A 57,048-nucleotide genomic window follows, 5' to 3' on the forward strand; every position below is an offset into this window, starting at 1 on the left:
GCACCCATGGGCCCGGTGCAACAAAAAGCACCGGGGGTAGGACCACAGGTGTAACCGGAAACAACCCGGCTTTCCCTGCGCGATGGTTTTACGGTGTCCTTCGTACTCTTCCCGGTGAGACCAGCTTTGTTGTCACCGTCATCCGTGAGCAGCTTGCCGCTCGCGAACTTGACACCTGCATCGGGGCGTCGGAACCACACGACTTCGCCGTCCGCCTCTCGCGTGCTCGTCAGTCACGCAATCAGCGTCCACCGCATCTCGACCCAACGCTCGTGACGATCGCGAAGCGCCCCTCGATCGGGTGAGACGAACGGATCATTACACTGATTTGCATTTCTGAAAAACAGAAATATTATTTGCTCGGAGGCTTGCGCCGTCGGGCAACTCACGGTTATCGGCGCGTCGGGCCGGCCACTTCCGCCGCAGTTCAACGAACGAAGGCGGATGGCGCAATCCACCATTCCGCTCGCGCCTCAGGCGGCTGACTGCGCTGCGCCGGGCCGCGTACGAAGGGCCAAAAGTCACGGCCTCACTCGATTGTGGCGTTGGCACGAGAGAGCAGCGTGGGTGCGATTTCGACACCCAGCGTTTTTGCAGTCTTGAGATTGACGATCAACTCGAACTCAGTCGGCTGCTCAACGGGCACATCAGCGACATTGGCACCCCGCAACAGATTCGCGACCTGACGGGCGCATTGACGAAAAACGACGCTGAGACGGGGACCATATGCAATCAAGCCGCCGGCCTCGGCCTCTTCAGGCCATTGCAGAATGGCGGGCAGCCGATGCAGGTCGAAGCGGTTGCGGATCAGAAAACGGAATTCGCCGCCCAGATGGGGCGACGCCAAGACATTGACCGCGTCGACCGGTGTCGCCTTCATGGCATCGATCGCCCGGATGACTTCGTCCTCAGACCGCGCCGCAAACGGAACGATCTCGATGCTGAATGATCGGGCAGCACTTTCGAGAGCGTCGATATTTCGTATTGGCTCGTGATCGGCAAAGATGGCTATCCGTCGGGCTCCGGGGAGCGCCTCATGCAACAGCTCCAATCGCTTGACATCGAGCTGGAATGCAAAAATGGCGACACCAGTCGTGTTACCATCGGGATGAGCCATGGAGGCGACGAGCTTGCTGCCGAGCAAGTCATCTGCAAGCGCAACGATAGGAATGCGTTGAGTTGCTTTCTGCGCAGCACGCGTTGCATCGGGTCCGGTCACCATCAGGACATCCGGCCGCGCTTTGGTCAGCTCAACGGCGACCTTCTCGTAAGAAGCAGGGGCCACGCCAAGTCCGCGGGTATCAACTTCAAGATTGCGGCCTTCCACAAATCCGGCTTGGCCAAGTTCATCGAGGAAGATTTGCCACCCCGGCGCTGCAATGATTGCAATGCGATACTGCCGCCCGGTCTGTTGTGCAGGGGCGGCATGTGGCCACGCCGCCGCCCCGCCGCCGAGAAGCGCTAAGAACTCACGCCGCCTCATGTTCGACCCCCCAAGGTCAGGAGACGCATCATAGCGACGCCGAGCCGAGTTGACGGAGGCTCGGTCGCTCGAGATCATTACTTTCGCAGAATTTTGTCCATTGCCTTTCCACGAGCTAACTCGTCGATCAGCTTATCCAGGTAGCGAATTTCCTGCATGGTTCGCTCCTTGATATCCTCCACTCGGACGCCACAAACCACGCCCTTGATCTGGGCTCGCGAAGGATTGATTTTAGGAGCCTTCGCAAAGAAGGTCTCAAAGTCGGTTTGCTTTTCCAGCTGCGTCTCCAACTCCTTCTGACCGTAACCAGTCAACCAGTGGATTATCTGATCAACCTCCGCCTTTGTGCGTCCCTTTTTCTCCGCCTTCGCTATGTAGAGTGGATAGACGCTTGCGAAGCTTGTTGTATAGATTCGATGCGTTGCCATTGAAGCGATCCGCGCTTGCCCTCGTTGTGGCCATTTTCTCGTTAGTCTGCTGAGACAATTTTAGCACGGCGGCGGCGCTCGTGTCCGATTCGGTCAAACTGAGAAGTCTGGGAGGCTGAACCGGGAAGTCGGCTTTGCCCTCCACAACGGACATTGTCAGCCAAGCCTGTCAGGTCCGAGTAGGGCCAGGAACGGACATTGTGGACGCCAACTCCATTTCGCATGTCGCCAAATCTCATTCGCCGAACACCCGCGGCTCCAGCTGCGCCGCGGCGTTCAGCGGGAGATTTTCTGTCGAACGACCTAGGGCAATGCGGTAACTGCCCCCAGCAATGCGCCATCGGCCCGCCACGCCATCAAACTGCGCGAGCAATCGCGGCTCGGCCGTGATGGTGATGCTGCGTGACACGCCCGGGGCAAGCTCGACCCGCTCGAAGCCGAGCAGGCGCATGCGTTTCCTATCTGGCGCATCGGTCAGGTAAACTTGCGGCACGTCCGCGCCCGCGATCTTGCCCGTGTTGGTAACCGTGAACGTTGCCGTAACGGTCTCGCCGCCGCTGACCTTCAGGTCGCTGTAGGAGAAAGTGGTGTAGCTCAATCCATGGCCGAAGGCGTAGAGCGGCTTGATGTTCTTCTGCGCGTACCAGCGATAGCCGACCTCCGCGCCCTCGTCATAGCGGACGGTCGTTGGCGTGCCCCACGGCGTGCCAAGACCGGAAAGCTCCGGCCTCGGCGTCTGCGCGAGGCTTGCCGGGAATGTGATCGGCAGGCGGCCCGACGGGTTCACCCTGCCCGCGAGGATCTCTGCAATCGCCTGGCCGCCGGCCTGCCCCGGATACCAGGCCTGCACAATCGCCTTCACCTTGTCGCACCACGGCATCGAGACCGGATTGCCGGTCTCCAGCACGACGATGGTGTTTGGATTGGCCGACGCGACCGCGTCGATCACCGCGTCCTGCCCCCACGGCAAGCTCAGGTCCGGCAGATCGAAGCCTTCGCCCTCGACGCGAATGCCGAAAGCGATCACGACGTCCGAGCGCTTCGCCGTCAACGCGGCTTCTGCCGGCGTGTAGCCGGGGTCGAAATCGATCTCCGCCTGCGGCAGGGCGTTCTTCAACGCATCGAGCGGAGACGGCGGGAACAGGAAAAGATTGCGGAGGCCGCCCATGATGCCCGCGCCGCCGATCTTGATGACGCCTGCAAAGCCACCCACCGGGCTGACTGCGCCGGAACCCGTGCCGCTGATCACGCCTTGCTGCACATAGCCGCCGATCACGGCGATCTTCAACGGCCTGTCGGTTGCGAGCGGCAGCGCGCCGTCGTTCTTCAGGAGCACGATGCCCTGGCGGGCGATCTCAAGCGCGATTTCGTTGTGCCTCGTCATATCCACCGCAGGCGCCGGGCCCCACTTGTCGATGCCTACGGCGTACACCGAGCGCAGGATGCGGCGCACCATGTCCGAGAGCCGCTCCTTCGGGAACTTGCCGTCGCTGTAGGCCGCCTTGAGCCTGTCGGTAAATGCTTCGGCGCCCCATTGCTTCACATCCAGCTGGATGCCGGATTCCTGATCCAGTCCCCTGAACGCGTAGTCCCAGTCCGGCACCGCGCCCCAGTCCGACATCACGTAGCCCTTGTAGCCCCACGCGCCTTTGAGCACGTCGTTGAGTAGGTGCGGATCACCACTGGCATAGACGCCGTTGATCTTGTTGTAACCGCTCATGATCGAGCCGGGCTGCGACCGTTCGATGGCGATCTGGAAGGCGAGCAGGTCGGATTCGCGATGTGCCGCCGGATCGATGATCGCGTCCAGCCAATGGCGGTTGGTCTCGTTGCAGTTGAGCGTGTAGTGCTTGAGCGTCGAGATGACGCTCTGACTCTGGATGCCGTTGACAGCCTCCGCGCCCATCACTGCGCTCACCCACGGATCCTCGGAATAATATTCGTAGTTGCGACCGTTACGCACATCGCGAGCGAGATTCATTCCGCCCGCCAGCATGATGTTGAAGCCGCGTATGCGCGCTTCACGCGCGATTGCCACGCCACCCTTGCGTGCGAGCTGCGGATTGAAACTCGAACCGACGAGGATGGACGCAGGGAAGGCCGTGGCACCCTTGTCATCGGGCCGGTAACCGGGATTGGTGACGCCCATGCTGGCGTCGCTCGACTGGAGTGCCGGGATACCCAACCGAGGGATGCCGGATGTATAGCCCGCGCTTACGTTCTTTACATCCGCGGGGATGCGCGGATCGCGCGGGACGATGGAAGCCGGACCGAGGAGGCTGATGATGAGCGAGAACCGCTCGTCGTCGGTCAACTTCTGCTCGGTGTCCCGCGCCCGCTCGTCGGGCGTTGTGAGCGTGGTCATGGACACATCTCCTGACAAGGAGGCGCTATAACCTGGGCGGCAGTCGCTGCATGAGTTTGCGGCCCATCGGTCACAGCTTATACCAGTCGACCTCCGCGGCTGCACGATCTGCAATCGGTAGTGAGGTCAGCTTGGGGCAATCGCGTCAGTTTTGGCCCGTTCGCCGGATGTCACCTTATCCTCTGACAGCGGCGGAATAGCAGGACATCTCCAAGGGTTGTTTGGGGCCAATAGGTGACATTCAAGCGCCAATTAGTGACATTCGCCTAAATGTCTTTTGTCAGCCACGAGGAGTGCCCTTGATATCGCCGATGGGATGGGAGGCACTCGGGCAGTGGGGTGAAGACGTAGCTCGCATCGAACCACTCGCCGGCGGGGTCGCCAACGACGTGTGGAGCGTGCGCATTCAAGGACACCTCGCGGTCGGTCGTCTCGGTGCGAGGAGCGACGCTGATCTCGCCTGGGAGACCGAGCTCCTCCAACACCTCGACCGTGAAGGTCTGACCGTGCCGGTGCCGATCCCGACGACAGACGGCCGGCTGTTCGCGGACGGTCTGGTGGTGATGACATACGTGGAGGGCGGCCCGCCAGAGACGGAGGCCGACTGGCGTCGCGTGGCCGACATGCTCCGCCGGCTGCATCGGTTGACGGTGGGGTGGCCGCAGCGTCCGGGCTGGCGATCGTCGACCGACCTCCTGCACACCGAGACCGGGACGAAGATCGACCTCGGCGCAATGCCGCCAGAGGGCGTTGCTCGATGCCGAGCCGCGTGGGCGCGGCTTGTCGGACGTCAGACCTGCGTCGTCCACGGCGACCCCAACCCGCGCAACATCCGCATGACCGCAGATCGGGTCGCGCTGATCGACTGGGACGAATCGCATGTTGACGTCCCCGATCTCGACCTGGTGCTGCCCCACAACGCCGCCGGTCTCGATGGCGGCGCGCATGACATCGCCGCGCAAGCATCGGCCGCATGGGAGGCCGCCGTCTGCTGGGACGACGCATACGCAATCAAGCGGCTTGCCCAAGTTCGAGCGGTCTGAGCAGCGGCAGGGCTCTACGACCGCTATGGGTCAAGTGAGAAGTCCGGATGCTCAACCGGGAGGTCGGCTTTGCCCTCAACAACGGACATTGTCAGCGAAGCCTGTCAGATCCTGGCAGGCCCACAAGCCGACTTCTCGCAACGAAAAGGGCCGCTCGAAGGCGGCCCTCGCGCATAAGGTAAGCATCACTTCAATTTATAGGTACCAGTCTGGTGATTGCAGTCTTGAAACGTTCCCTCTTTGATGACTGGGAAAGGTCCCAATGGTTGTACCGTGGCGCTCACGACCATGCCGTCGTACTTCCCGGTTCCCGCAACTGACTCTCTGGTTACCTTTCCCTCTGCAGTTGAGAAGTACGAAAGTCGCTTATCGCCGTCCCGGTCAATAGACTCACAGACGGTGGTGCCGGTATTCTTCCCGCCAAGAGAGGCATTCATCCCTACGCACCGGAATGTATCCTTGTCGAAAATCCCGCCCGGAGGATTGCTGCGAATAGAGCCCGTGTGCTCATAGCTTCGCGCGGTGTGAGTCTTGGAAAACGAGATGGTGCTACTCGTGCCCGACCAGCATGCAGTGTAGTCGAAGTTGCCTTCCTTTGGGAGTTCGGCGGCGAAAACAGACGGGGCAAATGCAAAGATGATCAAGGCTATGGCATACCTGCATGCGCTTTCCATAGTACCCTCCGTTTGCAATATGAGCACGAACGATCCCAACGCGAACGCGAATGGATCTCGGCCGCCCAATGATGGCATCCTCAACCTTCTGTAGAAATGACAACCTCACGCACATAGGGTGCGACAATTCGGCCCCGTCAGCGACTTTCTGGCTGAGTGAGCTCTCGCGTAAAATATCCGGTCCAGGTCATTTTTCGACTGATTCAGCAGCGGTTGCCGGCGACGGAGGCGCGCTCTCTACTCCACGCCGGCTTCCCTCGGCGTGAACTCGTAGACCGATGAGCAGAACTCGCAGGTCACGACGACCTTGCCGTCCTTGACCATGTCGACGCGGTCCTTCGGCGCAAAGCTCTTCAGCATCGCGGAGACCGCGTCGCGGGAGCAGGAGCACTGCGCCCGCAGCGATTGCGGGCTGAAGACGCGCACGCCGCGCTCGTGAAACAGGCGGTACAATAGCCGCTCGCCGGAGAGGTCAGGATCGATCAATTCGACATCCTCGACGGTCGAGATCAGCGACTGTCCTTCGACCCAGGCATCGTCGTCAGGCACACTATGCGCGACCGTGCCCTCCGGCGCGTCGCCGGGATGCAGATCGGCCTGCTTGGCGCGCTCCGGCGCCTTCGGCAGAAACTGCAGCAGGATGCCCCCGGCGCGCCAGTGATGCTTGCCGCCCTCGCCGACGCGCATCTCCTCGCCGACGGCAAGGCGCACGCGGGTCGGGATTTGCTCCGAGCGCAGGAAATATTCGTGGGCGGCCTCTTCGAGGCCCCCGCCGTCGAGCGCGACCAGTCCCTGATAGCGGCTCATGTCAGAACCCTGATCGATGGTCATGGCGAGATGACCCTTGCCGAGCAGTTCGCCCGAGGTCTGGCCCTCCCTGAGGCGCGCCGCGTCGTAGCGCGCGTAGGCGCGCAACCGGTCGGGCGCCTGGAAGTCGACGATCAAGAGCGAGACCGGGCCATCAGTCCGCGTCTGCAAAATGAAGCGCCCATCGAACTTCACGGATGAGCCGAGCAGCGTCGTCAGCACGATGGCTTCGCCGAGCAGCTTGCCAACCGGCGGCGGATAATCGTGCTTGTGCAGGACCTCGTCGAGCGCGGGGCCGAGCCGGGTCAGTCGTCCGCGCAAATCGAGCGCGCCGACCTCGAAGGCGAGCACCGCGTCGTCAACCGGAACGGCCGATGGCGCGCGGATCGGCGCTTCGGGCGTGATTTTGATGTCGGGGGATTGTTGAACCATGGCGCTCTATCTGGGGTTTCGGACCGAAAAACGAAAGGGGTGCTGTCCCGTCCCCGCGAACGCGGAGAGGCGGGCAGACACGCGAAATGCAACACTTCTGCAAAGGCCACCGCGCCTTGCGGCGCGAAGCCGGGACGACCGCGATTCGATTCTAGGCTACCGCGTCAAAGCACCAGGCCAAAATGCCCTTCTGCGCGTGCAGGCGGTTTTCGGCCTCGTCGAACACGACCGATTGCGGGCCGTCGATGACTTCGTCGGTAACCTCCTCGCCGCGATGCGCCGGCAGGCAGTGCATGAACAGCGCATCGGGCCTGGCCAGCGACAGCAACTTGGCATTGACCTGATACGGCCGCAGCACGTTGTGGCGATGCTCGCCCTCCTTGTCGCCCATCGATACCCAGGTGTCGGTGACAACGCAGTCGGCGCCGCGCACCGCGGCCTCGGGATCGGTGCCGAGCACGATCGGAGCTCCCGTCGCCTTGATCCAGTCACGCATCGCCTTTTTCGGCGCGAGTTCCGGCGGCGTCGCGATGTTGAGCTTGAACTTGAAGCGCTCGGCAGCATGCGCCCACGAGGCCAGCACGTTGTTGTCGTCGCCGGTCCAGGCGACCGTCTTGCCCTCGATCGACCCGCGGTACTCCTCATAGGTCATCAGATCGGCCATCACCTGACAGGGATGCGAACGCCGGGTCAGCCCGTTGATCACGGGAACGGTGGCATGCGCGGCGAGCTCGAGCAGCGCATCGTGATTGAGGATGCGGATCATGATCGCATCGACGTAGCGAGACAGCACGCGCGCGGTGTCGGCAATGGTCTCGCCGCGGCCGAGCTGCATCTCGGCACCGGTCAGCATGATCGATTCACCGCCGAGCTGACGCATGCCGACGTCGAAGGACACCCGCGTGCGGGTCGACGGGCGCTCGAAGATCATCGCCAGCGTCTTGCCCTCGAGCGGCTTCTTGCCCTTTTCATGCGCCTTCAGCTTCGCCTTCATGGCGGCGCTGGCCGAGAGCATGTTGCGCAGCTCGGCGAGCGGCAGTTCGTTGATGTCGAGAAAGTGACGGACGGGCTTGCTCATCACCCCGCCGCCTTCTTCGGCTGCGCTGCCGACAGCGCGGCGCAGGCGCGCTCGAGGCTTGCGATCGACTGGTCGATCTCGGCCTCGGTGACGATCAGGGGCGCCAGGAACCGCACGACGTTGTCGCCGGCGCCGACGGTGAGCAGCTTCTGCTCGCGCAACGCGGTGACGAGATCGCCCGAGGGCACCACGGCCTTGACGCCGATCAGGAGCCCCTCGCCGCGGACCTCCGACAGCAGCGACGGATAGCGATCGACGACCGAGGCAAGCTTCTGCTTGAGCAGCAGCGACATCTTCTGCACATGTTCGAAGAAGCCAGGCTTCAGCATGACATCCAGCACCGCATTGGCGGCCGCGACCGCGAGCGGATTGCCGCCGAAGGTCGAGCCGTGCGAGCCCGGCGCCATGCCGGCCGCGGCATCCGCCGTCGCGAGCACCGCGCCGATCGGAAATCCGCCGCCGAGCGCCTTGGCGAGCGACATGACGTCTGGCGTCACGCCGAGGCGCTTGTAGGCGAAGAGGTCGCCGGTGCGGCCCATGCCGGTCTGCACCTCGTCGAATGCGAGCAGGAGGCCGTGCTCGTCGCAGAGCTGGCGCAACGCCTTGAAGAAGGAGTGCGGCGCCGAGCGCACGCCGCCCTCGCCCTGCACCGGCTCGATCAGAATGCCGGCGGTGTGCGGTCCGATCGCCTTCTTCACGGCCTCGATGTCGCCATGCGGCACCTGGTCGAAGCCGTCCATCGGCGGGCCGAAACCTTCGAGATATTTGGCCGAGCCGGTGGCGGCGAGGGTCGCCAGCGTGCGGCCGTGGAAGGCGCCTTCGAAGGTGATGATGCGATAACGCTCGCCGCGGCCCTTGGAGAATTGATGATGGCGGACGAGCTTGATCACGCCCTCCATCGCTTCCGCGCCGGAATTGCAGAAGAAGACGAAGTCGGCAAAGCTCTGCTCGCACAGTCGCGCGGCAAGCGCTTCGCCGTCCGGGCTCTTGAACAGGTTCGACATGTGCCAGAGCTTTGTCGCCTGGTCCTGGATCGCCTTGACCAGATGCGGATGTGCATGCCCGAGCGCGTTCACGGCGACGCCCGACGTGAAATCGAGATAGCGTTCGCCGTTGGTCGATATCAGCCAGGCGCCCTCACCGCGCTCGAAACCGAGATCAACCCTGGCAAAGACAGGAAGCAGATGCGACGTGGCGCTGTTGGTCATGGCAATCACTGACGGTTTGCGGCCGGCGATTGCCGTATGCATTGACGCAGGCGCGGCAACGGCCAGCTTCGGAAAACAAAACGTGCCGCCTTTTCGGGCGGCACGTACGCAACATTCTATGCCGCGGCCGGTAAGTGTCAATCGCCACGGAGCAGCCATCGTCCGATGGCAGAGCACACGCAATCCGTGGCGGAGCGGTGGAAAACCCTTAATTACAATGCATAAGTGTGGGAACATGTGGACGCGCAGCTCCGGACTCTTGCGCCCGAGTCACGCCATATTGTAGCCTTTGGGCTGTCGGGTACGACATCTCGTGCGGCGGTACTAAACCCTCTAAGTAGCCTTTGGTTAAGCGTAAACGTTCGGGCGCATTGCTGCGCCCGGCGAGGGCTAAGGGATTCTGACCGCAGGGATTTTGGAGATTGCGGTGCCGCCCCGATGACCGGCCGGTGCAACGCGAAGGGATGAATGCGATGACGGTATTGACCTGGTCCGACGATCGCGTCGAGCAACTGAAGAAGCTCTGGGAGGCCGGCCTGTCGGCCAGCCAGATCGCGGCGGAACTCGGCAATGTGACGCGCAACGCCGTGATCGGCAAGGTGCACCGGCTCGGGCTGTCCGGCCGCGCCAAGGCCCCGGCGGCGGCTGCGCCGCGGCAGCGCAAGCCCCGCCCCGCCCAGCACATGATGCGGGTGGCGCGCCCAATCTCGCGCGGCAATACGGCGCTTGCGCACGCCTTTGAGGTCGAGCTCGAGCCGGATCCGATCGCTTTTGACAATGTCGTGCCGATGAGCCAGCGGCTGTCACTGCTCGAACTCAACGAGGCCACCTGCCACTGGCCGGTCGGCGATCCATCGAGTCCGGAATTCTTCTTCTGCGGCGGCAAGGCGCTCAGCGGCCTGCCCTACTGCGCGCATCACTCACGCATTGCCTACCAGCCGGCGGCCGATCGCCGCCGTCCGTCGGCAAAGCCGGCCCAGGGCAAGTAAATAGGGCAACTAAATCCGGCTGCATCGACGGCGTTGTCCCGGCGAAAGCCGGGACCGCACAGATCCCTATCGCCATTCCGAGGAGCGTAAGCGGCGAAGCAGTCGATTGCTGCGCTTGGTGGCGCGATGAATTGCCCCGACGTATCTTCTCCGGCCGCGCGCCCTACGTCGGCTCGGCCTTGGCAAAACGATCGTCGAGCGCATAGCCGGCACCGCGCACGGTGCGGATCGGATCCTGCTCGCGGCCAGGATTGAGCAGCTTGCGCAGGCGGCCGATATGCACGTCGACGGTGCGCTCATCGATGTAGATGTCGCGGCCCCAGACGCTGTCGAGCAGTTGCTCGCGGCTGAACACGCGGCCGGGATGCTCCAGGAAGAATTCCAGCAGGCGATACTCGGTCGGGCCGAGATCGATCGGGCGGCCCGAGCGCGCCACGCGGCGCTTTTCGCGGTCGAGTTCGATATCGCCATAGGTCAGCACGGTCGCGAGCCGCTCGGGACTCGCACGCCGCAACAGGCCCTTCACGCGCGCCAGCAGTTCGGGCACCGAGAACGGCTTCACGATGTAGTCATCGGCGCCCGTGGCAAGGCCACGCACCCGCTCGCTCTCCTCGCCGCGCGCCGTCAGCATGATGATCGGAAGCTGCTTGGTCTCGGGACGAGCCCGCAGGCGGCGACACAGTTCGATGCCGGAGAGTCCGGGCAGCATCCAGTCGAGCACCACGAGATCGGGAACGCGCTCTTTCAACCTCGTGTCTGCGTCGTCGCCGCGACTCACTGTTTCGACGTCGTAGCCTTCCGCGTCTAGGTTGTAGCGCAACAAAGTGGTCAGCGCCTCTTCGTCTTCGACTACAAGAATGCGTGCGCTCATCGGTCTAAGATCTCTCTTTGTTTTGGCGAGTTGTCCTGACGCGAACGAAAACGCTCATTTGCTTTTGAGCATGATCCCATCGGAAAACCGGTTTCCACTTTTCCGGATCATGCCCTAGTTACCCGGAACCGTCGTTGCAAACGTGGTCATGTCGCCCTTCGGGCGCTTGTCCGTCATCTGCTGTCCCTCGATCATGTAGAATACCGTTTCCGCGATGTTTGTCGCGTGGTCGCCGATCCGCTCGATGTTCTTGGCACAGAACATCAGGTGAATACAGAACGAGATGTTGCGCGGGTCTTCCATCATGTACGTAAGTAACTCACGAAACAGCGAGGTGCAGATGGCGTCGACCTCCTCGTCGCCCTTCCAGACGTTCATCGCGGCCGGCAGGTCGTGTGCGGCATAGGCGTCGAGCACCGACTTGACCTGCGACAGCACGAGATCGGTCATGTGCTCGAGGCCGCGGATCAGCTTCAGCGGCTGGAAATCGCTCTCGAGTGCGGCGACGCGCTTGCCCATGTTCTTGGCGAGGTCGCCGATCCGCTCGAGGTCGGTAGCGACCCGCATCGCGCCGACGATCTCGCGCAGGTCGATGGCCATCGGCTGGCGACGCGCGATGGTGAGCACCGCGCGCTCCTCGATGGTACGCTGGAGGTTGTCGATCTCGACGTCTGAGGCGACGACGCGCTTGCCGAGCGCGACGTCGCGGCGGATCAGCGCGTCGACGGATTCGGTGATCATGCGCTCGACGAGGCCGCCCATCTCGGCGACCAGGCGCGTGAGTTCCTGCAGATCGCTGTCGAATGCCTTGGCCGTATGTTCAGAAGCCATCGCTTGTCTCCATCAATCATGATCCCTGAGGGTCACGATCTCATGTCCCCGTTTCAGCATGGTCTCACTCGGAAGGGTGGTTTCCACTTTTCCGGAGTATGCTCTAGCCGAACCGCCCGGTGATGTAGTCCTGGGTGCGCCGATCACCGGGCGAGGTGAATATCTTGTTGGTGTCGTCGAACTCGATCAATTCGCCGAGATACATGAAGGCGGTCTTGTCGGAGACGCGGGCCGCCTGCTGCATGTTATGGGTGACGATCGCGATCGTGTAATCCTCGGACAATTCCTGGATCAGTTCCTCGACCTTGGCGGTCGAAATCGGGTCGAGCGCCGAGCACGGCTCGTCGAACAGGATCACCTCGGGCCGCACCGCCACGGTGCGCGCGATGCAGAGACGCTGCTGCTGGCCGCCGGAGAGCGACAGGCCGGACGCATTCAGCTTGTCCTTGACCTCGTTCCACAGTGCGCCGCCGCGCAGCGCCTTCTCGACGCGGTCGTCCATCTCGGACTTCGAGATCTTCTCGTAGAGACGGATGCCGAAGGCGATGTTCTCGTAGATCGTCATCGGGAACGGCGTCGGCTTCTGGAACACCATGCCAACCCGCGCGCGCAGGAGGTTGAGGTCGAGCTTGGGATCGAGGATGTTGGTCTGGTCCAGCATGAGCTGGCCGACGGCGCGCTGACCCGGATAAAGGTCATACATCCGGTTGAAGATGCGCAGCAGGGTCGACTTGCCGCAGCCGGACGGGCCGATGAACGCCGTGACGCGGTTGGTGCCGAGCGTCAGGTTGATGTTCTTCAGCGCATGGTGCTCGCCATAATAGAAGTTGAGGTTGCGCGCCGTGACCTTCGGCGGCGCCTCCGGCAGCGGGGCATGTGCAACGTGGCTCGGGGTACTCGTCGAAACGGAGAGGTCGGTCATTTTGCTGCCCTTTCGGCACCAAGGATGCGCGCGCCGATATTCAACGCAAGCACGGTGAAAGTGATGAGCAAGGCGCCGCTCCACGCCAGTTCTTTCCAGTAGGCGTAGGGGCTTTGCACGAAATTGTTGATGGTCACCGGCAGGTTCGCCATCGTTCTGGTCAGGCTCAGGCTGAAGAACTGGTTCGAGAGCGCGGTGAACAGGAGCGGCGCGGTTTCGCCGGCGACGCGCGCGGTCGCCAGCAATACGCCGGTGATCAGGCCGCTTCGCGCGGCGCGATAGGCGATCCGCTTGATCACCAGCGAACGCGGCAGGCCGAGCGCGGACGCCGCCTCGCGCAGCGGATTGGGCACCAGCAGCAGCATGTCCTCGGTGGTGCGGAGCACAACCGGGATCACGATGACGGCGAGCGCGAGACAGCCGGCGATCGCCGAGAAGCCGCGCATCGGCACCACGACCGCGCCGTAGATGAACAGACCGATGATGATCGAGGGCGCGCTGAGCAGGATGTCGTTGATGAAGCGGATCACCGCCGTGAGCCGGTCATGCTTGCCGTATTCGGCGAGATAGGTGCCGGCGAACAGGCCGAGCGGCGCGCCGATCCCGACCCCGATCACCGTCATGATGACCGAGCCGACAATGGCGTTCAGCAGGCCGCCTTCGGTCGAGCCCGGGGGCGGCGTATTCTGGGTGAAGAGCTGTACGCTCATGCCGGCGAGGCCGTTGTAGAGCAGCGTCATCAGGATCAGCGCAAGCCAGGTGACGCCGAAAGCCGCCGCGCCGAAGCAGAGCACGCGGATGATGATGTCGTTGCGGCGGCGGGATCTGTAGATCGGATTCATGGCGTCACTTCCCCGCTTTCTTTTCCAGCCGCAGCAGCATCAGCCGTGCCGCGGCGAGCACGAAGAAGGTCAGCACGAACAGGAGCAGGCCGAGCAGGATCAGGCCCGACTGGTGCAAACCGTCGCTTTCGGCGAATTCGGAGGCGATCGCGGCCGAGATCGTGGTGCCGGGCGCGAAGATCGAGGACGAGATGCGGAACGAGTTGCCGATGATGAAGGTCACCGCCATGGTCTCGCCCAGGGCACGGCCGAGCGCCAGCATGATGCCGCCGATGACACCGACGCGGGTGTAGGGGATCACGACGCTGCGCACCACTTCCCAGGTGGTGCAGCCCATGCCGTAGGCGGCCTCCTTCAGCACGGGCGGCACGGTCTTGAAGACGTCGACCGAGATCGCGGTGATGAATGGCAGCACCATGATCGCGAGGATCAGTGCGGCGTTGAACAGGCTGAGATAGGACGGCGGTCCCGCGAACACCGCGCCCAGCAGTGGCACGCCGTCGAAGATCTTGATCATCAACGGCTGGAAGGTGTTGGCGAGGAACGGGCCCAGCACGAAGAAACCCCACATGCCGTAAATGATCGAGGGGATGCCGGCGAGCAGTTCGACCGCGATGCCGATCGGGCGGCGCAGCCATTGCGGGCAGAGTTCGGTGAGGAAGACGGCGATGCCGATCCCGACCGGAATGGCGATCAGCATCGCGATGAACGACGTGATCAGCGTGCCGTAGACCGGCCCGAGCGCGCCGAGCACCGGCGGATCGGCTGAAGGCGCCCAGCGCTGGGTCCACAGGAAGGCGAAGCCATATTCCTTCATCGCCGGCCAGGCGCCGACGATCAGCGACAGGATGATGCCGCCGAGGATCAGAAGAACCGAAATCGCCGAAATCCGGGTGATCCAATAGAAGGTGGCATCGCCGAGCTTGAAGGCGCTGAGGGCCTTGGCGCGATCATACGGTCCGGCGGCTTCCATCACATCGCTCTGAACAGCCATGTCTGCCACGCCAATCCCCTCTGTACTCTTGTTTGAGCTACGCAAACCGCCATGCCCCCGAGGCGATCGTCGCTGACATTGCCGGCGCCATTTCCTGACGCACCCTCGTCGCGCGTGAGGCCTGGAATCCATGGCTCCTGTGAGGATATGGGTTCCGCGCCGATCGCCAGACCCGCGCCGCCGTGGCGGCGCAGGCATCGTTCGAAACGCTTTGGCTTAGCTCTTGATCTCGGCCGACCAGGTCTTCTCGATCATCTTGACGACCGAATCGGGCATCGGGATGTAGTCGAGCTCTTCAGCCATCTTGTCGCCCTTCTCGAAGGCGTACTTGAAGAACTTGATCGCTTCCTGCGAGGCCGCCTTGTCGGTCGCATCCTTGTGCATCAGGATGAAGGTCGCCGCGGTGATCGGCCAGGAGGCCTCGCCGGGCTGGTCGGTGAGGATCACGTAGTAGCCGGGAGCCTTGGACCAATCGGCGTTCGACGCGGCCGCCTGGAAAGCGGCGATGGTCGGCTGCACGGTTTTGCCGGCCTTGTTGACCAGCGCGGCGTAGGTCAGCTTGTTCTGCTTGGCGTAGGCATATTCGACATAGCCGATCGCATTCTTGGTCTGGCTGATGTTGCCGGCAACGCCCTCGTTGCCCTTCGCGCCGACGCCGACCGGCCATTCGACCGCGGTGCCGGAGCCGACCTTGGACTTCCAGTCGGCGTTCGACTTGGCGAGATAGTCGGTGAAGTTGAAGGTGGTGCCCGATCCATCCGAACGGCGCACAACGGTGATCGCGTCAGCCGGCAATGTCAGCTTCGGATTGAGCTTGGCGATCGCCGGATCGTTCCACTTGGTGATCTTGCCGAGATAGATGTTGCCGAGCACTTCGCCCGAGAGCACGAGTTCACCCGGCTTGACGCCCTCGATGTTCACGACCGGAACGATCGCGCCCATCACCATCGGCCACTGGACGAGGCCATCCTTTTCGAGCTGTTCGTGCTTGAGCGGCGCGTCGGTGGCGCCAAAGGTCACGGTCTTGGCCTGGATCTGCTTGATTCCGGCGCCCGAACCGATCGATTGATAATTCAGACCATTGCCGGTGTCTTTCTTATAGGCGTCCGCCCATTTCGAGTAGATCGGGAATGGGAAGGTCGCGCCCGCGCCGGTAATATCGGCAGCGAAGGCCGACGTCGAGGCGGCGACCAGGCCGGCAGCGACGATTGTCTTGATGAAATTCATGGGTGGTCTCCATCTTGTGAGCGAAGCGCCGATTGCGCCCGATTGCGCTCACGCCGGTCCATCTAGGAGCGGTCGATGCCCGTTTTACGAAGGTTAAATGACAGTTGGATGACAGGTACAAGCGATTGAAAACGCTCAGATTTGCGCCAGCACCGGGGCCTTCGTCTGAGGAAAACAGGCGGTAAAGGTGGCGCCGTTCCCGGGCACGCTTTCGATCAGAAGTCGCCCGCGATGACGGTTAAGAATATGTTTCACCAAGGATAATCCCAGGCCGGTTCCACCCTGGTTCCGGCTGTCGCCGACATCCACGCGGTAAAAGCGCTCGGTCAACCGCGGCAGATGTTCCGGCGCAATGCCGGGGCCGAAATCGCGAACCATGACCCGGATTTCCGGGGAACCTTCGCCCGAACTGGCCCTGCTCAGCGACACTATGACGCGGCCACCGGAGGCGCCGTATTTAAGCCCGTTCTCGATCAGGTTTTCGAACAACCGCAAAAGTTCCTCGCGGTCGCCGGCGATCGGAACCGGCGTCCCGGGCAGGTCGAGCTCGATCTCGACCTGCCGCTCCCGCGCCAACGCCTCGAGCCCATCGACGACCTGACGGATGATTGGCACGATGTCGATCGAAGTGTCCGGGCGGACGTGAGCCGACAACTCGACCCGCGACAGCGACAACAGGTCGTCGATCAGCCGCGCCATGCGGGTGGCCTGGGTATGCATGATGCCAAGGAAGCGCTCGCGCGCCCGGGTGTCGTCCTTCGCCGGCCCCTGCAGCGTGTCAATGAATCCGGAGAGCGCGGCAAGCGGCGTGCGCAGCTCGTGGCTCGCATTGGCAACGAAATCGGCGCGCATTTCCTCGACGCGCCGCAACGGGGTCAGGTCGTGGAAGGTCATCAGCATGCATTTGTCGGTGCCGCCGAACAGGCTCGGCACCGGCACTGGCGTGATGACCAGTTCCATCCAGCGATCGACGGGAACGTGGTCGGTGTAGGTGGCCCGGCGCGGTTCGGAGGTCGCGATCGCCTCACGCAGCGCGGTGATGATCTCCGGCGACCGCAGGGCAAATTGAGCCAGCTCGTTCTTGCGCAGCGCCGGCGCAAGCTGCGCCGCTGCAGCGTTGAGATGAATGACGCGGCCGGCGCGATCCAGCAGCACAGCCGGGTCTGGCATGCCGGCGACGACCGCGCTGACGGCTGCGGTCTCGACCGGATTGACGCCGCGGACATCCTCACGCGAGGTCGCCGCATGGTGCAGCCGCCACGGCACCAGCGCTGCGGCCGCGATGCAGGTGAACACCGCGCAGGCGCGCATCAGCGACAACTCGCCAAGCGCTACGACCACACTGAGCGCCAAGGCGGCGGCCAGCAGGATCAGCGCGGCGTGCCGCAGCCGCTCGGTCCAAGGCGAGAAAAAATAGGAAGGCGAGTCGTCAATTGCCATTGCGGCGGCTTTCTACCCGTCGGTTCGCCCAGTGCTGCTTCAGGCTGGGGTCCCGATGCCCCCACCCTCAAACGCATCCGGCTGCCGCGTCAGACGCTGGAGTCGCCACGCTTGCGGACGAAAACTGCTTCATGGTGCGGCGCAGCGTGCGGCCCCGAATCAGCCTGCGGCAGCCTTTTGAATCGGGCGCCGACGATAACCTCTCGAAACGTCAACAAGATTACAGATATGACAAAGGGCACAATATAGTAGAGCAACCGGAACAACAGCATGCCCCCGAGCAGATCCTCGCGGTCCATCTGCCAGAGGCCGACCAGCATCGCGGCATCGAACACCCCGAGGCCGCCGGGCGAATGGCTGGCGAAGCCGAGCAGGGTCGCCGACACGAAAATGACGGCCACCACCACAAAGCCGAGATTGGGCTCGTCAGGCACCAGCACGTACATGGCGAGCGCACAGAAGGCGAGGTCGACGATGCCGATCATGATCTGCAGCAGGGTCAGCGGCCCGCCGGGCAGCGTCACCGTCCACGGGCCACGGCCAACGACCCGCGGCTGGGTCCAAACCCAGACGACATAGGCGACCAGCACGACGATGATCGCGAACGCCAGGCCCCGATTGAGCCAGGGTGGCAGTTGATCGATGCTGGCGGCGGCCTCCGGATGGTAGGCGATGCCCAGACCGAGCACCGCGGCGTTGCCGAGCCAAAATGTGAGGCCGGCAAGAAAGCAGATCTTGGCGACATCGATCGCGTTCAGACCCCAGGCCGAATAGATGCGATAGCGCACCGCGCCGCCGGTGAAGACGCTGGCGCCGACGTTGTGGCCAATCGAGTAGGATGTGAAGGCCGCGAGCGCGTTGATGCGATAGGGCACATGGGAGTGGCCGATCGTGCGCACGGCGAACAGGTCATAGAAGGTCAGGGTGAAATAGCCGGCAGTGACGAACAACGCCGCGAGCGCGATCTGGCGCGGCTCGGTGCTCTTGATCGCCTCGATCACCTCATTGGAATCGATGCCGCGCAGCATGTGGTAGAGCACATAGCAAGCGGTCCCGATCACGGCGATGCTGATGACAACGCCCAGCTTATGCAGGGCCTGCTTCTGGCGCAGAAACGCGATCGCCCTGCGTATTGCTTCCCGCATCTAGACCTCGAGTTGCGATCCCGCGACGGCGGCTCCCGGGCGAACCCCGCCGACGCTCCGCTGTTTCCTGCCCCAATTAGCGCGTTTTGAGCCGAAGTGGAATTCGACGAATGACAATAAAATGCGCTTCTTCAAGATATTAGGGATGATTCATGACACCGGATGCACAAATTTAACCATTTTCCCGACGCCGCGGCGAGCTTTTGTCGCGGCCCCGCGGCACAACGCCGTTATGACACGTCAAACACGGCTCACAGATTATCATTTTGGGCAGATTTCGCAGCCCTGGCCGCAAGCGTGCTGCGGGTGACCACCCAGTCGCGCAACCAGGAGCCGATGGCGCAACCACAGAGATAAAGCGCAAACATCACCAGGAACAGGTCGAGCCAGTAGCCGAAGCGGCCGGGAACGATCCGGGTGAACGAGGCGGCGACCAGCGCCGCGGCCAGCAGCGCCAGCCACCGCATCCACGCCTTCGAGACGGCCTGCGCGCGATGCACCACGGCGATCCAGCCCATACCGAAGCCGAGCAACGCCGCCGTCAGCAGCCAGCCCCAGAAGAAAGTCGCAAGCGCGGCCATCGTCACTTCACCACGAATTCGATACGGCGGTTCTGCGCCTTGCCGTCTTCGGTGTCGTTGCCCGCCAGCGGCTGCGTGCTGCCATAGCCGACTGGCAGGAAGCGGCTGGCGGGCAGACCGGCGCGGACCAGATAATCCATCACCGCCTGCGCGCGCTTTTCCGACAGCGTCTGGTTGGCGGCTTCGTCGCCGTCGCCGTCGGTGTGACCTGCAATCTCGATGTTGACCGTGGGGCAACGCATGGCGGTCTCGATCAGGCGATCGAGCAGGCCTGCCGAATCGGAGACGATGTCGGCCCTGCCCGATTCAAAGCGGATCCGGCCTTTCGACAGCAGTTCGGCGAACAATTGCTGGCAGACCGTCGCATCCACCGGCGCCGACGCCGGCTTGACCGAAATCTCGGCCTTGTATTGCCAGCCTTGCGGAAAATCCCTGCCGAGCCCACCGCGGATTTGGTTGGCGGCGGCGTCGTGGAGCGCATCGCCCGACAGCTTCACCTCGCGATCGGACACCACGAGCGTGCCGGTCGACAGCCGCGACAGCGCGCCGAGCGCGGGCACCACCGCGGCGGCAAAGCCGGAGGGCGCGCCGATGCTGGCCTTGAGATTGTCGACGACCTTCTCGCTGAAGAACTTGCGGCCGGCTGCGGCAACGACGGCGGCGTGCACGTTGTTGTCGGGAACGTAGCCGGTGAGCGTCAGCGTCAGCGCGACCGGGTCCTTGTAGGCCTGGAACACGTAAGGCGGAGCCCTGATGTCGTTGACAGCCACCGAATAGCCCTCCGGAAGATTCTTCAGCGCCGCCGCGATCGCTTCGCGACCACCGAGCTCGCGCGCCATGCCGGAGAGATTCACCTTGGTGTCGGTCAGCGTGATCCTGCCGTCCTTCAGCTTGCCGATCTGGTCGAGCAGGAGCGCCGTCGCGCTGTCGAAGCGCAGCGGCGCGCCGCGGGCAAGCCCCATCTGGTCAACGACCTCGACGCCGCCGAGATTGGCCTTCGCCGCCTCCATCAGCTTGCTCCTGCTCGACGGTAAAGGCGAATTGCCACCGAGCGTCACGCGCACGACATCGCGCTCCGCCGACCACACGAACGGCTTGGCCTCTGGAACAAGGCGGGTCTCGTCGTTGACAAGCCGCACGCCCGGCACCGCCTCGACCGATGCCACGGCGCTGACGCGGCCATCCTCCGAGAACGCGTTGGCCGCAAAAGTCACGTCGCGACCGTCGACGCTGATACGACGTTTGTCGAGTACAGTATCCTTGAGCGCCGCATTAGAACGCGCGGCAAGATCACCCTCGACCGTTGCCGTGCTCGTCCAGGCCGCGATACCCCAAAAGATGACCAGCGGAATCACGCCGGGCCACCATTTGCTGCTCCACTTGAAAAGTCCGTGCATTCAGGGTCCCGCGGCTCCGGAACCAGAGAGAAAACAAACCCTTGGCTGACTGTCAAACCCGAAATCGCGTTGCATGGCAGGGGCACCATGTCGGACCGGGATAACAGTTTCTTCAACGGTTTTTCGCTAGGTTCAGGCAGGAATGCAAACTGGCCGGCCCGTGCTCTCATGAAACAGCTTCGTAACACCGTGATCCGCGCCGGGCTGGAAGCGCTGTACTTCTCGGGCGCGCACGTCCTGTTGCGGCCGATCTTCGCGGGTGTCGGCGCGATCTTCATGCTGCACCACGTCCGCCCGCGGCGCGATGACGCATTCCAGCCGAATCACCACCTCGAAGTCGAGCCGGACTTCCTGCGCGCGATGCTCGCGCATCTCCGCACCCTTGATGTCGACATCATCAGCATGGACGAAGCGCATCAGCGTCTCGCCGAGCGGAATTTCTCGCAGCGCTTTGCCTGCTTCACTTTCGACGACGGCTATCGCGACAACCGGGACTTCGCGCTGCCGGTCATGCGCGAGTTCGACGCGCCGATGACCGTCTATGTCGCGAGCGACTTCGCCGAGGGCTCCGGCCGGCTGTGGTGGATCGCCCTGGAGCGGGTCGTTGCCGCGGCGTCGGCGATCGAGGTTGCGCTCGACGGGAACATGACGCGTCTCGACACCTCGACGGCGCAGGCCAAGCAAGCGGCGTTCGACCGGATGCACGACTGGCTGCGCTCGCTGCCCACCGAACCCGACATGCAGCGCGAAATCTCCGCGCTGTGCGTCCGTCACGGCGTCGATGAGAGCACGATCGCGCGCGAACTCTGCCTGTCATGGGACGAGTTGAAGCGCTTTGCCGACGACCCGCTGGTCGCGATCGGCGCGCATACCATCACCCATTGCAATCTCGCCCGGCAGACCGAAGCGAGTGTCTCGTTCGAACTGGCGACAAGCCGCGCGCGCATCGAAGCCGCGCTGCAGCAGCCGGCATTGCATCTTGCCTATCCCTACGGCGACAAGATCGCCGCCGGTCCGCGCGAATTTGCGCTGGCGAAAACATTTGGCTTCAAGACTGCGGTAACGACGCGGCCGGGCATGCTGTTTCCGGAAAGCGGCGACCATCTGACCGCGTTGCAGCGCGTCTCGCTCAACGGCAATTATCAGGATGAGCGCATCCTGCCGGTGCTCACCTCCGGGACCGCGACCGCGGTGTGGAACGGCTTTCGCCGCATCGACGCGGCGTGACGCCGATCACGTCCCTGCGCCCCAATCGACCCATCAGCTTTCTTGACTCGATCCGTCCTCGCGCCCAGAACCACAGGCAATGCAACGGAGGAAGACATGTTCAAGGATCTGTTCTCTCTCAAGGGCCGGGTCGCGCTGGTGACCGGCGGCTCTCGCGGTATCGGCAAAATGATCGCGGCCGGGTTCCTCGCCCAGGGCGCGGCAAAGGTCTACATCACCGCGCGCAAGGCCGGGCCGTGTGAAGCCACCGCCCAGGAGCTTTCGGCGGAATACGACGGCGAATGCATTGCCCTGCCGATCGACATTTCGACGGTCGCAGGCTGCGAGATGCTCGCTGGCGAGATCATCAAGCGCGAGCCGAAACTCGATATCCTCGTCAACAATGCCGGCGCGGCATGGGGCGCCGATTTCGACGAATTCCCGGAGAGCGGCTGGGACAAGGTGATGAACCTCAACGTCAAGTCGATCTTCTTCCTGACGAAGGCGTTGGCGAAACCGTTGCGCGCGGCCGCAACGCACCAACGGCCGGCCAAGGTGATCAACATCGCCTCGATCGACGGCATCTTCGTCAATCCGATGGAAACCTATTCGTATGCCGCCAGCAAGGCCGCGGTCATTCATCTGACGCGGCGCATGGCCACCCGGCTGATCAAGGACAACATCAACGTCACCGGCATTGCGCCGGGGGCGTTCAAGTCGGACATGAACCGCGCCGCGCGCGACCACGCCGACGAAGTGGCAAAGCGCGTTCCGGCACAGCGGGTAGGCACCGAGGAGGATATGGCTGGCGTCGCGATCTATCTCGCCTCGCGAGCCGGCGACTATGTCGTCGGCGCGACCATCGCAGTCGACGGCGGCGTCGTCTACGCGACTGCGGGGCTGGAGATCGCGGGGTAAGCACCGCACTTCGGCAAAAATAAGGGGCGAGCCGGGACCTTCCGCGCTCACCCCCGCCCTTTCCGTGAGGAGAGGAACCGTTAGCTGATGGTCAGCTCTCGATCCTCACATATTCGAAGTCGCCGGGCTTGTTGTCGATGCCGACCTTGGGCGGCGAGATCCAGGATGCAAACTGGCCGGGCTCGGTTACCGGCTTCATCAGCGAGGCGATGAAGTCGCCATCCGCGGTCGACGGCAGCCAGTCGTTCCTGCGCTTCGCCCAGGTGGCGTCGTCGATCAAGAGGCCGTCGGGCGTCGCATGGACGTCCTTGAACTCCCCGATCTGGCGGTGGAAGGCCGTGTTCGGCACCGCGAGCTTGTAGTCATAGCCGGCGGTCGAGATCACCTTGTTCCAGCGCAACATGCCCTTGACGCAGTCCTGCGTGTAGTCATCGCGCAGCCGCATATTGAGCGCGGTCAGCGCCGGCTCGTCGACCATCTTGATCTGGCCATCGACCAGCTTCATCACCGGGTAGGTCGAGTTCTTGAGCTGATGATCGTCCTCGATCGCGGTTTCCTTGTAGCGCCCCTTGATGCCGGCATTGAAGGCGTTGGCCGCGTTGGTCGAAACCTCCGATCCGAACAGGTCGAGCGACAGCGAATAGTGCAGGTTCAGCTTCTTCTGGATGGTCGGCAGGTCGATCACCCCGAGCGCCCGGACTTTCGCGATGTCGTTCGGATCGGTGATGCCGGCTTCGCGCATCGCATCGCAGGTGCGTTGCACGACGCGCGTGATACCAGTCTCGCCGACGAACATGTGGTGGGCTTCCTCCGTCAGCATGAAGCGACAGGTGCGCGACAGCGGATCGAAGCCCGACTGCGCCAGCGAATGCAGCTGCATCTTGCCGTCGCGGTCGGTGAAGTAGGTGAACATGAAGAAGGACAGCCAGTCCGGCGTGGCCTCGTTGAACGCGCCGAGCATGCGCGGGCTGTCGGCATCACCGGAGCGGCGGCGGAGCAATTCGTCCGCCTCCTCACGCCCGTCGCGGCCGAAATATTTCTGCAAGAGGTAGACCATCGCCCAGAGGTGGCGGCCTTCCTCGACATTGACCTGGAACAGATTGCGCATGTCGTAGAGCGAGGGCGCGGTCTTGCCGAGATGGCGCTGCTGCTCCACCGACGCCGGCTCGGTGTCGCCCTGGATCACGATCAGGCGGCGCAGCACTGCGCGGTGCTCGCCGGGGACTTCCTGCCAGGCCGGCTTGCCGTAATTTTCACCAAACGGGATGACGCGGTTCTCTTCCTGCGGCGCCAACAGGATGCCCCAGCGATATTCCGGCATCCGCACATAATCGAACTTGGCCCAGCCGCGCGGATCAACCGAATAGGCGGTGCGCAGATACACCAGCGATTCCTGGAAACCATCCGGGCCCATGTCGCTCCACCAATCCATGTAGCCGGGGTGCCAGCCCTCCAGCGCCTTGAGCACCTGGCGGTCCTCGGCCAGATTCACGTTGTTCGGAATCTTGGTCGAGTAATCGACGTTCATGATGTTGACGTTCATTGGGAGCTCTCCCGCGTGAGGTGTTTGGCGAATAGTGAATGGCGAGTAGCGAATGGAGAAGGGTCGGCTATTCGCCACTCCCTATTCGCTATTCGCTCCCCTAAACTCTCGTCATATCGAATTGCGCCTTCTGGCCGGTGCCGTAGCGGCGCAGCGCACCCTCCTCACCGACCGCATTCGGCCGCTGGAAGATCCAGTTCTGCCACGCCGTGAGGCGGGCGAAGATCTTCGATTCCATCGTCTCCGGACCGACGAAGCGCAAATTCGCTTCCATGCCAGTGAGGCCGTCGGGCGAGAACGAGGTGCGCTCCTCGAGAAACACCCGTACCTCGTCGTCCCAGTCGATATCGTCGAGCGCGAAGGTGACGAGGCCGAACTCCTCGGCCTGCTCCGCATCGAGCGCCTTGCCGATCGATTCTCGCGCGCGCTCCAGATCCGACGGATCGGCCTGGAAGCGCGACTGCAACCGCGTCAGGCCATGGCTCATCGGATAGGGTCCGAAATTCATCGCGGTCAGTTCGATCGTCGGCGGGGCGCGGTTGTCTCCCTGCTTCTGGCCGATCAGCATGTAGGAGCGGTCGGCGGCGAACACGAGTTCGGCGAGCGTGCCGACGAAGCAGGAGCCGGGCTCGACCAGCGTCACCAGCGTGCGGGAGGTGACGTCGATGCGCTTGAGCACGCGCTTCCAGTAGTGCCTGATCTCGTTGACCAGCCAGTGCGCCTTGTTGGCCTCGAGGAACGTGTCATAGGCGACGACGTTGGCGCGGTCACCGTGGCTCTTGAACACCAGCATGGCGATCTCGAGCTCGTTGATGCGCAGATGCAGGATCGCATCGTCGAGCTCGCGCGCGACCTGCAGCGGCCAGAACGATGCGCCCTGCGCCATCAGGCCGGCGGTGTCGGCCGGCGGCGCCGCTTCCGGCGCCTTGATCGAAATGGTGGCGATGCGCGCGGCGCGATCGATATCGACACCGACAAAGCCATAGCGGATCGCGCCGTCGTCGATGATCCGCTTCAGCGGCGTCAACGTGACACCCGGGCCTGCGCCGTTGCGGGTCGATTTGGCGGAGAACTCCCTGACGCGGTCGGCAAGCCTGCCTTCGAGCTTGCTGTTCGGCGCGATCTCGTCGACCAGGCGCCACTGCACCGCGCGCTTGCCCTTGATGCCTTCCTCGATGGTGCAGAAGAAATCAGCGTGGTCGCGGCGCACCTTCCGCTTGTCGACGACGCGGGTCAGCCCGCCGGTGCCCGGCAACACCGCAAGCAGCGGCACCTCCGGCAGCGCGACAGCCGCCGCGCCGTCGTCGGCAAGGATGATGTGATCGGTCGCAAGCGCAAGCTCATAGCCGCCGCCGGCCGCCGTGCCGTTGACGACGGTGATGAAGCGCTGGCCGGAATTCTCCGAGGAATCTTCCAACCCATTGCGGGTCTCGTTGGTGAATTTGCAGAAGTTGACCTTGTGGGCGTGGGTCGATCCCGCGAGCATGCGGATATTGGCGCCGGCGCAGAACACCCGGTTCTTGCCCGAGCGCATCACCACGACCTTCACTTCGGGATGCTCGAAGCGCAGCCGCTGCACGGCGTCCGCAAGCTCGATATCGACGCCGAGGTCATAGGAGTTCAGCTTGAGCTGATAGCCTTCGAACAGGCCGGCATTCTCGTCGACGTCCATGGTGAGCGTCGCGACATCGCCCTGCACGTCCAGCTTCCAGTGCCGGTAGCGCGACGGATCGGTTTGGAAGTCGATGTATTTCGCCCCGCCTGCGAGGACGCGATCGTCGCCAGCCATTGGGCCACCCTTCAATACTGCCTGTTGTACTATGCACAATAGTGCATGTTTTTGATCTGGTCTAGTTCAAAACGCGATAACATGCATTTTGTTGCATGTTTCCGAATTCGTTCGCCAGGCCAATGGCCTAGCACCGGCTCGCGGGTCAGGCGGCCAGCGTCTGATCGTCCCGTAGCGCGGCCTCGGCGAATTCGGTGATCGCGGCCAGCGTCGCAGCCGAAGCCTCGCGATGCGGCGAATGGCCGGCGCCGTCGATGACGGCGACATCGACAGGGCAATAGCACTCCTCCCTGGCGATCTCGACCTGGCGCATCGTGCCGTACTGATCGTCGACGCCCTGTACGATCAGGACAGGCACGCGGATATAGGCGAGATAGTCGGAGATATCCCAATCGCGGAAATTCGGATCAAGCCAGGCGCCGTTCCAGCCGTAGAAGGCGTTGTCGACATCGTTGTGCCAGCGCGCGAGTTTCTCTTTCAAATTCGTCGTCTCATACGCCGTCTTGACCTCGGCGATCGACTTCACCGAAATGTCCTCGACGACGAAATGCGGCGCGATCAGCGTGATCCCCTGCAGGCGGTGATCCTGACGCGAGCCGGCGTAGATCGCGGCGATCGAGGCGCCATCGGAATGGCCGACGAGCAGGCCGCGGCGGAAGCCGATCTGATCCAGCAGCTTTGGCAGCACCTCCAGGGCCTCGACATGCATGTAATCGAGCGGGCGCGGCAAATTGACCGGCGTCGACGCGCCATAGCCTGCGCGCGAGTAGACGAACACGCCGGCACCGGTCGCAGCTTGCAGTCTCTCCGGGAAATCGCCCCACAGTCCGACCGAGCCGAGGCCCTCATGCAGCATCACGATGGTTGGCGCAGATTCGGGCGACGGACCGATCATGCGATATTCAAGGTCGGAGCCGTCGATGCGCAGCAGGCCGGAGGGTGCGAAAATCATGTTCTGCTCTTCGGTTCTCGTCATGCCCGGGCTTGACCCGGCCATGACGGCTAGTGTTCGCGCAACTTGAACCGCTGGATTTTTCCCGTTGCCGTCTTCGGCAGGCTGTCGACGACATCGATCCAGCGCGGATATTTCCACGGGCCGATCTTCTGCTTGACGTGCTCCTTCAACGCCTCATGCAGGCCCACGGCCTCGGTATCGGCGCGCAGCACCACGAACGCTTTCGGCTTCAGCAGGCCCTCGGGGTCGGCCTCGGGCACGACGGCGGCTTCCAGCACCGCGGGATGCGTGATCAGAGCGCTCTCGACCTCGAACGGCGAGACCCAGATGCCTGAGACCTTGAACATATCGTCCGAACGGCCGCAGAAGGTGTAACGTCCATCGGCGTCGCGGGTATATTTGTCACCGGTGCGTGTCCACGAACCTTCGAAGGTCGTGCGGCTCTTGCTGCGCTGATTCCAATAACCCTCGCCGGCCGACGGCGCATCGACCAGCAATTCGCCGACCTCGCCATCGGCGACCTCGGCGCCGGTCTCGTTGACCAGCCGCACCTTGTAGCCGGGCACCGGGCGGCCGGACGATCCGTATTTGATATCGCCTGGCGCATTCGACAGGAAGATATGCAACAACTCGGTCGAGCCGACGCCGTCGAGGATGTCGACCCCGAAGCGCGACCTCCAGGCATTGCCGACCGATTCCGGCAGCGCTTCGCCCGCCGAGGTGCAGATGCGCAGGCGATTGCCGCCACGCTGCGCCTTCAGCGCCTCGTCGTTCAGCATTGCCGCAAACAGCGTCGGCACGCCGAAGAAGATGCTCGGATTGTATCTGTTGATCAGCGCGAACATTGTCGCCGGCGTCGGGCGCTCCGGGTTCAGCACCGTGGTGGCGCCGACCGACATCGTGAACGTCAAGGCGTTGCCGAGGCCATAGGCGAAAAACAGCTTTGCCGCCGACAACCCGACATCGTCCTCGCGGATGCCGAGCACCTGCTTTGCGTAAGTCTCCGCGGTCGCGGCGAGGCTGGAATGCAGATGACGCACGCCCTTGGGCATGCCGGTCGAGCCCGATGAATAGAGCCAGAAGGCCGGCTCATCAGCATGCGTTGCCGCAGTAGCAAAACTGTCGCTCTCGCCGGCGATCTCATCGGCGAGCCTCTTGTGTCCATGCGCGTCCTTGCCGGAGACCACGACGTGCTCGAGATCCGGCAGGCGACCGATGATGTCTTTCACGACCGGCAACAGTGCCTCGGACACGAACAGCACACGGGCGCGGCAGTCCGCCAGCACATAGGCATATTGGTCGGCCGTCAGCAGCGTGTTCAACGGCACCGGCACCACGCCGGCACGGATCGCGCCCAGGAAGACGATCGGAAAGTCGACCGTATCGAGCATGATCATGGCGACCCGCTCTTCGCGACGAACGCCGAGCCGGCGCAGCATGTTGCCGAGCCGGCGCGTCTGCTGCTGCAACTCGCCATAGGTGAGTTCTGACACGGTGTCGTCGAAGACGACCTTGCCGCCGCGGCCCTCGTCGACGTTGCGGTCGAGCAGCCAGGTCACTGCATTGTAAATCATGCCCCGTTCCTCGGACTCACGCGCGTCACGACGCCTTCTCCCCACTTTTAAGAATTATAATTCATACAAAGCCACTGCGTTGGCTTGCTGTCAATCCTCATCGGCACTATGTTTCCTGAAACCGCGTCGCACAGGGATCATGAGCTCAGACAACGATCCGGAATCCGGCTTTCTCGAGCAGCTCGGCCAGCGCGTGCGCACCATGCGGGCACTCCGCGGCATGTCGCGAAAAGTACTCGCGAAGGTCTCCGGCATTTCCGAACGTTACATCGCCCAGCTCGAGAGCGGCAAAGGCAATGTCTCGATCGTGCTGCTGCGCCGCGTCGCAGGCGCGATGGGCGCGCATCTCGAGGATCTCATCCCCTCGAGTGAGCCGGCGCCCGACTGGGCCGTGATCCGCGATCTCCTGCGCAAGGCGACGCCGAACCAGATTGCGCAGGCCAAGGACATCCTCGCCGGCGGCGCATCCGCACCGCGCCGCGCCTCATTCTCCGGCATCGCGTTGATCGGGCTGCGCGGCGCCGGCAAATCGACGCTCGGCAGGATGCTGGCAAAGAAAATCGGCTGGAGCTTTGTCGAGCTCAACAAGGAGATCGAGACGCAGAACGGCCTTTCGGTCGCCGAGATCATCGCGCTCTATGGCCAGGAAGGCTTCCGCCGCATGGAGCAGGTCGCGCTGACGCAACTGCTGGCGCGGAAGGAATTGATGGTGCTCGCGACCGGCGGCGGCATCGTCTCCGAGCCGCTGACGTTCGATTTGATCCTCTCGTCGTTCTACACGATCTGGCTGAAGGCCGAACCCGAAGAGCACATGGCCCGCGTCCGCCGCCAGGGTGACCTGCGCCCGATGGCCGACGACCGCTCCGCGATGGCCGAACTGCGCAACATCCTGGTCAGCCGCGAACCGCTTTACGCGCGCGCCTCAGCCGTGGTGGATACCGCCGGGCTCTCGGTCGACGCCGCCGCCGCGCGCCTGATCGACTCGGTGCGGCCCGTGCTGCAGAACGAGGCCCGCTCGTTCGGACTGCGCAGCGTGGCCTTGTAATCCACACCTCACGCGATCTACAGCAGGCGGCTCTTCGCGTCCTCGGCCCCCTCACGCAACAACGGCAGGAAACGCTCGATCAGCTCGCTCGCCGGCACGCGATCGACATGCGCACCCATGTTGATGGCGGCGACGATGGTTCCATCATAGCGGCGCACCGGCACCGAGATCGAACGGAAATGAGGTTCGGCCTCGCGGTCGACAAGCGAATAGCCCTGTTCGCGATCGGCGATGATGGCAGCGAGCAGCCGTTTTGGATCGGTCAGGGTCTGCGGCGTCAGGGCTTCGCGACGCATCGCCTCTAGCCGCGCCGCGAGCTCGTCGTCCTGAAGCCGGCCGAGCATGGCGCGGCCGACCGAGGTGCAGAACGCCGGCAGCCGGTAGCCGATGTCGAGGCCGGCGGAGAACACCCGCGTCGGACTGCCGCGTGCGACAAACACCACCTCATCGCCATCAAGCAATGCGAGCGAGCTGATCTCCTGCGCCGATGTCGCGATGCGGTCGAGCACCGGCTGCAGCACCGAGACCACCTGGTTCGACCGCAGATAGGATCCGGCAAGTGTCAACACATGCGGCGTCAGCGTGAACAGCTTGCCGTCGGTAGATACAAAACCTCCATGTGCGAGCGTGAAGAGGATGCGCCGCGCAGTGGCACGCGGCAGATCGGCGGCGCGTGCCAGATCGCTCAGCGTCGCAGGACCGGTGACGGCGCCAAACACTTGCAGGAGACGCAGGCCACGGTCGAGGCTCTCGACGAAATCGGTGGCGCGCTCGTCCTGATCGGTCCGCTTCAGCTTTGGCATCGGTCCCGGCTTTGAACGGTTCAAAAATTTGGACTTGCCGTCCCGACCACACATGGCATAATTCGCCCATTCGTTCAATAGGCGAACAAATCCGACGGGAGACGCCGCCATGATGAGCCAGGACCAGAACGATCTGATCACCCGCACCGGCCGCAAGGACCCGTGCGGAAAGCTGATGCGGATGTACTGGCAACCGGCGGCGCTGGTGGATGAGTTGCAGGGCGCGCGCCCGGTGCGGCCAGTGAGACTGCTCGGCGAGAACCTCGTGCTGTTTCGCGGCGAGGATGGCCGCTACGGGCTGATCGATCGCCACTGCGCGCATCGCGGCGCCGATCTCGCCTTCGGCCGGCTCGAGAATGGCGGCCTGCGCTGCGCCTTCCATGGCTGGCTGTTCGATACGACCGGCCAATGCGTTGAGACGCCGGCGGAGCCGGCCGGCTCGCAGCTCTGCAAGGGTATCAGGCAGCGCGCCTATCCCGTGGTCGAAAAGAGCGGCATCCTCTGGGCTTATCTTGGCGAGGGCGAGCCGCCGGCATTCCCGGAAATCGACTGCTTCGTCGCGCCCGAAAGCCACACCTTCGCATTCAAGGGCCACATGAACTGCAACTGGCTGCAGGCGCTCGAGGTCGGCATCGACCCGGCGCATGCATCCTATTTGCACCGGTTCTTCGAGGACGAGGATACCTCCGCGGCCTATGGCAAGCAGTTTCGTGGCGCGTCCGCCGGCAGCGACATGCCGATGACCAGGATCCTGCGCGAATATGATCGCCCCATCATCAATGTCGAGCACACCGAATATGGCCTGCGGCTCATTGCGCTCCGCGAGCTGGACGAGGAACGCACACATGTGCGCGTGACCAACCAGCTGTTCCCGCACGGCTTCGTCATCCCGATGTCGACGGAGATGACGATCACGCAGTGGCACGTGCCAATCGACGACGAGAATTGCTACTGGTACGCGATCTTCACCAGCTACACGGCCCCGGTCGACAAGAAGAAGATGCGCGACCAGCGGCTCGAGCTCTATGAGCTGCCCGACTACAAGTCGCGCAAGAACAAGACCAACGATTACGGCTTCGATCCGCACGAGCAGGCGACCGCGACCTACACCGGCATGGGTACCGATATCAACGTCCACGACCAGTGGGCGGTGGAATCGATGGGCCCGATCCAGGATCGCACCAACGAGCATCTCGGCCAGAGCGACAAGGCGATCGTGCAGTATCGTCGCCTGCTGCGGCAGGAAATCGAGAAGGTCGCCGGCGGCGAACAGCCGATGCTGTTCCTCGATGATGCCACCGCGCGCAGCATTCAGGGTCCGGCGACGATGGACGGCATCGGGCCCACCCAAGGCTGGGAGCTCTACTGGATGGAAGTCGATGTCAAGCGCCGCCGCGGCGCGCCATGGGCCGCGCCTGTGCCGCGGGAGATCGCAGGCAAGGTAACCCACCTGACGGCGGCGGAGTGATGATGGTTTCAGTGGGCCAGCACCGCATCTTGCCTCACCTCGCCCCGCTTGCGGGGAGAGGTCGGATCGCATCGCAAGATGCGATCCGGGTGAGGGGGTACAGGTCTATCGACAAATCGAGCCGGCGGAGAGAGCCCCTCACCCCTACCCTCTCCCCGCGAGGAGCGGGGAGAGGGAGAAGTGAAGGAGTGACGCCTTGAGTTTCGTCGAGCGTCACGGCCTGTGGTCGGATGAGCAGAAGGAGGCGGCGAGCCGCCTTCGCAGCGTCGTCGAGGAGAGGAATCTCGAAGTCATCCGGCTGTCGTTTCCGGACCAGCACGGCATTCTGCGCGGCAAGACGCTGATCGCAACTGAGGCGGTGCGTTCGCTCGAGAGCGGCTGCTCCATCACCACGACGATGCTGGCGAAGGACACCTCGCACAAGACGGTGTTCCCGGTATTCACCGCCGGCGGTGGCTTCGGCATGAAGGAGATGGAGGGCGCGGCCGACGTGCTGATGGTTGCCGATCCCGCCACGTTCCGCGTGCTGCCTTGGGCGCCGAACACCGGCTGGCTGCTCTGCGATCTGCATTTCAACGACGGTCGGCCAGTGCCGTTCGCAACGCGTAATCTTTACCGCAAGGTGCTCGATCAGCTCGGAAGCCGCGGTTACGATTTCGTCGCGGGGCTGGAGGTCGAATTCCATCTGTTCAAGCTCGACGACGCATACATGGCGCCGGAGGATGCGGGGCAGCCCGGACGTCCGCCCGCGGTCAGCCTGCTGTCGCACGGCTACCAGTATCTGACCGAGCAGCGCTACGACCTGATGGAGCCGGCGCTGGAAATCATTCGCCGCGACATCATCGCGCTCGGCCTGCCGCTCCGCTCGGTCGAGGTCGAGTTCGGCCCGAGCCAGTGCGAGTTCACTTTCCAGCCGACGGCAGGTGTTGCGCCCGCCGACACCATGGTGCTGTTCCGCTCGGCGGTGAAGCAGATCGCGCGCCGCCACGGCTATCACGCGACCTTCATGTGCCGGCCGAAGCTGCCGAACGTGTTCGCAAGCGGCTGGCACCTCCACCAGTCGCTGGTGTCGCGCGCGAGCGGCGAGAACGCGTTCATGGCGAAGGAGACCGCCGAGCCGCTGAGTCCGCTCGGACGCGCCTACCTCGCCGGCCTCATCGCGCATGCGCGGGCCTCGACTGTATTCACGACGCCGACCATCAACGGCTACAAGCGCTACCGATCCTATTCGCTGGCGCCGGACCGCGCGATCTGGGGGCGCGACAATCGCGGCGTCATGATCCGCGTGCTCGGTGGCGCGGGCGATGCCGCGACGCGGCTGGAGAACAGGATCGGCGAGCCGGCGGCGAACCCCTATCTCTACATGGCCTCGCAGATCCTCTCCGGCCTCGACGGCATCGACCGCAAGCTGGATCCGGGTCCGTCGGCGGATACGCCCTACGAGACCAAGGCGGCGCTCCTGCCGAAATCGCTGCGCGAGGCGGTGTTTGCGCTCGACGACGATCCGTTCTTCCGCGGGGCGTTCGGGGCAGAGTTCGTGGACTATTACGTCCACATCAAGAACGCCGAGATCGAGCGGTTTCAGGCTGAAGTGTCGGACTGGGAACACCGCGAATATTTCGAGATGTTTTGAAATCAGGTCCAGCTCCAACCGGCCGACAACAGGATCGCCGCGGTCAGCGTCACGGTGCTGAGAAGTGTGCTTGCGATCAGCATCGTGCCGATCTGGGCCGACGCCACGCCATAACGGACCGCGAACAGGACACCGAACGCACCTGACGGCACCGCCATCAGCATGACCGCGACACGCGCCTCCGCGCCGTCGAGCAGCGGCAGCGCCAGGAGTGCGGTCAGCAGCGGCTGAAGCACGTTCTTCATCGCGACCGTCCAGGCGACATTCGCAGAGAGTTTTACGGGCTGCGCCGATAGCACGAGGCCGGTGAGGAACAGGGCGGTGCCTGATGCGCCCTGCCCGACCAGGATCAGCGTGCTCTCGACGAGCGGCGGCGGCGAAAACCCCGCCAGTGAGCACAACAGTCCCAACACCGGCGCGATGACGATCGGCTGGAGCAGAGCTTTCTTCATGACCGAAAGGACATTCGCGCTCTTGCCGTCAGCGGATTCGAGCAGCAGCAGCGACAGCGGCGTCACCACGATGGCGGCAATCGCGACCGCAACAGCGACGGAGATCGAGGCGGATCTGGAGAACAGCGCTGCGACGATCGGAAGACCCGCGGAGCCGACATTTGGGCCCGACGCCGTCAGCGCAATCAGCGCGCTTTCGCGCCGGTCACGGCCGAACCACAATCGCTCCACGAAATACGTCACGCCATACGCCACCAGCATCGCACCCGACAGCACCAGCGCAAGGGTGGCCTGATCGAGCATGGCCTTGCGAGAAGCCTGCGCCATCGCGGTGAACAATGCAGCCGGCAGTGCGAAATCCATCACCAGCGCATTGAGCGAGCCGATATTTCGATTGTCGAAATCCCTGGTGTGGCCGGCGCAATAGCCGAGCGCCATCACGAGAAACACGGGCGCCAGCGACGCCAAGATGGTCATGGTCTGGGTCATGGTTCGCCATCCTTGCCGGGGCCTTAGCGACAGCCCCGGCCCCTGGAGATTTCTACGTCGTCAAGCAGCGACGCCGGTTGCCGTCGCGCTCTCCCCAACCGGCATGCCGGGGTAGAAGCTCGCAAGCCAATGGACGATCGCATGACGAGCAACCGCCGAATTTCCGAGCTGGCAATGCTGCTCCGCTCCCTCGCGCGCGGTGAATATCCGCGTTGTCACGGACCGGGCGCAAACGAGCTCGCGCATGGTCCGATGCACCCAGCCGACATTGAACAGATGATCCTGCTCGCCTTCAGTCAGCAGGATATCCTGCTTGACGTTGTGCAGGATTCCGTCGAGCGAGTGCTTCGCGATCGCTGTGAGGAAATCATATGGCGTCTTGGTGCCGGTGATATGCATTCCCTGGACAACACACCATTCGAATACCGAGCTCGGCAGGCGCTCTTCGGCGACCAGCGCCTCGGTCCCCTTGCGGTCGCCCGCCTTGAACAGCGAGATCAGTTGCTGTGCCTTGCCGGGCCGCATTTGCTTGAGCGTCATATCGAGACCCGAATACGATGTGGGCATCGAGACGATGTGCTTGATGCGGGACTCGAAGGCGGCCGCACGGATCGACATGTAGCCGCCGCAGGAGGCGCCGAGCCAGTCCACGGCATCGAGCCCGAAATAATCGATCGCCGCCTTGGCCGGCTTCTCCCACGCATGATCCAGATAGATTCCCTGCCGCAGGGCGCCGCCCTGGCCGGGCCCGTCGAAGGCGATGACGGTCACTCCAAGATCGGTCATAGGGAGGAGAAAGTTGTAGAACTCCTCGACAAAGGAATCGTATCCGCCGGTGAAGATGAGCGTGCTGCGCTCCTTGCCTCTCGCCTGCAGCCTGAAACCCGGCAGATGCCCGCCGGGATATGGAATGGCGATGCGCTCGTAACCGGCGACACCTTTCATGCCGAGAGCCCAGCTTCGAGCGAAGTCGTCGTAGAGGCCGTTGCGCACGTCGCCGGCCGGCAAATAGAACTCGGCGCCGTGATAATAGGAGGCGGCGTCCAGGTATCGCTTCTCGGCTTCCGCTTTTTTGGCAACCTCGAGCCAGACCGTGTACCAGGAATCATAGTCCTTGATGCGTGGCGCGATGGCGCTGAGCTCCTTGAGGCGCGCTGGTGACGTCCCGTCAAGCAGCGGCCGGTTGAACGTGTAATTCATCCCCGGGTCGGGCAACATATGGATAAAGGGCATGGTGTTCGCTCCGTTGATTGGGATTTAGTCGCGGGCCGAACAATTGACCCAAGCCGGCGTTGATGCCATATCAATTCGGGCACCGTTCTATTGCCGAAAATGCAACAGCTACGGCGAGGTCGATCCGATGGATTTCACGGCCCTTCGCTATTTCAGCGCCACCGCCCACGCCCAATCGATTCGCGCCGCGTCCGACCGGCTGCATGTCTCGCCGTCGGCAATCAGCCGCCAGATCGCCAAGCTCGAACACGAATTGCGTGCGCCGATTTTCGACCGGCGCGCGCAGGGCATGAAGCTAACTGCGGCAGGCGAAATCCTGCTGTCGAAGATCGACGGCGTGATGCGCGAATTCTCGCGCGTCAAATCCCACATCGCGGCGCTGCAGGACCTGCAGGCGGGCAACGTCGACATCTACTGCTTCCAGACCGCGATCGAGAGTTTCGTCGCGCCGGTGCTGAACCGCTTCAACGCGCAATATCCCGACGTGACCTTCAACATCAGGATGAGCAGCACCGACGAGGCGATGGAGGCGCTGATCGCGGGCACAGCGGAAATCGGCCTCGTTCTCAACGCCCCCGCGCGCGACGCCATCACGCGGCTGGAAGTCTTCCGCGACAAGATGGTCGCGGCATTTTCACCTGCGCATCCCCTTGCCGGACGCAAGGTCATATCGCTGGCGGAGCTCAAGGAGTTTCCGTTCGCCTTGACCGAGCCATCATTCGGCCTCCGCCAGCAGATGGACAGGGTCTTCGCCAGGCACGGATTCGTGCCGAAGCCGTTTTGCGTGACCAACTCACTGGCGCTGGTGAAGGAAGTGGCGGCCATCGGCAGGCAATGCACGCTGCTGCCGCGCTTCGCCGTCGAGCGGGAATCGGCCAGCGGATCGCTCATGACTGTGCCGGTGCGCGAGTTTGCGTCGGAATCCCTGGTATTCTGCATCTGCTCACGCAGCGACCGCTCGCTATCGCCGGCGGCCAAAGTGTTCATGGACACAGTGGTCGATTATTGCCGCCGATATCGCCGTTGAGATATCCTCGAACGATCAGGCACCGGACCTGACCAATCACCGGGAAATGCGCTGCCGGCGAGCCGTTGCTGTCCGGCTGCCAGAGGGCGAGAGCGCCATGCTCCGACGCCGGAAGTTCCTGCAGTTCGGCGCGGCCGCGATCGCGGCTACCGCAAGCCCCGCGCTCGCGACCGCCGCCTATCCGGCCCGGCCCGTATATCTGATCGTCGGTTTCTCGGCCGGCGGCAATACCGACCTCGTGGCGCGCATCCTCGCCCAATGGCTCTGGCAAAAATTCGGCCAGCCCTTCGTCGTCGAGAACCGCACGGGTGCGGCGACCAACCTCGCCACCGAGCAGGTGATACGCGCGCCCCCCGACGGCCACACTCTGCTCGTCGCTTCGGCGGCGAACGCCATCAACGCCACGCTGTTCCGCAATCTCAAATTCAACTTCATCCGCGACACCGAACCCGTCGCAGCCATCGCCAGCGCGCCCCTGGTGATGTGTGTCCACCCCTCATTTCCTCCGGCATCCGTCGCGGCGTTCATCGAATACGCCAAATCGAAGCCGAATGGACTGAACTTTGGCTCGAGCGGCGTGGGGAGCCCTCCGCATGTCGCAACCGAATTGTTCAAGAGGATGGCCGGCGTCACCATGCAGCACGTTCCCTATCGTGGCGATGCGGAGGCGATCAGCGACCTGATCGGCGGACGTGTGCAGGTCTACTTTGCGACCCTGCCCGGCTCGATGGAATTCATTCGCGCCCGCGCGCTGCGCGCACTTGCAGTGACGGCAACAGAGCGCTCGTCGGCGCTGCCCGAAGTCGCGGCCATGGCCGAATTCTTGCCCGGCTACGACGCCTCCATCTGGAACGGCATCAGCGCGCCGAAGGGCACACCGGAGCAGATCGTCGCCGCGCTCAACCGCTGCATCAACGAAGGGCTCGCCGACCCGAAAGTGAGCGCGCGCCTCGCAGAGCTCGGGGCGAAAACACGGCCCGGCACGCCAGGCGACTATGCAAGACTGGTCGCTGGCGAAACCGACAAATGGGGCGCGATTGTCAGATCGACCGGCTCATACATCGAATGATCGTAATCGGCATCAAATCCCCAGATACCGGTGCTGCAGGCCCGGCTCTGCAACCAGCTGCTCGCTCGTTCCGCTCCACACCGTTCTGCCGCGCTCGATGATGTAGTGGCGGTCGGCGATGCGGGCCAAATTCTCGACGTTCTTGTCGATGACGAGCACCGATTGCCCCTGCCCTTTCAGCATCGACAGGCAGCTCCAGATCTCGTCGCGGATCAGTGGCGCAAGTCCTTCGGTGGCTTCATCGAGGATCAGAAGCTTCGGATTGGTCATCAGCGCGCGGCCGATCGCGAGCATCTGCTGTTCGCCGCCGGAGAGTGTTACGCCCATGTTACCGCTGCGCTCGGCCAATCGCGGAAAGAGCGCATGGATCTTGTCGAGCGTCCAGGGATCGCGGCTGCCCTGCCGGTTGCCTGAGGCCGCGACGAGATTCTCTCGCACCGTCAGGTTAGGAAAGATCTGGCGGCCTTCGGGCACCAGGCCGATGCCGAGTTTTGCAATCTTGTAGGACGGCAGGCCCCGCACCTGCTCTCCCGCAAAGCGGATGGCGCCGCCGCGCGCAGGCGTCAGGCCCATGATCGAGCGAACGGTCGTGGTCTTGCCCATGCCGTTGCGGCCCATCAGCGCGACCATCTCGCCGGACTTGATCGACAGCGAGAGGCCGAACAGCACCTGACTGAGGCCATAACAGGTTTCGATCGCGTCGACCTCAAGCAGAGTCTCGGCCACTTTGGTGTCAGCCATGGCGGGTCACCGCGTGCTGTTCGCCGAGATAGGCGCGCTTGACCTCGTCGTGCTTGCGGATGGCATCCGGCGCGTCGCAGGCGATGACGCGGCCATAGACCAGGACCGTGATACGGTCGGCGAGCGCGAACACCGCCTCCATGTCGTGCTCGACCAGCACGATGGTCACTTCCTTGCGCAGCTCCTTCAATAGCGCGACCATCCGCGCCGACTCGGTGATGCCGAGGCCAGCCATCGGCTCATCCAGCAGCAGGAGCTGCGGCCTGGTTGCGAGCGCGACCGCAAGCTCGAGCTCGCGCTGCTCGCCATGGCTCAGTTCCGAGACCACCACATTGGCGCGTGCGCCGAGGCCGACGCGCTCCAGCGCTGCGCGCGCGGCATCCCGCAGGTGCTTCTCCTTGCGCGCATTGCCCCAGAAGCGGAAGGAGTGGCCGTCATGCGCCTGCGCCGCGAGCGCGACATTGTCGATCGCCGAAAAATCCTTGAGCAGCGAGGTGATCTGGAACGAGCGCGCCAGCCCGAGCCGGCTCCGCTTGTAGGAAGGCAGTCCCGTGACATCGCGCCCGGCGAAGCGGATGGTGCCGGAATTCGGTGTCAGTTGACCGGTGAGCTGGCTGATCAGCGTGGTCTTGCCGGCGCCGTTGGGGCCGATGATGGCGTGCAACTCGCCCGGCACGACTTCCATCGAGAGGTTGTCGGTGGCGGTGATGCCGCCGAAGCGGCGGACCAGGTTTTCGACGCGGAGCAAGGGATCAGCCAGGGAATCAGTCACGGCTTATCCTCCCGAGCAGGCCCATGATGCCGCCGCGCGCGAACAGCACGATCAACAGCAACAGCGGGCCCATGATCAGCGCCCAATATTCAGTGAATTGCGACAGCAGCTCTTCCAGCACGAGATAGACGATGGCGCCCATGACAGGCCCGAACAGCGAGCCCATGCCGCCGAGAATCACCATCACCATGAGATCGCCGGAGCGGGTCCAGTACATCACCGCCGGGCTGATGAAGTCGGTGTTGTTGGCAAGCAGGGCGCCCGCCAGGCCGCAGATCGTGCCCGCGATGACAAAGCACGCCAGACGGTAGCGATTGGCGTGGAAGCCGATCGCCTGCATGCGCTGCTCGTTGGAGCGCACGCCCTGCACGACAAGGCCGAAGCGCGAATTGACGATCCGCCAGATCAGGTAAAGGCCGCCGAACAGGCAGGCGAGGCACAGGTAGTAGAACTGCGTGCGGTTCGAGAGATTGATCAGGCCGGCGAAATCGCTGCGCTTGTAGATGGTCAGGCCATCGTCCCCGCCATAGCGCGACAGGCCGGAAGCGACGTAATAGGCCATCTGCGCAAAGGCGAGCGTGATCATGATGAAGTAGACGCCGCGGGTGCGCAGCGAGAGCGCACCGATGACAAGGGCAAACAAGGCGGACACCGCGAGCGCGACCGGCCATTGGATGAAGCCGGAGCCGGTGCCTTCGGCTGCGAGGATGCCGACCGCGTAACCGCCGATGCCGAGATAGGCGGCATGGCCGAAGCTCATCATGCCGCCATAGCCCATGATCAGGTTCAGGCTCGCGGCCGCCAGCGCGAAGATCACGATGCGGGTGAAGAGCGTCAGGATGAAAATGTTGCCTGATACCGCCGAATAGACCGGCAGCAGGAGGAGACCGGCGCAGAGCACCACCGCGACGGCGTTGGAGACGTTGAGCTTGGGCGTCATCGTTTGGCGGCCGGAAACAGCCCCTCCGGGCGCACCACGAGGACGATGGCCATCAAGAGATAGATCAGCATCGAGGACAGCGCGGGTGCAGCGGTCGAGGCCGCCGCCCCGCTCAGCACCTTGCGCAGCAGATCGGGCAGGAAGGCGCGGCCGAGCGTGTCGATCATGCCGACGAAGATCGCCGCCAGGAACGCGCCGCGAATCGAACCGATGCCGCCGATCACGATGATGACGAAGGCGAGAATCAGGATGTTCTCGCCCATCCCGATCTGCACGGTCAGGATCGGCGCCTGCATCAGCCCGGCAAGGCCGGCGAGCGCGGCGCCAAGACCGAACACGAGCGTGAACAGCAGCTTGATGTTGATGCCGAGCGCGCCGATCATCTCGCGGTTCGAGGCGCCGGCGCGGATCAGCATGCCGACGCGCGTGCGCATCACGACGACATAGAGCAGCGCGGCGACCGCCAGCGCAACCGCGATGATCAACAGACGATAGGCCGGATAGAATACGCCCGGAATGATCTGCACCGGAACCGTGAGCCAGGCCGGCAGCGGCAGCGCAAGCCCGGCCGGCCCCCAGATCAACCGCACGGCATCGTTGAAGAACAGAATCAGGCCGAAGGTTGCCAGAACCTGGTCGAGATGATCGCGGCCGTAAAGATGCCTGAGCGCGACGAATTCAAGCGCGATCCCGAGCAGCAGCGTGGCGCCGAGCGCCATCAGCGCGCCGAGCACGAAATTGCCGGTCCAGGCCACGAAGGTCGCCGCGAAATAGGCGCCCATCATGTAGAGCGAGCCGTGCGCCAGGTTGACGAAATCCATGATGCCGAACACCAGCGTCAGGCCTGCGGCCAGCAGGAACAGCAGCAGGCCGAATTGCAGGCCATTCAGGAGTTGTTCGACGACAAGGAACATCGTGAGGTTACACCCGCCTTAAACAAAACAGCGGCAGCGCTGATGCGCCGCCGCTTATTCTTATTGGGAGCGTGATCGCCAATCAGAAAACCCGACTTCTTGGCAGACCATGCGCCGGCAGAAGGATCACTTCATCGGGCACTTGTCGTGGAAGCGGTCCTGGTCGTCCTTCACAATGGTTGCGACCGTCTTCAGCGCGAGCTGGCCGTCGGCGTCCTTGACCACGTCCTGCAGATAGAAGTTCTGGATCGGGATGTGGTTGTTGCCGTATCTGAACGGGCCACGCACCGATTTGAAGTTCACCTTCTGCATCTCGGCCTTCATCTCGTCCTTTTTCGAGGTATCGCCCTTCACGGCGACGACGGCGCTGTTGATCAGGTTTGCGGCATCGTAGGACTGCGCGCCATAGAAGGTCGGACGCAGTCCGGGATATTTCTTGCGGTAATCCGCGACGAACTTCTTGTTCTCCTCGTTCGGCAGATCGTTGACCCATTGCTGTGCGCCGGGAACGCCGAGCGCGTTGTCCTTTTGCAGCGGCAGCGACAATTCGTCGATCGTGAACGCAGTGTAGAGCGGGATCTGCTGCTTGATGCCGGCCTGCGCATACTGGTTCAGGAACTGGACGCCCGCGGCACCGGGATAGAACACGAAGATCGACTCGGCCTTGGAATTCTTCGCCTTGGTGAGCTCGGCGGAGAAGTCGAGCTGGCTCGGCCACACCGTGTATTCCTCGCCGACCACCTCGCCCTTGAAGGTGCTCTTGACGCCGGCGAGCATGTCCTTGCCGGCGGCGTAGTTGGGGCCGATCAGGAACACCGACTTGACGCCCTTCTGGTTCATGTAGGTGCCGACCGCCTGCGGAGTCTGGTCGTTCTGCCACGAGGTCGAGAACACGTAAGGAGAGCACAGTTCGCCGGCGAGCTGCGACGGACCGGCATTGGCTGAGATCAGGAAGGTCTTCGAGTCGACCGCGGTCTTGAGCGAGGCGAGCAGCACGTTCGACCAGATGTAGCCGACGATGAAATCGACCTTGTCCGATTGCACAAGCTTTTCGGTCTTCTGCTTGCCCACATCCGGTTTCTGCTGATCGTCTTCGTAGATCACCTCCACCGGCTTGCCGCCCATCTTGCGGCCGAGATGGTCGAGCGCGAGCTCGAAGGAATTGCGCATGTCGTTGCCGATCACGGCGGTAGGGCCGCTGAAGGTCGAGACAAAGCCGATCTTGATGGTGTCAGCCGCCGTCGCCGGCTGCGCCAGCGCCAGGGCCATGGCGCCTGCCAGCCAAAATGCCTTTTTCATATTCACTCCCCTCCTCAACCAGACGAACGTCCCATCAGCCCGTTGACCGGACCGGGGGCTGCGCTTGGCGCGCCATTCTCGGTGCATTGTTTTGTGCGCGAAATCGCAAGTCCGCAGCAAGCATGAACCGACGGCGCTCATTTAGAACCTTCGGCGCATACCGCAGCACCCTGCACCATAATTCGCCGGGCTCGGACATGGCAAGAAATATAATGCCGGTTGCTTGGGCAACGATTGTCGCAGGCAGCCGCGTCCAAAATGGGCCTGCTCCGTTACGGGTCGCGCGAATGCGCGCCCCAGCCCCATGATGGCACCACATTGCAGCAGGAACGGACACTGCCTTGCGCAGGGCTTCACAATGTCGACGCGCCGGCGAGTATGACGGCGCGTTCATCGTTGATACTTCGCTACTTGCTGAACACCTTACCCAGAAATTCGACGACATCCTTGCGGGCGGCATTGGTCGCATCAGCATTGTAGGCGACCGTGACGCCGCGCTCGATACAGGAGTCGTTGAAACTGGCGGGCTGGCCCGTATCGCTATTGATGATCACGCCCTGCGGCTTCTCCTCAAAGCGGCATTTGCGCCAAGTCTGCGCTTGCGGGAGCTGTACAGTCCCCGGAATCTTCGGATTGTCGAAAGCATGATAGGCGCCTGGATATTCAATGAGCTCCACATTGGCGCCAGCCTTTTTCAACCGTGCCACGTAATCGCGGCATGGGCCGATCGGCACCCAGTCATCCGCGATGCCGTGATAGAGCCGGATCGGCTTCTCGCTTACTTTCTCGTCGCCGATCATCTCGGTATTGCAGGGAGTGTAGAAACCGATATAGGCGGCAAAGCTTGCGCCCTCAGGGGCGTAAGCGCTCTGGAAACGGTTCATGCTCGCGTAAAGCGAGGGTATGGCCCCCTTCGAGAAACCCATGACAGCAATCTTGTCCGGATCGATGCGCGGATGCCTCGCGAGCACGGCAAGCGCGGCAAAGGCGTCGTTCATCATCGTGTAAGATGAAAGCTGCGCCTGATCGGCAATGGTATTCGCAATTCCACGGCCCGTGAAACTGTCGGCGACAAATGTGGCGAAACCGGCGTTGTTTAACTCGTCCACCCACATGCCGGAATTGAAGCCGATTCCGCCCGAGCCGTGCACGAGGACGACGGCTGGCAGCCGGTCGGTTCCGGGCTTCGGTATGCGCAACTCGCCCGCGATCATCGCGGGCTTGCCATCTTTTTTGCCGAGCAGGAAATCAGCCGTGCCGAGGGTGACCGTCTGCACCGGATAGACCTCAGTGCGGAAGATGCCCTGTGCCCGCGCGGACTCCAACGGGAAGACGACGACAGAGCCAGCGATCGTGAACAAGCAAATAAGTGTGCGGGCGAATGACGCGTTCATGAATTCCTCCCTCGTTATCCAACCAGAAAATGTAGCTCCTCTTGAATGTCCCAATTTTCGGTGGCGACCTCGTACGCGCGGGCCGGCCGGCCGAAACGTCACTTATTCAGGTAATCCCGCTTTGCGGAGACCCTCAATCAATCGCTTCGCATTTGCTGAGCCGCCGCGGGCAATATACGTCGAAATGGTGAATGAGGGATCGTGCTCAAGTACACGCGCCGCCGCGTCGTGTGCCTCGGCGTTACGTCCGAGATGGGCGAAGGCGGACGCGAAACAGCGGTAGACGGGCGCAAAAGTGGGGCTCTGACGGCGCGCTTTCTTTGCTTCGACGATGGCCTCGTCAAAGCGACCAAGCTCAATAAGCGCCAGCGCCATCCCGACAAAAGACCGGTGCAGTATCGGGTCCACCGGGCTCATGCGAATGGCCTGTTGAAAGCTTCGGATCGCTTCTTCGGGGAAACCTGAATTTCTATAGATCCATCCCCTTGCGTTCCATGCTTCAAATGAATTTGCGTTGAGAGCGACAGCCCGATCGACCATTTCGATCTCGGTTTCAGTATCGCCAATCGCAAAGGATGAGACAACGGCGGCAAATGCTAACGTTTCCGGATCGCTGTCGTCGATGCTCAAAGCAAGGCGAACAAGCCGGACCGCTTCCTTGCGATCGAATTGGGGATCGATCGTATAGCCCAGATTAACATTGAGCTGGTGACAGATACCCGCCAAGGCCGCCGCCAAAGCGAAGTGGGGGTCCAGTTCCAGTGCGCGATGGGCAAGCGTTATTGCCTCAGCCAATCCTTCGCGCGTCGTGAGATAGTCCTTCTGCAGTGCCCGCAAGTAAAACTCGTATGCGGTCAGGTTCTCCGGCCGCCGGCGCGCCGCCATTGCGATTTCAGTCTTAAGAAGTTTAGGCTCGATTGCGGAGACGACAGCCACGGTTAGCTCGTCCTGAAGAGCAAAGATGTCGGTCGAATCGCGCTCGAATCTGTCCGCCCATATGTGCGAACCTGTCATCGCATCAATCAATTGTCCTGCTATACGAATTTTCCCGGACGACTTGCGCACCGAGCCCTCAAGTACGTAGCGCACGCCAAGCCGGCGACCGACTTCCTTGATATCGACAGGTCTACCCTTGAAAGTGAAACTCGAATTCCGGGCGATGACGAACAGCCATTTGAACCGCGAAAGAGCCGTGGTGATTTCGTCGACCATCCCGTCCGCGAAATATTCCTGCTCGGGATCGCCGCTCATGTTCTGAAACGGCAAAACGGCGATCGAGGGCCTGTCCGGAAGCGTGAGTTCGGGGCTTGAGGATTCAATGCGGTCGACCATGGCGAGCTGGGTGCGTGGCTGCCCGCCTTCGTGCACCGCGCCGACGAATCGAACACCCTTGCGCGGCAATGTTTTGATAAGGCGCTGCTCCTCGCCAGAATCGCCCAGGACACTTCGGGCGGCATTCAGTCGTGTCGTCAGCGCCGCATCGGACATGATGCGCCCTTTCCAGATTGCTTTCACGAGGTCGTCCTTGCTGACGACTCGCTCCCTGTTTCGGATCAGGTATTCGAGCAGATCAAAAACCTGCGGCGGCGTGGGGACCACATCGGATTCGCGATGCAGCTCCCGCCGCTCGGTGTCGAGAGCGTAATCCTCGAAGAAATAGCGCACGATACCATTCTCCGCGGTTGCCGCACCGGCCGCCCGAGGTCAACCTCGGCGCCGTTCGGACCACAAAGAATATGCCGCCGGAGAGAAAAATGTAAATCGCGGCGAAGCGCAATGTCCGCCACCTGTCGGCATCTCGCGGGTATGGTTGGATACATAGTTTTCAACCATTCAGCCGATGCACGCGGCATGTCATAGTTGTAGCCGCACGCCGAGAGATCCAGCGATTGCCTCCTCAGCATCCGCATCACTCGTTGCGGTAACCCCGTTCCTGCAGCACCCAGCTGTTGCCGTCCGGGTCCGAGAAATCGGCGAAGCTGGCGTAGTCCCTGCGCGCGGAGTCGAGCCCGGGTGCGAAACTCCCGTCCCAGGCATCAATGGGTGTCTTGTGCCTGATTTCGCCGACTTTGACGCCCCGTTCGAGCAGGCGGCTCCGCGCGGCCTTGAGATCGGTCACGACGAGATAGGCGTTACGAAGCGACCCGGCGGGCGCGTCGGTGAGCCCGCGGCCGATCTGGATCGAGCAGCTCGAGCCCGGCGGAGTGAGCTGAACGACTCGGAACGCGTCATTCGGTGAATAGTCGACGTCGAGGGTGAAGCCGACCTTGTCGACATAGAACCGCAACGCTCGATCGACATCGCTCACCGGCAAGGTGATCACCTCGACCGAGAGCTCCACCGCACCTGTGCGGGCTGTGTCCATCGTTCTGACCCTCCACTTGCGACCGGACCACCCGGAAGCGAAACTTGATATGCTTCAGTCGGACATCCGATCCCGGCCGGGATTCACAAATCGATGACGACATCACGAAGCGGTTGCGAGCAGCAGACAAGAACGTTGCCGTCGGCGGGCTTGTCGAGCGGTGGCGGCTCATAGGCGACCTCGCCGGAAACCAGACCGCTCTCACAATTGTGGCAGACGCCGGTTCGGCACGACCAGCGGACCGGGACATCGCACGCCTCGGCGAGCTCCAGAATGCTTTGGTAGGCGGCCGGATTCCAATGCGCGGCAATGCCGCTTCGCGCAAATGACACCAGCGGACCGGTGTTGGCGTCATCCATGAGCGGATGGGGCGCTCGCGTCGGTGCGCCGATGACGCCAGACGTGCGCGGCTCGCTGCCGTTGAAAATTTCGACGTGAATCCGCTCCGGCGCCATGTCCATGGCTGCGAGCGTCTGTTTCATGTCGGCCATGAAGCGGGCCGGGCCGCAAAGGTAGACATCCGCCTCTCGCGGCAGCCCGACCTCGTCGAGCACCGATCTCGACAAGCGACCCGGCGCGTCGAAATCCTCCCCCATCCTGTCGCCAGCGCCCGGCCTGCTGTAGCAGACGTAACTTCGGCCACGGCTGAGCGCTGACATGAGGCGTTGGACTTCGGCGCCAAACGGATGATGCTGCCGGTCGCGAGCCGTGTGCAACCACAATACCTGTCGCGCCGAGCGGGCTTCAGCCAGCGCGTGCAGCATCGCAAGAACAGGCGTCGCGCCGATTCCCGCGCTGAGCAGCACCACCGGCCGCTCTCCGGAGTGCAGAATGAAGCTTCCGCGCGGCGAGCTTGCGTCGAGACTATCGCCTGGACGGACATGCTCTCGCAGGTAGTTACCAGCCGCTCCATTCGGTTCGATCTTCACGCTGATCCGGTAGCGCTCCGTAGACGGAGGACCGGAAAGCGAGTAGCTGCGGAAGAGTGGCGGGCCACCGTCATTCCGCCGAAGACGCAGGACCAGGTACTGACCAGGCAGAGCCTGAGGCAGCGGCTGACCGTCCGGATGCCGCATCGACAGGGAGAGGACATCTGCGGACTCCTGATCGATTGCCGCCACCGCGAGCGGCTGAAACCCCGGTGCAGCCGGATGTGCAGCCGCTGCCGGCGCAAGGCCCGCATTGCCGCTGCCCGCGGCGGACGTTTCACTCTGCATCAGCGCCTCAAACGACGCGCGCCACCCGGGTGAAAGTGCCTCGATCCGCAAAGCGCGCTCCAATCGATCACGGGCATGATTGGGCAAGTACAGCAGGGCGTTGACCTCTGCGACAGTCATTCGCTCGCTCGCTTCTCCCACCTTCACGATTTCGTCGCCGGCCCCCACCTCGCCTTCCTGCAGGACGCGGAAGTAGAACCCCGGACGTCCGCTGGATGTCAGCAACGCCGGCATCCGCGGCTCGTTCAACCGAATGCCGACGCGATAGCAGGTCACGCGAGGTTGCGTGACCTCGAACACGGCGCTGCCGATTCGATAACGGTCGCCGATGCAAACGGCATCGTCGGGCAATCCTTCGATCGTAAGATTCTCGCCGAACTGTCCGTGGACGAAGTCGGACCTGTTCAGCCGCTCCTGCCAGTAGCGATATGATTCGATCTGGTAGACGAAGGCGGCCCGCTGCTCACCCCCGTGGCCGCCCAGGTCGCCCTGACCGTCTCCGTCGAGATTCAACCGGCCAACCCGACAGCGGCCGCGCACCGGATCTTTCCAGATCGCGGTATGCACCGTGCGCCCCTTCCACGCGACATCGCGCGGAAGTCCGACGTTCACCGACAGTAGTCGAGCCATGCCTCGCTCCTTGGACGGAGACCGGAAGTCTGGGCTGGAGCGTGACGAGTTATCTTCGAATCATCAACTGGCTCCGGCTTCCTGTTGGCGCATGAGGTTTCGCAGAGCCACCGTACCTGCTTCCGGGTCATGTTCGAGCCGCTGGCGGCCGGTGCGCGCCGGCCGGCGGGCGCTCACTCATGGATCACCTCGGCGACGTCAAGGTTGCGATCAGGGCCGTGGGGAACCACTGCCTGGCCCGGTTCGAGACGAAGCTGCGTGCCATCGAGATGAACCGAAACGACGTCCGGTTCGAACGACACCAGGTTCGAGATGCGACCGACCTCGGGATAGGCGTCGGGATACGACCATGCCGCCTGCCGCGCGTCATCGATCGAGTAGTAACTGCAGAGTCCCTTATATGGACAGAAGGTTTGCAGCTTCACCGGCGTAAGCGCGGACTCGTCGATGTCGGCACGCGGAACGTACCAGCGCGGCGCGAAGCCGGACTCGTAGAGGACCAGCGGCCGCTTGGTATCGGCGATGATGCGGTCACGATGGCGGACGACGAGGTTGCGGGAGGCCTGGCGAATGTCGATGCGGTGGTAGGGATCGGCGGCATGACCCACGATTCGCTCGTCCTCCTCGTAGAAGGCGTCCATGGCCCGCCAGGCGAACGCGACGCGTCCCTGCAGTTCGCTCGCATGGGCAGGCAGAGCGGTGTGCTGCCATGCCCCGCGCGGCGCGATGTGCTGCTCGTCGGCCCGCACGCTATACCAGGACGTGAGCCCGAAATCGGAGTGTTGCGTAGTCTGCTCGGCGCGTTCCAGGACCTGCGGAGAAATGTCGGTCTCCGGAAAGTAGGCGACCGGATAGCGGCCCGGCTCGAAGAGCAGGAGAACGCGCTCGCTATCGGCGATCCAGCGTCCTCCGAAGCGCACGCGCATGCGCCGGCGCAACCGTTCGACGTACAGCAGCCTCTTCGGCAGCGGTTCGGCCACGAGGAACCGGCCGTTTGCTCCCGACGAGAGCGGGCCTTGTTGCCAGGATAGTCCCATGCTCTCCCTCCATAGTTTTGACGCCTGCGAAAGCAAACTCCGGCATCGCCTGGATCAGCGCAAAGCCTTCATCCAGCCGGCGACGGCCCGGCCGATCTCGTCCGGCGAATCTTCCTGGACGAAATGGATCCCCGCCACTGTCTTCTCGGTCAGAGCCGGCCAGCTGCGGACGAGATTGACCAGCGTATCATTGTCAAGGATCGCGCCTGGCTCAGCCTTCAGGAACAGCTTCGGCACATTGCTCGTCCCCAGCCAGTCCGCGTAGGCAGCCGCGATCGCAGAAACGTCGGGGGGCTCGCCGTCGATGGGTATCTGCCGGGGCCAGGTCAGCGTCGGCCGTCGTCCCTCGCCGGGTTCGGCAAATGGCCGTCGGTACTCGGCCATCTCCTCGTCGGAGAGCTCACGCAGGATGGCGTTCGGGAGGATCTCTTCAATGAAATAGTTGTTCTGCAGGACCATCGTCTCGCCGGCCTGCGAACGCAGTGCCTCCAGGGCTGGGCGCATTCCCATCTTGTCCCAATGGTCCTGGCCCTGCGGCGCCACGATCGCCTCCATGAAAGCGATACCCTTCACAGCCTTGCGATGGCGGTTGGCCCAGTCGAAGCCGAGGGCCGAGCCCCAGTCATGGATGACGAGAGTGACTCGCTCGCGCACGTCCAGGGACTCGAGCAGGGCGTCGAGGTAGCGGCGGTGCTCCACGAAGCGATACGAGTTGGGACCACTGTCAGGCAGCTTGTCGGAGTCGCCCATGCCGATCAGGTCCGGGGCGATGCAGCGGCCCAGCGGCTCCAGGTGCGGCAGCACGTTGCGCCAGAGATACGACGAGGTGGGATTGCCGTGCAGCAGCACGATGGGGTCGCCCTTTCCCACATCCACATACGCCATCTCGCGGCCCAGCACTCGCCGCCGCTGCTTCTTGTAGGGAAATGCTGCTGAGATCACGTTCGCTGCTCCTTGCCTATGATTGGGCGCAGCGACACTGTGAGTGGCGATGCCACATCCGGCGCCGTGCCGGACTCGCCGCGCTGTCCAGCGCGCTCTTACGCGGAGCTTGCACTATTCGCTTGCCTGCCCTTGATGCAGATTGCCCAAATTTGCTTGACTTGGGCGGGCGAGCGCTGCGGCCCCGACGGCGGTGGAGCGGTGCGCAGAGCACATCCGGCCATCAAGTATTGGCATGTTCATGCTCCATGGCGAACCACTTTAAATGACGATTATCATATAATGCAGCGTCCTGATTTGGGGGGTGCGGCAGTGGTTACGAAAACGATATTTTGCGATATTATTGATTACGAAATGGGATCAAAAGCATGCTGGATTTCGAGTTGCTGCGAGCCTTTGTGGCCGTCGCCGATTGCGGCGGTTTCCATCGCGCGGCCGAGCGGCTCAATTTGACGCAGTCGACCATCAGCCAGCAGATCAAGCGGCTCGAGCTCGAGACCAAGCGCCCCTTGTTTCGACGCACGACACGAAGCGTCGCGCTGACCGACGATGGGGAAATGCTGCTCGGTGACGCGCGTCGCCTGCTGCAACTGGAGGAAGCGGCGCGCCATCGCCTTGCGGCACCGCGCCTGTCCGGCACCGTACGCCTGGGCGTCGTCGAGGAGGTCGCTGGCGGCTCACTGCCATCGGCGCTCGGCCGCTTCGCGACGATCCATCCCGGCGTGAAACTCGAGGTGCAGGTCGGCATCAGCGCCGGATTGATCGAACTGCTCAACGCGGGGAGGCTTGATGTCGTGTTTGCCAAACGTCCGCTGGGAACGTCGAAGGGGCGGCTGGTGTGGCGCGAAGCGCTGGTCTGGGTAGCGGCCGACACGTTCGATCTCGTTCCTGGCGTCGCGCTCCCGCTGGCGCTGTATCGTGAGCAGTCCGTGTCGCGCGAGGCGGCGCTCACCGCGCTCCGCAATAGCGAACTTGCTTGGGAGATCGTCTACACGAGCCCGAGTTTGACCGGCGTGCGAGCGGCGGCGCTCGCGGGTCTCGCCGTCACGCCGCTTCCGGCGAGCGCGGTCGTCGCGGGCTTGCGAATCCTGGGGCTGAAAGAGGGGCTGCCGCGTCTTCCTGACCTCGAGTTCGCGATCTACGAAAGGACCCGGCCCGAAAAGGCCGCAGTGGCGCTCGCCGCAGCCCTGCTGACCCTCGCCCGATCGCCGGCACGCCCGACGATTTGAGAAGGCTCTGTGCTCGAATCCGTTCGCACGGCAGCGTCGTGGTGACTCCACAGGAAACAACCAACCGCTTTGGACATCGCCGCGCAGGAACCTGCTGACGCCGTCACGATCACGTCATAGTTTTCTTTGTTCTGCGCTTGGCGAAACTCACCGACGTGTGAACGTCGTCTTGACCTGAATCAACCCATCCCCGTGGTCCCGACTGCCACCTCTCGCCGGGGGCGAACGACACCAGATCCGGGAGTTTGCGATGATCAGGAAAATAGCCGTTGCAGCGACTGCGGTTCTCATAGCAGCGTCACCTCTCGCCCATGCAGCAGAAACGTCTTCCACTGTCGGAATGCGGCATCCCAGCGCCGCCGACCTGAAGGCCTTGACGGATGCGCGTGTCGGCGTGATCAAGGCCGCCTTGCAGTTGACGCCCGACCAGGAAAAATACTGGCCTGCCATAGAGGAAGCCATCCGGACGAGAGCGAAGAATCAACAAGCCCGGTGGGAACGGATAGCGGAACTGCGCGATAGCGGTCCGATGGAAGCCGTTCGTGAACGCAATCCTGTCGAACGCATGCAACGTCGAGCGGAGATGCTGAGTCAGCGTGCGACCGACCTCAAGAAGCTCGCCGACGCGTGGGAACCGCTCTACAAAACGCTGAGCCCGGATCAGAAGGAGAGGATGGCCTTCGCGACATATGTGGCCATGCGTGGGATACGAGACGCCATCATCGAACGTCGTATCCAATCCGACGATGACGACGACTGAGCATTTTCGGCCTCTGATCGAATCAGAACCGAAGCTCTGGATTCTTGTTTAGACGTGTTGTCTTCACGCGAACCGGCATCCACTTCGCTTGAAAACGCTGTAAGGCCGAGAAGAAGCGCGCCTTCGATGCGGTCACGCACATCGACCTCATCACAATCCGAAGAACGCAGTGCCGGTGAATCGAACAAAGCCCCGGCGTCGAGCCGGGGCGACGGCGGAGCAAGCTTGTGACGTCCACTTCGGGAGCAAGCGTCGGAGCCAACCGGTGCGGTTGCAGTCGATTGCTCAGGGAGTGCCCAGACCGGCGTCCCATCCCCTCATGAGCACCTCCGCATGACCGGAGACGTCGGGGCCGGTGCCAGGCAAATCGAAGGTCATCTTGGTAAAGTTCAGCGCCAGGCTCTCCGTGGGTCCGTCGGACGGGCCGGCTCCCGATTGATAACTGGAGATGAGAGCGTTCTGGAGCGTGATGGTGAGGTAGGTCGGCCTGTTTCCGCCTGGTTTCACGAAATCGATCTGGATGGTGACCCCTTCGCCGTACAATGATTGGCGGAACAATGCGGTCGATGCTGAATCCATCGATTTCGTGATCACGATCTCCGACACGGCAGGCGCGGACGCCACGCGGCTGTTTGCGATGGATCTGGTTTGGCCGAGCTGAGCGCTCGCCAGTTCGATCCATTTTTCATGCCCTTTCGCGGTGGCGTCTCCCTTGATGACAGGCTGGCCGTTCCTGGTGATCCTCATGTAGATCGGCATCGCAAATCTCCTTGCCGCGGTTCGGACCGACATCCATCCCGCGAATCGGATGACATGCTTGGAGCCGAGCTTTAGACGGGCTTGGTTTTTTCTGGAGATTTGCCGTCCACCAGGCACTCCGCACCGTCGATGACATAGGCCGCGTGGCGAAAATCCCTGATGGCGGCGACCTTGTCGGCGGACCAGTCGAGCACGATGAAATATGTCGCCGGCGCGTTCGGCTTTCCCGGATCGAACACCAGGATGGCCGGACGTCCGTCCACCTGTCCCGGCACCAGATGCCAGTCGCTGACCCGCGCATAATTGCCGAAATAGGTCGAGACCTCGGCCTTGCCGTTCAACCTCTTCCGGTTGACGAGCTCGAGCCTGATGTCATCGGCGATCATGGCACGGATGGCGTCGAAATCGCGGGCGTTGAAATGGCTGACATAGGCGTTGAGGCGAATGCGCTCGGCCTCCGACAGACCCGGCCGTGGCGCATCGTCAACCTCCCCGGCGAACACCCGCAATTGCGTGCGTCCGCGATGCAGCGCGGCCTTCACGGCGGGCAGGCTGAAATCCATGATATCGCAGACCTCCCGCAGCGAACAGCCGAGCACGTCCATCAGGATCACGCTGGCGCGCTGCGCTACCGGCAGCCGCATGAAGGTGCGCAAGCCGGTTGCCGCGATCTGGCGCCTTTCCACATCATCGAGATGATCGGCAATCATCTCCACCTCCTCTGCCGAATGCAGCGCCTCCTGCCGGTTACGACGGCGCAGGAAATCCAGCGCGGCGTTGTGCGCGATGCGGAACAGCCAGCCCTCAGGATTGACGATGGGCGCAGCCGATGGCAGCGCCTCCATCGCCTTGATCAATGCATCCTGCAGCACGTCCTCGCCGTCGATGACTGAGCCAACCATGCGCGCGCAATAGCGATGCAGCCTCGGCCGCATCGCCGCCAGCAGCGCATCGATGTCGACCACAGCCGGCGGGTCAGGGAGTGACGTCATTGCTCCTCGCTCGATTCGTTCACGACTCCTCCAGCATACGATAGTTGCCGACGATCCTGGCCCCGCGAGCCAGAGGCGGCTCGGCGCAGCGATCACGAATTCCGTCCTGGAACGTCTGGAACGACGCAAGCTTCGGAATCGGACTCGCGCCGTCATCGGCCGCGACCTCGACAAGATGGATGAAGGTGTCGTCCTCGAGCCGGAGCGTCAGATAGCGCACGCCGTCCGGCCTCGCCGCCTTCAGTTCCGCAAACACCGCCGAAACCAGTTCGGCATTCCTGTCGGCCATCTCCGGCTTCGCCTTGTATCTGATCAGGGTCCGTCTCATCATGCGCTCCTTTGGGAATATGAGGTCGCTCCCAAGGACGTTTGGCGCGGGCCAAAGGATGCGGTCTCGCCAATAAAATTTGGCCGCCTGGATCCTGTCGTCCCAATCGTGTCGTCCCGCGGACAGTGCGAGATTTTTGTTTAATACGCGTTGCCTATCAACCAATGGCAATCGCCGCTTGGACGTCGCGTGCGAATGCACACATAATGGTGGACGGGGACATGTGAGCCGGAGCCATCTGTTATGACGCAAGCACCCACCAAGCCTCACCGTGTGGTGATCGTCGGCGCCGGCTTCGGCGGACTGGAAGCGGCCTTCGGACTTTCGGGCGCGCCGGTCGAGATCACCCTGATCGACCGCCGCAACCACCATCTGTTCCAGCCGCTGCTCTACCAGGTCGCGACCGCCTCGCTCGCGACCAGCGAGATCGCCTGGCCCATCCGCTATCTGCTGCGCGACCGTCACGATGTGACGACGTTGTTCGCCAATGTCGGCGGCGTCGACGCCGCGGGCAAGCGCGTGCTGCTCGACGACGGCGACAGCATTCCCTATGACACGCTGATCCTCGCCACCGGCGCGCGCCATGCCTATTTCGGCCATGACGAATGGGAGCCGTTCGCGCCCGGGCTGAAGACGCTGGAAGACGCGACGACGCTGCGGCGGCGCATTCTCGTCGCCTTCGAGCGCGCCGAGCGCGAGACCGATCCCGAGAAGCGCGCGGCGTTGTTGACCTTCGTCATCATCGGCGCCGGGCCGACCGGCGTCGAGATGGCCGGCACCATCGCCGATCTCGCCAAGGACACGCTGCCCTACGACTTCCGCCATATCGATACCCGCAAGGCTCGCGTGGTGCTGATCGAGGCCGGCCCGCGCGTGCTCGCGGGCTTTCCCGACGATCTCTCGGCCTATGCGCAGCGCTCGCTGGAAAGCCTCGGCGTCGAGGTGATGCTGGGTGAGCCCGTCACCGAATGCTCTGCCGAAGGCGTGGTCTATGGCGGCAAGCGGCTGGAGGCGCGCACCATCGTCTGGGCGGCCGGCGTGCGTGCCTCGCGAGCCGCCGAATGGCTGAACGCGCCGGCCGATCGCGCCTACCGCCTGCAGGTCGAGCCCGATCTGGCCGTGCCCGGCCATCCCGACATTTTCGCGATCGGCGACACCGTCACCATCAACGGCCCCGACGGCAAGCCGGTGCCTGGCATCGCGCCGGCCGCGAAGCAGGAGGGGCGCTATGTCGCCGCGCTGATCAAGGCGCGGCTCAACGGCAAGACGCTGCCGCCGTTCCGTTACAAGCATGCCGGCAGCCTTGCGCAGATCGGCAAGCGGCTCGCGGTGATCGACTTCGGCAAGATCAAGCTGCGCGGCACCATCGCTTGGTGGCTGTGGGGCATCGCGCACATCTACTTCCTGATCGGCCTGCGCAACCGCCTCAGCGTCGCGCTCAACTGGCTCTGGATCCACGCCCGCGACCAACGCCCGGCGCGGCTGATCACACAGGGCAGCAGCAAAGTGGCGCCGTAGTCTCTCACGGGGCCGCGCCTGCGCCGTCACTTGAGGCCAGCGGCGCACATCGTCCCGACCAATCCCGCATTCTGCAAGGTGCTCGGACATATCGATCCCGTCGACCCCAAGGCGCCGCCGATCAAGTTCGAGGTGAACCTGCCGGCCGAGTGGAACGGCCGCTCGCTGCAATATGGCGGCGGCGGTTGCCTTCTCGTGCCACGCGTTCGGTTCGCCTCCCGCAAGTGAAAATGGCGCGCAGAAACTTCACAGCTGGCGGAAAGCCGCCTCAACCCATCACCTGGTGGGGCGATTGGCCGAACGCAGCTTTAAAGGCGCGGCTGAAATGCGATACGTCGCTGAAGCCAAAGCTGAGCGCCACATCGGTGACGTGATTGAACCGGCGTTCGGCGAGCGCCGTGTAACTGCCAGCGAGACGTTGCTGCCAAAGCCAGCGGATCGGCGTTGTCCCTTCGCCGACAAACAGGCGATTGAGCGTGCGCGGCGCCATGTTGTGCGCCTTGGCGATCGTGTCGAGGTCGAGCTCCGAGTCATGGAGATTGGCCAGGATGTACGACTTGACCCGCGCAAGCCGTTCATGCCCGTGCCCTGGCGCATTGTCCGTCAGTTCGCTTTCGAGCGTTGTCGCGAAGATGTCCAGCGCCGACGCGCCAAGTCGTATCGCGGCCGGCCCGGTCCCGTCATCCAGACGTGCCAGCTGGCGGATGAACGATCCCGCCAGCGCTCCGACCTTCGATTCGCAGCCGATCCGCCGGGCCGTCAGGCGATGCGCATCAGGCAGACGCGACACCAGCAGCGGTCGCGGAATCGACACCATGATCGAACGCGCGCGCGGCGCGAATTCGAGTGTGAACGGCTGCGATTGGTCATGCAGAACCAGGTCGCCGCGACGCATATGCGCTTCGCGCCCGCTCTGGGTAAAGGTGACCTCGCCGCGAAGTGTGAGCCACAGCATGAAATAGTCGCGCGGGTCCCTGCGGACGTCGCTCGGACTGCGGATCACCCGGATACGCTCGACCGCGGGCGTCGACGACCAGATGTCGTTGATCACCAGCGAACCGAAATTCCGGATCGATATCGACGCCTGAAATTCCTCGTTGGCGACAGGACGACATTCCGTCAGCGAAAATTCGCGGCAGGTGACGTGATGCCAGCGGTCAAAGCTGTCACCCGGCTCGACGAGGACTGCGCGACTGGGAACCTGCACTGGACCATGCTCCCGCTCAACCCGGCACGCGGATATTCTGCGT

Annotated in this window: 51 protein-coding genes and 1 pseudogene; 13 read left to right on the forward strand and 39 right to left on the reverse strand. The window is 63.1% G+C overall.

What is annotated here, in order from left to right; translation table 11 throughout:
- Nucleotides 1-529: 529 nt before the first annotated feature.
- The 3 genes from JQ553_RS28895 to JQ553_RS28905 all read right to left on the reverse strand — a co-directional run bounded on the left by JQ553_RS28895 (nt 530) and on the right by JQ553_RS28905 (nt 4,276).
- On the reverse strand, nt 530-1,483 hold the full coding sequence (locus tag JQ553_RS28895; RefSeq protein ID WP_212503459.1) for an ABC transporter substrate-binding protein: 954 nt from the start codon (nt 1,481-1,483) through the stop codon (nt 530-532).
- Nucleotides 1,484-1,560: 77 nt separating this feature from the next.
- Nucleotides 1,561-1,911, reverse strand: coding sequence for a DUF2200 domain-containing protein (locus JQ553_RS28900; RefSeq protein ID WP_212503460.1), 351 nt, complete (start codon nt 1,909-1,911; stop codon nt 1,561-1,563).
- A gap of 235 nt (nt 1,912-2,146) precedes the next feature.
- The gene (locus tag JQ553_RS28905) at nt 2,147-4,276 is read right to left on the reverse strand and encodes a beta-glucosidase (RefSeq protein WP_212503461.1); all 2,130 of its coding nucleotides are present in this window, start codon (nt 4,274-4,276) and stop codon (nt 2,147-2,149) included.
- A gap of 311 nt (nt 4,277-4,587) precedes the next feature.
- On the opposite strand from JQ553_RS28905, the gene JQ553_RS28910 reads away from it, so the two are divergent.
- Entirely contained in the window at nt 4,588-5,319 is a 732-nt protein-coding gene (locus JQ553_RS28910; protein ID WP_212503610.1) for a phosphotransferase enzyme family protein, read from the forward strand.
- A gap of 185 nt (nt 5,320-5,504) precedes the next feature.
- Here JQ553_RS28910 and JQ553_RS28915 read toward each other — a convergent pair whose 3' ends face one another.
- The 4 genes from JQ553_RS28915 to JQ553_RS28930 form a co-directional block, all read right to left on the reverse strand.
- Nucleotides 5,505-6,071, reverse strand: a complete 567-nt coding sequence (locus JQ553_RS28915; protein WP_212503462.1) for a hypothetical protein — start codon at nt 6,069-6,071, stop codon at nt 5,505-5,507.
- Between the two features lie 159 nt (nt 6,072-6,230).
- Nucleotides 6,231-7,232 carry an Hsp33 family molecular chaperone gene (locus JQ553_RS28920; protein ID WP_212503463.1) on the reverse strand — a complete coding sequence of 334 codons (1,002 nt, stop codon included), beginning with the start codon at nt 7,230-7,232 and terminating at the stop codon, nt 6,231-6,233.
- A 151-nt stretch (nt 7,233-7,383) separates the two neighbouring features.
- The gene (argF, locus tag JQ553_RS28925) at nt 7,384-8,310 is read right to left on the reverse strand and encodes an ornithine carbamoyltransferase (protein ID WP_212503464.1); all 927 of its coding nucleotides are present in this window, start codon (nt 8,308-8,310) and stop codon (nt 7,384-7,386) included.
- Nucleotides 8,310-9,518, reverse strand: coding sequence for an aspartate aminotransferase family protein (locus JQ553_RS28930; protein ID WP_212503465.1), 1,209 nt, complete (start codon nt 9,516-9,518; stop codon nt 8,310-8,312). The genes argF and JQ553_RS28930 overlap by 1 nt, the downstream gene beginning before the upstream one ends.
- Before the next feature lie 473 nt (nt 9,519-9,991).
- Between JQ553_RS28930 and JQ553_RS28935 the strand changes: the two genes are divergently transcribed.
- On the forward strand, nt 9,992-10,507 hold the full coding sequence (locus JQ553_RS28935) for a GcrA family cell cycle regulator (RefSeq protein ID WP_212503466.1): 516 nt from the start codon (nt 9,992-9,994) through the stop codon (nt 10,505-10,507).
- 163 nt (nt 10,508-10,670) lie between these two features.
- Here JQ553_RS28935 and phoB read toward each other — a convergent pair whose 3' ends face one another.
- The 10 genes from phoB to JQ553_RS28985 all read right to left on the reverse strand — a co-directional run bounded on the left by phoB (nt 10,671) and on the right by JQ553_RS28985 (nt 20,757).
- On the reverse strand, nt 10,671-11,378 hold the full coding sequence (gene phoB / locus JQ553_RS28940; protein ID WP_212503467.1) for a phosphate regulon transcriptional regulator PhoB: 708 nt from the start codon (nt 11,376-11,378) through the stop codon (nt 10,671-10,673).
- A gap of 114 nt (nt 11,379-11,492) precedes the next feature.
- On the reverse strand, nt 11,493-12,209 hold the full coding sequence (phoU, locus tag JQ553_RS28945; protein WP_212503468.1) for a phosphate signaling complex protein PhoU: 717 nt from the start codon (nt 12,207-12,209) through the stop codon (nt 11,493-11,495).
- Between the two features lie 103 nt (nt 12,210-12,312).
- Nucleotides 12,313-13,131, reverse strand: coding sequence for a phosphate ABC transporter ATP-binding protein PstB (pstB, locus tag JQ553_RS28950; RefSeq protein ID WP_212503469.1), 819 nt, complete (start codon nt 13,129-13,131; stop codon nt 12,313-12,315).
- On the reverse strand, nt 13,128-13,973 hold the full coding sequence (gene pstA, locus JQ553_RS28955; protein WP_212503470.1) for a phosphate ABC transporter permease PstA: 846 nt from the start codon (nt 13,971-13,973) through the stop codon (nt 13,128-13,130). Before pstA ends, pstB begins: the two co-directional genes overlap by 4 nt.
- A gap of 4 nt (nt 13,974-13,977) precedes the next feature.
- Nucleotides 13,978-14,967: a phosphate ABC transporter permease subunit PstC gene (pstC, locus tag JQ553_RS28960; protein ID WP_212503471.1), complete on the reverse strand. Its 990-nt coding sequence runs from the start codon at nt 14,965-14,967 to the stop codon at nt 13,978-13,980.
- Between the two features lie 216 nt (nt 14,968-15,183).
- A complete protein-coding gene (gene pstS, locus JQ553_RS28965; RefSeq protein WP_212503472.1) occupies nt 15,184-16,194 on the reverse strand; it encodes a phosphate ABC transporter substrate-binding protein PstS in 1,011 nt (336 codons plus the stop codon).
- A 135-nt stretch (nt 16,195-16,329) separates the two neighbouring features.
- The gene (locus JQ553_RS28970; protein ID WP_212503473.1) at nt 16,330-17,634 is read right to left on the reverse strand and encodes an ATP-binding protein; all 1,305 of its coding nucleotides are present in this window, start codon (nt 17,632-17,634) and stop codon (nt 16,330-16,332) included.
- Between the two features lie 89 nt (nt 17,635-17,723).
- On the reverse strand, nt 17,724-18,779 hold the full coding sequence (locus JQ553_RS28975; RefSeq protein WP_212503474.1) for a lysylphosphatidylglycerol synthase domain-containing protein: 1,056 nt from the start codon (nt 18,777-18,779) through the stop codon (nt 17,724-17,726).
- Between the two features lie 251 nt (nt 18,780-19,030).
- A complete protein-coding gene (locus JQ553_RS28980; RefSeq protein WP_212503475.1) occupies nt 19,031-19,360 on the reverse strand; it encodes a hypothetical protein in 330 nt (109 codons plus the stop codon).
- Between the two features lie 2 nt (nt 19,361-19,362).
- Nucleotides 19,363-20,757 carry an OmpA family protein gene (locus tag JQ553_RS28985; RefSeq protein WP_212503476.1) on the reverse strand — a complete coding sequence of 465 codons (1,395 nt, stop codon included), beginning with the start codon at nt 20,755-20,757 and terminating at the stop codon, nt 19,363-19,365.
- Nucleotides 20,758-20,925: 168 nt separating this feature from the next.
- Here JQ553_RS28985 and JQ553_RS28990 point away from each other — a divergent pair, with 168 nt between their 5' ends.
- The gene (locus JQ553_RS28990) at nt 20,926-21,984 is read left to right on the forward strand and encodes a polysaccharide deacetylase family protein (RefSeq protein WP_212503477.1); all 1,059 of its coding nucleotides are present in this window, start codon (nt 20,926-20,928) and stop codon (nt 21,982-21,984) included.
- A 96-nt stretch (nt 21,985-22,080) separates the two neighbouring features.
- The gene (locus JQ553_RS28995; protein WP_212503478.1) at nt 22,081-22,881 is read left to right on the forward strand and encodes an SDR family NAD(P)-dependent oxidoreductase; all 801 of its coding nucleotides are present in this window, start codon (nt 22,081-22,083) and stop codon (nt 22,879-22,881) included.
- A gap of 91 nt (nt 22,882-22,972) precedes the next feature.
- Here the strand turns inward: JQ553_RS28995 and boxB are convergent, their stop codons facing one another.
- The 4 genes from boxB to JQ553_RS29015 form a co-directional block, all read right to left on the reverse strand.
- Entirely contained in the window at nt 22,973-24,424 is a 1,452-nt protein-coding gene (gene boxB / locus JQ553_RS29000) for a benzoyl-CoA 2,3-epoxidase subunit BoxB (RefSeq protein ID WP_212503479.1), read from the reverse strand.
- A gap of 100 nt (nt 24,425-24,524) precedes the next feature.
- Nucleotides 24,525-26,213 carry a 2,3-epoxybenzoyl-CoA dihydrolase gene (boxC, locus tag JQ553_RS29005; RefSeq protein WP_212503480.1) on the reverse strand — a complete coding sequence of 563 codons (1,689 nt, stop codon included), beginning with the start codon at nt 26,211-26,213 and terminating at the stop codon, nt 24,525-24,527.
- 145 nt (nt 26,214-26,358) lie between these two features.
- Complete coding sequence (locus JQ553_RS29010) at nt 26,359-27,189, reverse strand: alpha/beta fold hydrolase (RefSeq protein WP_249144649.1); 831 nt, start codon at nt 27,187-27,189, stop codon at nt 26,359-26,361.
- Nucleotides 27,190-27,215: 26 nt separating this feature from the next.
- Complete coding sequence (locus JQ553_RS29015; RefSeq protein ID WP_212503481.1) at nt 27,216-28,742, reverse strand: benzoate-CoA ligase family protein; 1,527 nt, start codon at nt 28,740-28,742, stop codon at nt 27,216-27,218.
- Between the two features lie 139 nt (nt 28,743-28,881).
- On the opposite strand from JQ553_RS29015, the gene JQ553_RS29020 reads away from it, so the two are divergent.
- A complete protein-coding gene (locus tag JQ553_RS29020) occupies nt 28,882-29,787 on the forward strand; it encodes a helix-turn-helix transcriptional regulator (RefSeq protein ID WP_212503482.1) in 906 nt (301 codons plus the stop codon).
- 17 nt (nt 29,788-29,804) lie between these two features.
- Here the strand turns inward: JQ553_RS29020 and JQ553_RS29025 are convergent, their stop codons facing one another.
- Nucleotides 29,805-30,590: an IclR family transcriptional regulator C-terminal domain-containing protein gene (locus tag JQ553_RS29025; RefSeq protein WP_212503483.1), complete on the reverse strand. Its 786-nt coding sequence runs from the start codon at nt 30,588-30,590 to the stop codon at nt 29,805-29,807.
- 109 nt (nt 30,591-30,699) lie between these two features.
- On the opposite strand from JQ553_RS29025, the gene JQ553_RS29030 reads away from it, so the two are divergent.
- Both JQ553_RS29030 and JQ553_RS29035 read left to right on the forward strand, forming a co-directional pair.
- On the forward strand, nt 30,700-32,058 hold the full coding sequence (locus JQ553_RS29030; protein ID WP_212503484.1) for an aromatic ring-hydroxylating dioxygenase subunit alpha: 1,359 nt from the start codon (nt 30,700-30,702) through the stop codon (nt 32,056-32,058).
- 196 nt (nt 32,059-32,254) lie between these two features.
- Nucleotides 32,255-33,691 (forward strand): glutamine synthetase family protein, encoded by a 1,437-nt coding sequence (locus JQ553_RS29035; protein ID WP_212503485.1) that lies wholly within the window; start codon nt 32,255-32,257, stop codon nt 33,689-33,691.
- Nucleotides 33,692-33,693: 2 nt separating this feature from the next.
- Here JQ553_RS29035 and JQ553_RS29040 read toward each other — a convergent pair whose 3' ends face one another.
- Nucleotides 33,694-34,632 (reverse strand): AEC family transporter, encoded by a 939-nt coding sequence (locus tag JQ553_RS29040; protein ID WP_212503486.1) that lies wholly within the window; start codon nt 34,630-34,632, stop codon nt 33,694-33,696.
- A 60-nt stretch (nt 34,633-34,692) separates the two neighbouring features.
- Nucleotides 34,693-35,865, reverse strand: a complete 1,173-nt coding sequence (locus JQ553_RS29045) for a S9 family peptidase (protein WP_212503487.1) — start codon at nt 35,863-35,865, stop codon at nt 34,693-34,695.
- Between the two features lie 127 nt (nt 35,866-35,992).
- Between JQ553_RS29045 and JQ553_RS29050 the strand changes: the two genes are divergently transcribed.
- Both JQ553_RS29050 and JQ553_RS29055 read left to right on the forward strand, forming a co-directional pair.
- On the forward strand, nt 35,993-36,892 hold the full coding sequence (locus JQ553_RS29050; RefSeq protein WP_212503488.1) for a LysR family transcriptional regulator: 900 nt from the start codon (nt 35,993-35,995) through the stop codon (nt 36,890-36,892).
- A gap of 97 nt (nt 36,893-36,989) precedes the next feature.
- Nucleotides 36,990-37,961, forward strand: a complete 972-nt coding sequence (locus JQ553_RS29055; protein WP_212503489.1) for a tripartite tricarboxylate transporter substrate binding protein — start codon at nt 36,990-36,992, stop codon at nt 37,959-37,961.
- A 12-nt stretch (nt 37,962-37,973) separates the two neighbouring features.
- Here JQ553_RS29055 and JQ553_RS29060 read toward each other — a convergent pair whose 3' ends face one another.
- The 11 genes from JQ553_RS29060 to JQ553_RS29110 all read right to left on the reverse strand — a co-directional run bounded on the left by JQ553_RS29060 (nt 37,974) and on the right by JQ553_RS29110 (nt 50,212).
- Nucleotides 37,974-38,702, reverse strand: a complete 729-nt coding sequence (locus JQ553_RS29060; RefSeq protein WP_212503490.1) for an ABC transporter ATP-binding protein — start codon at nt 38,700-38,702, stop codon at nt 37,974-37,976.
- The gene (locus JQ553_RS29065; protein WP_212503612.1) at nt 38,695-39,462 is read right to left on the reverse strand and encodes an ABC transporter ATP-binding protein; all 768 of its coding nucleotides are present in this window, start codon (nt 39,460-39,462) and stop codon (nt 38,695-38,697) included. The genes JQ553_RS29060 and JQ553_RS29065 overlap by 8 nt, the downstream gene beginning before the upstream one ends.
- A gap of 4 nt (nt 39,463-39,466) precedes the next feature.
- Nucleotides 39,467-40,414 (reverse strand): branched-chain amino acid ABC transporter permease, encoded by a 948-nt coding sequence (locus JQ553_RS29070; protein WP_212503491.1) that lies wholly within the window; start codon nt 40,412-40,414, stop codon nt 39,467-39,469.
- Nucleotides 40,411-41,328 carry a branched-chain amino acid ABC transporter permease gene (locus JQ553_RS29075; protein ID WP_212503492.1) on the reverse strand — a complete coding sequence of 306 codons (918 nt, stop codon included), beginning with the start codon at nt 41,326-41,328 and terminating at the stop codon, nt 40,411-40,413. Before JQ553_RS29075 ends, JQ553_RS29070 begins: the two co-directional genes overlap by 4 nt.
- Before the next feature lie 126 nt (nt 41,329-41,454).
- Complete coding sequence (locus JQ553_RS29080; protein WP_212503493.1) at nt 41,455-42,627, reverse strand: ABC transporter substrate-binding protein; 1,173 nt, start codon at nt 42,625-42,627, stop codon at nt 41,455-41,457.
- Nucleotides 42,628-43,034: 407 nt separating this feature from the next.
- Nucleotides 43,035-44,123 carry a dienelactone hydrolase family protein gene (locus JQ553_RS29085; protein WP_212503494.1) on the reverse strand — a complete coding sequence of 363 codons (1,089 nt, stop codon included), beginning with the start codon at nt 44,121-44,123 and terminating at the stop codon, nt 43,035-43,037.
- Nucleotides 44,124-45,686, reverse strand: a complete 1,563-nt coding sequence (locus JQ553_RS29090) for a winged helix-turn-helix domain-containing tetratricopeptide repeat protein (RefSeq protein WP_212503495.1) — start codon at nt 45,684-45,686, stop codon at nt 44,124-44,126.
- Nucleotides 45,687-45,930: 244 nt separating this feature from the next.
- Nucleotides 45,931-46,386, reverse strand: a complete 456-nt coding sequence (locus tag JQ553_RS29095) for a VOC family protein (protein WP_212503496.1) — start codon at nt 46,384-46,386, stop codon at nt 45,931-45,933.
- Between the two features lie 83 nt (nt 46,387-46,469).
- Nucleotides 46,470-48,233, reverse strand: a complete 1,764-nt coding sequence (locus JQ553_RS29100) for an MOSC and FAD-binding oxidoreductase domain-containing protein (RefSeq protein WP_212503497.1) — start codon at nt 48,231-48,233, stop codon at nt 46,470-46,472.
- 173 nt (nt 48,234-48,406) lie between these two features.
- Nucleotides 48,407-49,270, reverse strand: a complete 864-nt coding sequence (locus tag JQ553_RS29105; RefSeq protein WP_212503498.1) for a DUF427 domain-containing protein — start codon at nt 49,268-49,270, stop codon at nt 48,407-48,409.
- A gap of 54 nt (nt 49,271-49,324) precedes the next feature.
- Nucleotides 49,325-50,212, reverse strand: a complete 888-nt coding sequence (locus JQ553_RS29110; protein WP_212503499.1) for a haloalkane dehalogenase — start codon at nt 50,210-50,212, stop codon at nt 49,325-49,327.
- Between the two features lie 368 nt (nt 50,213-50,580).
- On the opposite strand from JQ553_RS29110, the gene JQ553_RS29115 reads away from it, so the two are divergent.
- Together JQ553_RS29115 and JQ553_RS29120 are read left to right on the forward strand one after the other, a co-directional pair.
- Nucleotides 50,581-51,441, forward strand: a complete 861-nt coding sequence (locus JQ553_RS29115) for a LysR substrate-binding domain-containing protein (protein WP_212503500.1) — start codon at nt 50,581-50,583, stop codon at nt 51,439-51,441.
- A 250-nt stretch (nt 51,442-51,691) separates the two neighbouring features.
- Nucleotides 51,692-52,201, forward strand: a complete 510-nt coding sequence (locus tag JQ553_RS29120) for a Spy/CpxP family protein refolding chaperone (protein WP_212503501.1) — start codon at nt 51,692-51,694, stop codon at nt 52,199-52,201.
- A gap of 285 nt (nt 52,202-52,486) precedes the next feature.
- Here the strand turns inward: JQ553_RS29120 and JQ553_RS29125 are convergent, their stop codons facing one another.
- The 3 genes from JQ553_RS29125 to JQ553_RS29135 all read right to left on the reverse strand — a co-directional run bounded on the left by JQ553_RS29125 (nt 52,487) and on the right by JQ553_RS29135 (nt 54,280).
- Nucleotides 52,487-52,960, reverse strand: coding sequence for a type VI secretion system tube protein Hcp (locus tag JQ553_RS29125; protein WP_212503502.1), 474 nt, complete (start codon nt 52,958-52,960; stop codon nt 52,487-52,489).
- Between the two features lie 71 nt (nt 52,961-53,031).
- A complete protein-coding gene (locus JQ553_RS29130; RefSeq protein WP_212503503.1) occupies nt 53,032-53,952 on the reverse strand; it encodes a sigma-70 family RNA polymerase sigma factor in 921 nt (306 codons plus the stop codon).
- Between the two features lie 19 nt (nt 53,953-53,971).
- Complete coding sequence (locus JQ553_RS29135) at nt 53,972-54,280, reverse strand: hypothetical protein (protein ID WP_212503504.1); 309 nt, start codon at nt 54,278-54,280, stop codon at nt 53,972-53,974.
- A 243-nt stretch (nt 54,281-54,523) separates the two neighbouring features.
- Between JQ553_RS29135 and JQ553_RS29140 the strand changes: the two genes are divergently transcribed.
- Together JQ553_RS29140 and JQ553_RS29145 are read left to right on the forward strand one after the other, a co-directional pair.
- Nucleotides 54,524-55,798, forward strand: a complete 1,275-nt coding sequence (locus tag JQ553_RS29140; protein WP_212503505.1) for an NAD(P)/FAD-dependent oxidoreductase — start codon at nt 54,524-54,526, stop codon at nt 55,796-55,798.
- Between the two features lie 48 nt (nt 55,799-55,846).
- Nucleotides 55,847-55,984, forward strand: a pseudogene (locus JQ553_RS29145) (tannase/feruloyl esterase family alpha/beta hydrolase); the annotation flags it as partial.
- A gap of 82 nt (nt 55,985-56,066) precedes the next feature.
- On the opposite strand, the gene JQ553_RS29150 reads toward JQ553_RS29145, so the two are convergent.
- Nucleotides 56,067-57,005 (reverse strand): helix-turn-helix domain-containing protein, encoded by a 939-nt coding sequence (locus JQ553_RS29150; protein WP_212503506.1) that lies wholly within the window; start codon nt 57,003-57,005, stop codon nt 56,067-56,069.
- Nucleotides 57,006-57,048 lie beyond the last annotated feature (43 nt).

Source organism: Bradyrhizobium lablabi (genome assembly GCF_018131005.1).
Classification (GTDB): domain Bacteria; phylum Pseudomonadota; class Alphaproteobacteria; order Rhizobiales; family Xanthobacteraceae; genus Bradyrhizobium; species Bradyrhizobium lablabi_D.

Excerpts from the sequence above, each read along its gene's own strand:
- JQ553_RS28930 (WP_212503465.1), bottom strand. The coding sequence starts at position 9,518 with ATGACCAACAGCGCCACGTCGCATCTGCTTCCTGTCTTTGCCAGGGTT.
- JQ553_RS29050 (WP_212503488.1), top strand. The coding sequence starts at position 35,993 with ATGGATTTCACGGCCCTTCGCTATTTCAGCGCCACCGCCCACGCCCAA.
- JQ553_RS28975 (WP_212503474.1), bottom strand. The coding sequence starts at position 18,779 with ATGCGGGAAGCAATACGCAGGGCGATCGCGTTTCTGCGCCAGAAGCAG.
- JQ553_RS28915 (WP_212503462.1), bottom strand. The coding sequence starts at position 6,071 with ATGCCATCATTGGGCGGCCGAGATCCATTCGCGTTCGCGTTGGGATCG.
- phoB (WP_212503467.1), bottom strand. The coding sequence starts at position 11,378 with ATGAGCGCACGCATTCTTGTAGTCGAAGACGAAGAGGCGCTGACCACT.
- JQ553_RS28895 (WP_212503459.1), bottom strand. The coding sequence starts at position 1,483 with ATGAGGCGGCGTGAGTTCTTAGCGCTTCTCGGCGGCGGGGCGGCGGCG.
- JQ553_RS29140 (WP_212503505.1), top strand. The coding sequence starts at position 54,524 with ATGACGCAAGCACCCACCAAGCCTCACCGTGTGGTGATCGTCGGCGCC.
- JQ553_RS28935 (WP_212503466.1), top strand. The coding sequence starts at position 9,992 with ATGACGGTATTGACCTGGTCCGACGATCGCGTCGAGCAACTGAAGAAG.
- JQ553_RS29055 (WP_212503489.1), top strand. The coding sequence starts at position 36,990 with ATGCTCCGACGCCGGAAGTTCCTGCAGTTCGGCGCGGCCGCGATCGCG.
- JQ553_RS28980 (WP_212503475.1), bottom strand. The coding sequence starts at position 19,360 with ATGGCCGCGCTTGCGACTTTCTTCTGGGGCTGGCTGCTGACGGCGGCG.
- argF (WP_212503464.1), bottom strand. The coding sequence starts at position 8,310 with ATGAGCAAGCCCGTCCGTCACTTTCTCGACATCAACGAACTGCCGCTC.
- JQ553_RS29060 (WP_212503490.1), bottom strand. The coding sequence starts at position 38,702 with ATGGCTGACACCAAAGTGGCCGAGACTCTGCTTGAGGTCGACGCGATC.
- JQ553_RS28990 (WP_212503477.1), top strand. The coding sequence starts at position 20,926 with ATGAAACAGCTTCGTAACACCGTGATCCGCGCCGGGCTGGAAGCGCTG.
- JQ553_RS29105 (WP_212503498.1), bottom strand. The coding sequence starts at position 49,270 with ATGGGACTATCCTGGCAACAAGGCCCGCTCTCGTCGGGAGCAAACGGC.
- JQ553_RS28985 (WP_212503476.1), bottom strand. The coding sequence starts at position 20,757 with ATGCACGGACTTTTCAAGTGGAGCAGCAAATGGTGGCCCGGCGTGATT.
- JQ553_RS29020 (WP_212503482.1), top strand. The coding sequence starts at position 28,882 with ATGAGCTCAGACAACGATCCGGAATCCGGCTTTCTCGAGCAGCTCGGC.
- JQ553_RS28920 (WP_212503463.1), bottom strand. The coding sequence starts at position 7,232 with ATGGTTCAACAATCCCCCGACATCAAAATCACGCCCGAAGCGCCGATC.
- JQ553_RS28995 (WP_212503478.1), top strand. The coding sequence starts at position 22,081 with ATGTTCAAGGATCTGTTCTCTCTCAAGGGCCGGGTCGCGCTGGTGACC.
- phoU (WP_212503468.1), bottom strand. The coding sequence starts at position 12,209 with ATGGCTTCTGAACATACGGCCAAGGCATTCGACAGCGATCTGCAGGAA.
- JQ553_RS29075 (WP_212503492.1), bottom strand. The coding sequence starts at position 41,328 with ATGTTCCTTGTCGTCGAACAACTCCTGAATGGCCTGCAATTCGGCCTG.
- JQ553_RS29040 (WP_212503486.1), bottom strand. The coding sequence starts at position 34,632 with ATGACCCAGACCATGACCATCTTGGCGTCGCTGGCGCCCGTGTTTCTC.
- JQ553_RS29030 (WP_212503484.1), top strand. The coding sequence starts at position 30,700 with ATGATGAGCCAGGACCAGAACGATCTGATCACCCGCACCGGCCGCAAG.
- JQ553_RS28905 (WP_212503461.1), bottom strand. The coding sequence starts at position 4,276 with ATGACCACGCTCACAACGCCCGACGAGCGGGCGCGGGACACCGAGCAG.
- boxC (WP_212503480.1), bottom strand. The coding sequence starts at position 26,213 with ATGGCTGGCGACGATCGCGTCCTCGCAGGCGGGGCGAAATACATCGAC.
- JQ553_RS29100 (WP_212503497.1), bottom strand. The coding sequence starts at position 48,233 with ATGGCTCGACTACTGTCGGTGAACGTCGGACTTCCGCGCGATGTCGCG.
- JQ553_RS29135 (WP_212503504.1), bottom strand. The coding sequence starts at position 54,280 with ATGAGACGGACCCTGATCAGATACAAGGCGAAGCCGGAGATGGCCGAC.
- JQ553_RS29095 (WP_212503496.1), bottom strand. The coding sequence starts at position 46,386 with ATGGACACAGCCCGCACAGGTGCGGTGGAGCTCTCGGTCGAGGTGATC.
- JQ553_RS29115 (WP_212503500.1), top strand. The coding sequence starts at position 50,581 with ATGCTGGATTTCGAGTTGCTGCGAGCCTTTGTGGCCGTCGCCGATTGC.
- pstB (WP_212503469.1), bottom strand. The coding sequence starts at position 13,131 with ATGACCGACCTCTCCGTTTCGACGAGTACCCCGAGCCACGTTGCACAT.
- JQ553_RS29120 (WP_212503501.1), top strand. The coding sequence starts at position 51,692 with ATGATCAGGAAAATAGCCGTTGCAGCGACTGCGGTTCTCATAGCAGCG.
- JQ553_RS29125 (WP_212503502.1), bottom strand. The coding sequence starts at position 52,960 with ATGCCGATCTACATGAGGATCACCAGGAACGGCCAGCCTGTCATCAAG.
- JQ553_RS28970 (WP_212503473.1), bottom strand. The coding sequence starts at position 17,634 with ATGGCAATTGACGACTCGCCTTCCTATTTTTTCTCGCCTTGGACCGAG.
- pstA (WP_212503470.1), bottom strand. The coding sequence starts at position 13,973 with ATGAATCCGATCTACAGATCCCGCCGCCGCAACGACATCATCATCCGC.
- JQ553_RS29080 (WP_212503493.1), bottom strand. The coding sequence starts at position 42,627 with ATGAAAAAGGCATTTTGGCTGGCAGGCGCCATGGCCCTGGCGCTGGCG.
- JQ553_RS29015 (WP_212503481.1), bottom strand. The coding sequence starts at position 28,742 with ATGATTTACAATGCAGTGACCTGGCTGCTCGACCGCAACGTCGACGAG.
- JQ553_RS29130 (WP_212503503.1), bottom strand. The coding sequence starts at position 53,952 with ATGACGTCACTCCCTGACCCGCCGGCTGTGGTCGACATCGATGCGCTG.
- JQ553_RS28900 (WP_212503460.1), bottom strand. The coding sequence starts at position 1,911 with ATGGCAACGCATCGAATCTATACAACAAGCTTCGCAAGCGTCTATCCA.
- pstS (WP_212503472.1), bottom strand. The coding sequence starts at position 16,194 with ATGAATTTCATCAAGACAATCGTCGCTGCCGGCCTGGTCGCCGCCTCG.
- JQ553_RS29070 (WP_212503491.1), bottom strand. The coding sequence starts at position 40,414 with ATGACGCCCAAGCTCAACGTCTCCAACGCCGTCGCGGTGGTGCTCTGC.
- JQ553_RS28910 (WP_212503610.1), top strand. The coding sequence starts at position 4,588 with ATGGGATGGGAGGCACTCGGGCAGTGGGGTGAAGACGTAGCTCGCATC.
- JQ553_RS29025 (WP_212503483.1), bottom strand. The coding sequence starts at position 30,590 with ATGCCAAAGCTGAAGCGGACCGATCAGGACGAGCGCGCCACCGATTTC.
- boxB (WP_212503479.1), bottom strand. The coding sequence starts at position 24,424 with ATGAACGTCAACATCATGAACGTCGATTACTCGACCAAGATTCCGAAC.
- JQ553_RS29010 (WP_249144649.1), bottom strand. The coding sequence starts at position 27,189 with ATGACGAGAACCGAAGAGCAGAACATGATTTTCGCACCCTCCGGCCTG.
- pstC (WP_212503471.1), bottom strand. The coding sequence starts at position 14,967 with ATGGCTGTTCAGAGCGATGTGATGGAAGCCGCCGGACCGTATGATCGC.
- JQ553_RS29045 (WP_212503487.1), bottom strand. The coding sequence starts at position 35,865 with ATGCCCTTTATCCATATGTTGCCCGACCCGGGGATGAATTACACGTTC.